Below are 45,350 nucleotides of genomic sequence, written 5' to 3' on the forward strand. Positions count from 1 at the left end.
ATTTGACAGAGTAGTATCCATCGCAATGTTAGAGGCTGTTGGATACCGTAATTTTAGGACATATATGGAAGTGGCCGATAAAAACCTAACAGATAATGGCATATTTTTTATCCATACCATTGGAGGCAACTATGATGCTAAAACAACAGATCCATGGATAGATAAATATATTTTCCCAAATGGGATGTTGCCTTCCGCAAGTCAGCTATCAAAAGCATGGCAAGGTCTTTTTGTTTTGGAGGATTGGCATAACTTTGGCACTTATTATGATCCCACATTAATGGCTTGGTTAAAAAACTTTGAAGAAAGCTGGGACAGCATTAAACATAATTATGATGAAAGATTTTACCGTATGTGGAGATATTTCCTTTGTGTTAGTGCAGCTTCATTTCGTTCAAGAAAAAACCACCTTTGGCATATAGTTTTAACAAAACCAGTACGTTTAGGGATGTACAAATCTGTTAGGTAACATTTTACACATAAATACAAACCACTTTATAACCTTCATTATTACCTTTAGCTTAACTAAATAAACCGGGGCTGCAGCTCAGTATTTGCCTATCAAATCCTAAATAAATCTAAACCATCATAATTTTTCACAAATCCGATTACATTGTCTTTAACGGCAAAATCACCGGGCGTATGTAAAGTGGTTAAAGCTACCGCTTGCATTCCGGCATTTTTAGCAGCTTCCACTCCTTTTGGGGCATCTTCAAAAACCAAACATTTGCTGTATTCCACACCTAAAATATCCGCTCCTTTTGTAAATGTTTCGGGATGGGGCTTGCTTAACATGACATCATCTGCACTTACCACCACAGGAAAGTATTTCCTAAGGTTTAAATTATCCAAAACAAAATCGATATTAAAAGGGATTGCGGCCGAACCAATGGCCATTTTAATTCCTTCATGATAAGCTTTCTCCAAAAAAACACCTAAACCATCAATCAATTTTAAATGCGGTTTAAATGCAGCTTGATACCTTTTTTCCTTCTCGATAGATAGATCGTCTATTTGTTGTTGGGTAAAATATCCTTCGCCAAAAACTCTTTCCAGCAGTTCTTGGTTTTTGCCGTACATCTGCAAAACCGTTTGATCATAAGTAATACCCGCCCCTAAATCTTTGGTAAGTATCTCAAACCAAGCTTTTGCATGAAACTGCATATCATCTATAATAGTTCCGTTAAGATCAAAAAGGTAAGCTTCAAATTTTTTATCCATGTGGCAAAATTAAGATAATGGATTAGATAGTATGTAATTTTAAAATGATGATGATTATTATCTTGAAAATCTTATTTTTGCAACCCTGTTTATCGGTATTCTGTTTTTAGCAAGCCGTTTTAAAATACGGAGAGATGTCAGAGTGGTCGAATGAGCCAGCTTGGAAAGCTGGTGTACTGGCAACGGTACCGAGGGTTCGAATCCCTCTTTCTCCGCAGAAATCATTATCAAAACACTCTGAAAGCCTGCAGATCAAATGATCTGCAGGCTTTTTTTGTTTACAATCAATGGTAGATACCCTAAATCTTAATGCTTGCGTAGTAAAATTAAAGAGAATGGTAAAATAACCTTTTAACCTCCCCTTTATCAATCAATAAGCTTCTCTTAAATTTTTTTTAGCTGCTAATTCAAATCATTGATCAGGTCTTTTGATTTTTGGATCAATGCCGTAATATCCCTACGCTCTCCATTTGTAGATGCCACTTTTTCAAAATCTGAGATGGAGGTTTTTAAATATTTTAGGGCTACCAACTTGTTATAAACACCTTGAACTTTCTGGGTTTTGTAAATTGCGTATTCTTGATTGGCTAATCCTCTATTTTGATATAGTTTCATATCCTCTGGTGTTAAATCTATTGCGGTAGAAAAATCTTTTATAGCACCCAACAACAAGGCTTCATGCTCTTTTGAAGCATAATCTGTAATACTTGATGATTGTAGAACCTTTGCTTTTCCCCTATAATAATAAGCTGCTGTCTCGGTTGGTTTCATGGCAATTAATTTATCGAAAGCGGCAATAGATTTATTGTAATCTGCCGCATGATAGCTAGAATAGCCCATCAACCATAAGGCGTTCATATTGGCGTGGTCGTTATCATAAGCTTTCTCAAAATATGAAGCTGCATTGGTAAAATTACCAACGGTCATGGCTTTTTGCCCAAGCCTTTCATAGGGTGTTTGAGCTAATGAGAGTTGTGAAGAGAGAACTATGAAGGATAATAATAGATGTGCTTTATTTTTCATTTTTTGACCTGCCAAACGGCGGATGGTAAGTTTATGTATAACGATGCTATTTGTATAATATTTTCTAAACCTAACTGACTTTATTGCATATCGTTTTTTAACTTGATAGAAATTAATTGGTTTATAAGGCATTTAATGTTTAAATCATGGCTTGGCATAACTGTTGCAAAATTAGTCTTTTTTATAAAACAAGCCATTATCAAAGATAATTCTGTCATTTTGGCGTTCAATCACAATCATAAAGCATGAGCAACTTCGATAATTTCGATTTTAACCAATCTCTACCATTAATAAATGAAGATACAGAGTTTTTTCCATTAATGTCGCCAGAAGATGAAGAGGAAATGAACAATGAGCAAACTCCAGAGATTTTATCAATTTTACCACTAAGAAATACGGTTTTATTTCCGGGTGTCGTTATCCCTATTACCGTTGGCAGAGATAAATCTATCAAATTGATTAAGGATGCTTATAAAGGCAACAAGATCATCGGCGTTGTTTCGCAAAAAGATGTGAACCTAGAAGACCCCACTTTTGAGGAGCTGAACAAAGTGGGTACGGTTGCCATCATCGTAAAGATGCTGCAAATGCCAGATGGCAACACTACGGTAATAATACAAGGCAAAAACAGGTTTCAACTGGGCGATGAAGTACAATCAGAACCATATATTAAAGCCAATGTGCAAAAATTTGAAGAAGTAAGGCCAAAATCAGACAAAGAATTTAAAGCCATGGTTTCTTCTGTAAAAGAATTGGCCATGCAAATCATCCAATTTTCGCCAAACATCCCATCAGAAGCTGCAATTGCCATTAAAAACATAGAAAGCGTACCCTTTCTGATCAACTTTATATCTTCTAACATGAATGCCTCTGTGGCAGATAAACAAACCATGTTAGAAGTAGCAAATTTAAGGGAAAGGGCAACTTTGGTTCTCACGCATTTAAGTACAGAGTTGCAGTTGTTAGAATTGAAAAACCAAATCCAAAGCCGTGTAAAAGTTGATCTGGATAAGCAACAACGTGATTATTTCTTAAACCAACAGATAAAAACCATACAAGAAGAGTTGGGCGGCAACTCGCCAGATATGGAGATAGAAGAATTAAGGAATAAAGCAAAGAAGAAGCAATGGAGCAAAGAAATTGATGCTCAGTTTCATAAAGAGCTAGATAAATTAGCAAGGATGAATCCTGCTGCTGCTGATTATTCTGTACAGATCAATTACTTAGAGGTGTTACTAGATTTACCTTGGGCGCATTTTACCAAAGATAATTTCGATCTAAAAAGAGCAGAAAAGATTTTAGACAGGGACCATTACGGTCTCGAAAAAGTTAAGAAACGCATCATAGAATATTTAGCGGTCTTAAAACTTAAAAACAACATGAAAGCCCCTATCTTATGTTTGGTGGGCCCTCCGGGAGTTGGTAAAACTTCATTAGGCAAATCAATAGCCAAGGCTTTGGGTAGAAAATACGTGAGGATGGCTTTGGGAGGTATTAGAGACGAGGCAGAAATCCGCGGCCACCGTAAAACATATATCGGTGCAATGCCCGGCAAAGTAATACAGTCTTTGAAAAAAGCGGGCGCATCCAACCCGGTCTTTGTTTTGGATGAGATTGATAAAGTGGGGAACGACTATCGGGGCGATCCTTCTTCTGCCCTATTGGAGGTTTTGGATCCAGAGCAAAATAACGCTTTCGCCGATAACTTTTTAGAGTTGGATTATGATCTTTCTAACGTGATGTTTATTGCAACCGCCAATTCTTTAAACAATATCCAGCCGGCATTATTAGATCGTATGGAAATTATCGAGGTTAACGGTTACACCATTGAAGAGAAGGTAGAAATCGCTAAGAAGCATTTGATCCCGAAGCAAAAAGAGCAACACGGGTTAAAAGCAAAGGATATTTCTTTGAAACCAACCATTATTGAGAAGATCGTTGAGGATTATACCAGAGAATCTGGAGTGCGTGGCTTGGAGAAAACTTTAGGTTCTGTTGTGCGTGGTGCGGCAACCAAAATTGCCATGGAAGAGGAATATAACACCAATTTTTCTTACGATGATGTGAAGAAAACTTTAGGCCCCCCGTATTTTGATAAAGATGCCTATGAGGGCAATGAGGTAGCTGGTGTGGTAACTGGTTTAGCTTGGACATCCGTTGGTGGCGATATTTTATTTATCGAAGCCAGTTTAAGCCCTGGAAAAGGTAAAATGACCTTAACAGGAAATCTTGGCGATGTGATGAAAGAATCTGCCGTTATTGCGATGGCTTACATTAGATCACATGCCCAACAATTGAATATTGATTATAGGTTGTTTGATCAATGGGATTTACATATCCACGTACCTGCTGGCGCAACGCCAAAAGATGGCCCTTCTGCCGGTATTACCATGCTCACTGCTTTAACATCTGTATTTACGCAACGCCAGGTTAAAAACCATTTAGCCATGACAGGCGAGATTACCCTAAGAGGAAAAGTTTTACCAGTAGGCGGGATTAAAGAGAAAATCTTAGCGGCCAAAAGAGCAAATATCAAAGAGATTATTTTATGTAAATCTAACGAAAAGGATATTTTAGAGATTAAAGCAGATTACATCAAGGATATGAAGTTTCATTATGTGACCAATATGTTAGATGTAATCGATTTGGCTTTATTCCCTCACAAGATTAAAAATCCACAAAACATAGTTTATCGGGAAGAAAAAAAACCAGAGATGGTTTAATGAGTTTTGAAGAGTTTGTTAAAACTTTTTGAATATATCGTGATTTCTGAAGAAATATAAAATATGCGACCCCTTTGGGGTCGTGTTTTTTTGTGTTGATTTCTGAAAATATGAGAACCTTACAGGTTCTGCCTATAAAATCTTAGAGCTATTAATTCTTATGATTTGCTTATGTTAAAATTACATTTGTTTATCCCAAAGCGATAAACAAATTGATCCTTCCGTTGGACCCAACCGGGACCATATAAATATGTTAATATAATTTGTACAAATATGAGAACTTTTCAAGTTCTTGCTTTTTTATGGTATTTTTAAAAGCCGAATGAATTTCGGATTTTCTTATGCAAAATTCCTTAAAATTATCTATCTCTGTTTTATTTATATTTATCTCTTTATCAGGATATTCCCAAATAAAATCTTACCAAAATGAACTGGGTTTTAAAAGTGAAAACGATTCTTATTTAGGCACCGGACAGGATAGATATTATACCAATGGACTTTTTATAACCTATAAAAGAGCAAGTAAGACAAAAAACTATACCGATTCTTTAGATTTTACCAAAAAGATTTGGAGCGCAAGCATTGGGCAATATATGTACAACGCACAAAGCGGGCAAATAACCGATATTAAGTATGTTGATAGGCCTTTTGCGGCTTACCTATATGGTGCTTTTGCGCTTCAATACCTAAACAATAAAGAACATACCGTGAAATTTGAATTACAATTGGGTACAATTGGGCCAAATGCTTTGGGTTTAGAGGCCCAAGAAGTTATCCATAAAACTTTTGGCTTTTACGATATTAAAGGGTGGGAATATCAGGTAAAAAATGAAATTGGTTTTAACGCTAAAGCTGATATATTATACCTTATCCATCGTTCTGGGAATAAAAGAGTAGATTTTTCCCTTCCTCTTGAAGGCAGATTGGGCAATACATTTACAAGCTTGAGTGCGGGGCTTTTATTTAGAACAGGGAGTTTGAACCCATTATACCACTCGGTGGCAACGCAAAGCAATGTTTCTAATTTTAAAGAAGCAGGTGTTTTAGAAAAGGAGTTTTATTTTTTCTTGAAACCGCAATTGCAATTGGTTATCTATGATGCAACTATTGCCGGGGGCTTATTCAGAACAGATAAAGGCCCGGTAACTTTTAAAACCAATCCCTTGGTTTTTTCACAAGAATTGGGCTTGGCCTATGCTAAAAAAAGGTGGACGGTAGATTTCTCTGTTATATTTAAAACTAAAGAAGAAAGCAGTATGGTGTTTTCGCACCAATACGGTTCTTTTGATTTGTATTACAGGTTCTGATTTTTTGTTAGTTACGAAAAACCTTGGTTTATAAACCCGATTGCAGCGGCATCCTCCCGTTTTTCTCGGGAGATATAGCGAAAAGCGGGACCGCAAAAACTTTATAGCTTAAACTTACTTTTTCAAAAAAAGAGCGGACATCATAAAAATATCCGCCCTTAGATTTTATTTCGCCTCAAATTTGAACATGGCCCCTAATTTCTCATCAGAATTAAAGGAAACGCCAAGATCTTTGATAATCCCCGTTTCTAAACTATAGGCCCAACCATGTACGCTCAACTCTTGCCCTTGGCTCCAAGCGTTTTGCAAAGTTGTGGTTTTACAAAGGTTATAAACGTTTTCTATCACGTTTAGTTCTACCAATCTTTTGCCTCTTTCTACCTCGTTATCCATCATATCCAATTCAAAGGCATAGGTGCGGTAAACGTCTTTAATATGTCGTAACCAATTGTCTATCAAGCCATATTGTTTGTGGCTCATTGCTGCCAAAACACCTCCGCAGCCATAATGCCCGCATACGATAACGTGTTTTACCTTTAAAACCGCAACGGCATAATCCAAAACACTCAGCATATTCATATCGGTATGGATAACCATATTTGCAATGTTCCTGTGAACAAAAATATCGCCAGGGTTTGTACCTGTTATTTGATTTGCCGGTACTCTGCTATCTGCACAGCCAATCCATAAAACTGGTGGGTTTTGCCCTTTGGCCAATTTTTTAAAATAATCGCTATCTTCCTTTAATGTTTCTGCAACCCATTCTTTGTTCCATTTTAAAAGGTTTTCATAACTAATTTCATCTGTATGATGCCCTACCGAGATGTTTTTTGTGGATATTTTATTTTCTTCTGGTTTTTTCATTTTTATGATCAAAATGGGAAATTACAATTAACCATTTTTTAAATTATGATATTGAATGACTAAATTATAAATATTGATTTCTTTTTTTTAATATTTATCAAATTAATTTTAACCATAGCTTTCACATAATTTTTATACTTTCACAATATTGCCAAAAAATCTAAAAAAAGTGGATAATAAACTAGAGAAACTTATCGCCAAAAGAGAAGAGGCTTTTCTTGGAGGAGGAGAAAAAAGAATAGAGAGCCAACATAAAAAAGGGAAATTAACTGCTCGCGAGCGTTTACATTTTCTATTGGATGATGGTTCTTTTGAAGAAATTGGGATGTTGGTATCGCATAGATCCACAGATTTTGGAATGGAAAAAGAAAAATATCCCGGAGATGGCGTTATTACCGGTTATGGAACGATAAACGGCCGGTTGGCTTATGTTTTTTCTCAAGATTTCACGGTTTTTGGAGGTTCATTATCAGAGACCCATGCCGAAAAAATCTGTAAGATTATGGATATGGCGCTCAAAAATGGCGCACCTTTAATAGGTTTAAACGATTCTGGCGGGGCAAGAATACAAGAAGGGGTGGTTTCTTTAGGTGGCTACGCCGATATTTTTTATAAAAACACCATGGCTTCTGGAGTAATCCCACAACTTTCTGCCATTATGGGTCCTTGTGCGGGCGGTGCGGTTTATTCGCCTGCCATTACAGATTTTATTTTGATGGTAGAAAACACTTCGTATATGTTCGTTACTGGGCCAAATGTGGTAAAAACTGTAACCCATGAAGAGGTAACCTCTGAAGAATTGGGCGGAGCGCAAGCCCACGCAACAAAATCTGGTGTAACGCATTTTGCCTGTGCCAATGAAATTGAAGCTATCAATCATATCAAAAAACTGTTAAGCTATATGCCTCAAAATTGTGAGGAAAAAGCTCCATTTGAGGACTATGAAGCTGGAGATGAGCAGCGAAAGAAACTCAATAACATCTTACCAGAAAATGCCAACCAACCTTATGATATTAGGGAAGTGATTGCTGAGGTAATTGACACCGATTCATTTTTAGAAGTACATAAAGATTTTGCAGAAAACATTGTGGTGGGCTTTGCCCGATTGGCAGGGAGAAGCATTGGGATCGTTGCCAATCAACCCGCATTTTTAGCGGGGGTTTTGGATATTAATTCTTCTACCAAAGCAGCTAGGTTTGTTCGCTTTTGCGATGCCTTTAATATCCCGCTTTTGGTTTTTGAAGATGTGCCAGGTTTTTTACCCGGTACAGATCAAGAATGGAATGCCATCATTACCAATGGTGCAAAACTATTATATGCTTTTTGCGAAGCCACCGTCCCTCGTATTACCGTAATTACCCGTAAAGCTTATGGTGGTGCTTATGATGTAATGAATTCTAAACACATTGGCGCCGATATGAATTACGCATGGCCAAGTGCCGAAATTGCCGTAATGGGGGCAAAAGGTGCTGCAGAGATCATTTTCAAAAGAGAGATTTCATCGGCCGAGCGGCCAGAAGAAAAATGGTTAGAAAAAGAAAAAGAATATTCTGATATTTTTGCAAACCCCTACCGAGCCGCCGAACGTGGTTTTATTGATGAAGTGATCGAGCCTGCAGAAACCCGGATCAAGTTGATCAAGGCTTTTAAAATGCTGGAGAATAAGGTGGTTAATAACCCGAGGAAGAAACATGGGAATATTCCTTTGTAAATACCTTGTTTCATAAGGGGTTAAGGTTTTAATTAATCAATACTTATCCCTATTTTTAAAGTTTTAATCAAAACCAAAAACATGAAAAAGTTTTTACTTTCTGTATGCTTTCTAATCTTTTTTCTTATTCAAGCTAAAGCTCAACAACCTTTATTTATGCAGCAACCGGCCATTTCTCCAAACGGAAAATGGATCGCCTTTGAGTATAAAGGCAATATTTTTAAGGTTTCTACAGATGGTGGGCAGGCAAATCCTTTAACCATTACATCAGATTACAATGGCTACCCTGTTTGGAGCCATGATGGTAACACTATCGCTTTCGCATCAGATCGTTACGGTAATTTTGATGTTTTTACCATGTCTGCAAATGGCGGTGCAGCAACCCGTTTAACCTATAACTCTGATAAGGATATTCCTTACGATTTCAGTACCGATGATAAAAAAGTATTGTTCGGCTCAAACAGGCATGATATTTACTCTTCGGTTCGTTTCCCCGGGGATAGTTATTGGATGAAGTTGTACGAAGTACAGACTAAAGGCGGTAGAAGTGTGATGATCAACTCTGCAGGTACAGAATATGCACATTTTAATACCACTGGCGATAAAATCATTTATCAAGATAGGAAAGGTTATGAAAACGCTTATCGTAAACACCATACCTCGGCCATTACTCGCGATATTTGGGTTTGGGATCTAAAATACGATGAATACAAGAAGGTTTCTCCTTATGTAGGCGAAGATCGCGAGCCGGTTTGGGGAAATGGCGATACTTTTTATTATTTGAGCGAACAAAAAGGAAATCAGAATTTATTTAAAGCCTCTGTGGCAACGCCGGATAAAGTAACTCAATTAACCACTTTTGAAAAAAACCCGGTAAGAAATCTTTCCCGCTCAAACGATGGAACTTTAGCATTCACTCAGGATGGCAGCATCTATACTTTTAAAGAAGGTTCTACACCTAAAAAGTTAAATTTCACCATCATGGCAGATTTTGCTACCGACCAGATTAAAACTGTCCCTGTAAAAGGGAACGCCACAGAAATCGCTGTTGCACCAAGCGGAAAAGAGATTGCCTTTGTTTATCGTGGGGAGGTTTTTGTAACTGCTGTTGATGGCTCAACTACCAAAAGGATTACCAACACCCCTTATCAAGAAAGAATGGTAAGCTTTAGTCCTGATGGTAAAAAACTATTGTACTCTGTAGAAAATGATGCCTCTTGGGATGTTTACGAAGCTAGTTTGGCCAATCCATCAGAAAAATATTTCTACGCTTCAACAGTTATCAATACCAAACCTTTGATCGCTACCGATAAAGAAGAATTTCAGGCAAGTTATTCGCCCGATGGGAAAAAAGTAGCTTATTTAGAAGAAAGGAACATTTTAAAAGTGATGGATCTAGGTACCAAGAAAACCGTAACTGTTTTGCCCGAAGGCCTAAATTATTCTTATGCCGATGGTGATCAATATTTCTCGTGGTCGCCAGATAGCAAATATCTATTAGCACAATCAAATGAAGGAAGCGGGTGGTTTGCCCCTGAGGTTGTTTTGCTTAAAGCAGATGGGAGTGGCAGCAGGATCAACTTAACAGAAAGTGGATTTGCAGATAACCATCCACAATGGGGAATGGACGGGAAAATGATGTACTGGGCAACCGATAAAGATGGGATGAAAAATCTAAGCCGCGGCAGCCAAGACGATATTTACGCCATGTTCTTTGATCAAGAAACTTGGGATAAATACCAATTGAGCAAAGAAGATTTTGACCTTCAAAAAGAGCTGTCTAAAAAAGATTCTACCAGCAAAGCTGATGATAAAAAAAACCGCAAAAAACCGAAAGATAAAGAAGATGAAAAACCAAAAGAAGATTTTGTTTTAAACCTTAAAAATTTAGACAACAGAACAGAAAAGTTAACCATCAGCTCTACAGATATTGCAGGCTTTGCGCTATCTAAAGATGGAGAGAAATTATTTTACTTAGCCCGCTATGAAAAAGGTTATGATCTTTGGGTAACCATGCCCCGCACACATGAAACCAAAGTATTGGCCAAGCTTGGCGTAAGCGGTGGTGGCCTAGAAATGAGTAAAGATGGCAAAAACCTTTTTGTTTTAGCAGGTGGCAATATTATGAAAGTTGGCGTAGATGATGGTAAAGTTTCTCCGATTAATATAGATGCCAATATGGAATTGGACGCATCTGCCGAGAGGACTTACATATTTGATCACGCTTGGAAACAAGTGAAGAAAAAACTTTTTGATCCTAAGCTACAAGGTGTAGATTGGGATGCCTACCACACCACTTATGCCAAGTTTCTTCCTTACATCAACAACAATTACGACTTTGAAATTTTTATCAGTGAGTTTTTAGGTGAGCTAAACGCCTCGCATACCGGGGGCGGTTACAGAGCAAAATTTGCCAATGGCGATGCTACTGCTGCTTTAGGTTTGTTATACGATGTAACCAAAGGCGGCAATGGTTTAGTGGTAAAAGACGTAATAAGCGGTGGGCCATTTGATAAAGCCAAAACCGATATGAAAGCAGATATGGTTATTGATAAGATCAATGGAAACGCAATTACAGATGATGTGGACTGGTCCATGTTTTTGAACCATAAAGCAGGTGATTTTACCAGGATCGATTTTCATGATCCAAAAACCAAGCAAACCTTCAGCGAGATCGTAAAACCCATTTCTAGTGGTTTAGAAACCAACACTTTACTTTACAAAAGATGGACAGATACCATGGAGCATTTAACGGATAGCCTTTCTGGCGGAAAAGTTGGTTACGTACATGTAAGAAGTATGGACGACCCAAGTTTCCGTGTAACTTTTGATAAAGTTTTAGGCAAAAACATCAATAAAGATGCTTTAATAGTAGATACGCGTTTCAACGGTGGCGGATGGTTACATGATGACTTGGTAACCTTTCTGGGTGGAAAACTGTATTTTACCCTACGTCCGCAAGGACATGTAACAACAGGTGGCGAACCCTTAAACAAATGGAGCAAACCAAGCTGCGTTTTAATGAGCGAAGGAAATTATTCTGATGCTTTTATGTTTCCATATGCCTACAAAGAATTGGGGATCGGTAAACTGATTGGTATGCCAGTTGCCGGTACCGGAACCGCCGTTTGGTGGGAAACGCAAATTGATCCAACCATTTACTTCGGTATCCCAATGATTGCGACCTACGGAGCTGGCGAAACCCACGCAACAGAAAACCATCAGTTAGAACCAGACATCAAAGTAAACAACGATTATAATAAGGTATTGAAAGGCGAAGATCAACAATTGGAGGCTGCTGTTAAAGAAATGTTGAAAGAAGTGAAATAAACTTAAGACCAAAATTGATGTTGATAATAAAATTCATATTTGGAAAATACTGATTATTCTATAGAACAAATTGCGCCTGCTGCAACCTTAATGATTCGCCAGGCAGAATTATACCCTCTAATGCTTTTAAAAAAACTGCAATTAGAGAACGATGAAGAAGGGATCCATTTTGGGCTTTTTCATAAAAACAAGCTGGTTTCCGTTGTCTCCTGTTTCGAGGGTATAGATAAATCTATGCAGTTCAGGAAATTTGTCACTTTAAAAGAGTTCCAACACCAAGGCTTTGGCTCGGCCTTATTAAATTATGTTTTGGCTTTCGCCGATGAACAGAAAACGAAAAAAATCTGGTGCAATGCCCGTACAACCGCAATTGGGTTTTACCAGAAATTTGGCATGATAGAAACAAGTGATCGATTTTCTAAAAACGGGATAGATTATGTAGTGATGCAAAAAGAATTATAGAAATCTGGTTTCGGTAATTATAATAGATAAACATAGCTTTTGGCCTTTTTAGTGCGTTAACTATTATCCCAAAAGGGATCTCTTCGGCAAAACGGCATAACCTGTTTTTTGTTACCTTGATCTTAGCCGCAGGATAAGGAAAAAAATAGAGGGAAAAGTTTCCCTAACGGCGCAGGTATGTAAAAACTGCTAAAAAGTTTATAGAAGCAATGATCAAACTCATGTATAGAAATTAATTGCTATTGATCTTTTCTTAAAACAATAGCTATTTTTACGTCATGAACATTTTCGAATCACAAAATTCGCCTGCCAAATCTTTTGAAAGATTGCTCTCCATTATGGATGATCTAAGAAATCAATGTCCATGGGATAAAAAGCAAACCCTAGAAACGCTTAGGCATTTGACCATAGAAGAAACCTATGAACTTTCTGACGCTATTTTAGAAGGCGATATGCAAGAAATCAAAAAAGAACTTGGCGATTTAATGCTCCATTTGGTTTTCTACTCGAAAATTGGTTCAGAAGGCAATCACTTTAACATTACAGATGTTTGCAACGGCATTTGCGAAAAACTGATCAACAGGCATCCCCATATTTACGGAGAAGTTGTTGCCGATACAGAAGAGCAAGTAAAACAAAACTGGGAACAGATCAAATTAAAAGAGGGTAACAAATCAGTTTTGGCAGGTGTTCCATCTTCTCTACCCGCTTTGGTTAAAGCATCAAGAATACAAGAAAAAGCCAGGGGTGTAGGTTTTGATTTTGAAGAAAAACACCAAGTTTGGGAAAAGGTAGAAGAAGAATTACAAGAGTTTAAAACAGAGTTTGATGTTGCAGAAGGTATAGAAATAGACCAAGAAAAAGCAGAGGCAGAGTTTGGCGATTTGTTGTTTTCTTTAATAAATTATGCCCGGTTCATCAACATCAACCCAGAAAATGCACTAGAAAAAACCAACCGAAAATTCATTAAAAGGTTTCAATATTTAGAATCGAAGGCGAAAGATCTAAACAAATCTTTACAAAATATGAGTTTGGCAGAAATGGATGTTTTTTGGAACGAAGCAAAGAAGTTATAGACCATTGTAGCACATCTTGTTTTATTGCCGTAAAGAAAAATAAAATAGAATGCCATGTATCTTAACAATATGCAATCTTACGCTTTTGGATCTATCCTTATTCTTTTTTTATGCTTTGCAGCCTGTGAAAAAGGAATTTTAAACGGCCCTTTAAACCCTTACGGAGAGAGAGTTGATTTAATGACATCAGAATCGGCATTGTTTGGCCCTGATGCCAATAATGGGTTAAAAATAACGGTAGATCAAATAAATGATAGCCGTTGCCCAGAAAACGCAACCTGCATTAGGGCGGGCGAAGCTGCGGTAAAGATCACAATTTATGACGCTAAAGAAAATTCTGCAACTTTTGATCTTTACTTTGGGGGCAAATCAAACTTTAAACCTGATACCGCAAATTTCTCGATCAACCAGAGCAAGTTTAAAGCTATCCTTTATGATGTAAACCCGCATCCAAAAACTGGTGAGCTACAAGATAAGGCAAAAGCCAAAATCACATTAGTAAATAATTAATTTTAAAATAAGATCAAAAACAGAGAATAAGCTATATTTAAAAAACGGCGAGATATTAAATGAGTAAATCCCACAACGATCTTAGCGATCAAGAACTGATCGCTAAATGTCGTAAAGATGATAGTAAGGCCCAAGAAATGCTTTATAAGCGTTTTTATGGCTACGCTATGGGAATTTCCTTGCGTTATTGCATCAACAGGGATGATGCTTTAGAGGCTGCAAACGATGCGTTTATCAAGCTGTTCAAAACTATAAAAACTTTTGACGATGGTAGGCTGATAAAGCCTTGGTTTAGGCAGATCATTGTGAATTCTGCCATTGATAATAGGAGAAAAAATCTAAAACATAGTGCGGTTCTGGATATAGAATATGCAGACGAGGCACCAGCAGATCATCATATCATCAGTAAAATATCTGCCCAAGAAATATTAGAGCTATTAAAAGAACTGCCCGAAATGCACCGTATGGTTTTTAATCTTTATGAGATAGATGGTTACACCCATGAAGAGATTGCGGATATTTTAGAAATGCCATCAAGCAGCTCTAGGGTATATTTATCAAGAGCAAAAGAAAAATTAAGACGATTAGTAAAGGCTCACTTTTATTTGAATTATGAAAGAGCAATTTGATAGGGCTATAAGAAACCATATCCGCGATACATTTGGAAATTACAACGATCAAATGGCGGACGATGGTTGGAAAAAGCTAAACGAAAAGAAACGCAAAAAAAGAAGAGGATTAATATTTTGGTACACTTTACCAAGTGGCATTGCTGCCGCATTGGCTCTAATTTGGCTCTTAAACTGGAGCCAAATTTCTAAAGATAATTCAAATCATCAGACCGTTATCGCAAAAAATGGATTAAACAATCATCATAATAACGAGAAAACAACGATCAAAGACTCTATTTATACCCACAGCAATACGGTTAAAAAACCAAATAGTATCATTTTAAAAACCGATAACCAATCTCTTGCAAACCAAACCATAAAAGAAAATTTAACCGCATATACACCTATAAATGGCTTTAAAAACTCAAAAAAAGCTCAAATTAAAACTGTCCATACCGCCCCTATCTTAACAGCACAAAACAAAGAAAACCAGCTAGAAACAAATGGTACTTTTAATTATTTGGCAGTATCAAATGTGAAGAACAGCATCAATTTGATAAATAAAATTGACCTTAAAGAAAAACCAATTGAAAAAATAGAGATTGCGGCCAACACAAATGTTTTTGAACAACCAGACTTGGCGCAAACAAGCTATAAAAAAAATCCATTCGCCAATTTACCCCAAGTTGCCTCTAAAAATAACCTTAAACCCGTAAAAAAAGATAATTTTAAAATGTCTATAGATGCAAATACCTATTATTCTTTTTCCGAAGCGGGTGTTAATAATGCACTTAATTTAGGGTTAGGTTTAGCTACAGAATTTAAACTCACAAAAAGACTGAGCGTAAACTCAGGTATTCTATTAAACAGGCAAACAACTAGTTTTAACGGTAATGAAAAATCTACATCAGACTTTAAAAGAACTAGTTTTAGTACTTTGGCAGCAGTTCCTGAGGCTCAAATCACAAACGCAAAACTTATCGGTTTAGATATTCCTCTTGATCTGAAATTTGATTTTAGCTTGGGTAAAATAAAATCTTTTATTACCTCTGGGATAAGCTCTTACAGCGTGATAAATGAAGAATATATCAATGATTATTCGGTTGTGAATTATTCTATTACAGGAGTTAGAACTAGTAACATTACCAATAAACAAGAAAACCCAACGGGTAGTTTTTCTTACTTTAAATTCGCCAGGACCATAAATTTCTCTTTTGGGTTACTATACCCAGTTGGCAAGAAAAACACCATTTCTGTAGAACCTTTTATGAAGTACCCAATTTCTGGCTTAGGGTATCAGGATTTAAAAATCGGGTCTGGAGGTTTAAGTTTTAAATTGAATTTTGGCAGATAACTTTCTTCTACTACCAATGCACTAATTTTACCCATCTGGTTTGTTTTTATTTTAAACAAATTATCATAATCTTGATTTTTTTGTTTTCAGTATTTAAACCCTTATCATACTTCTCTACCAATCCTTAAACAAAAACTTTGCAGCCTCCGCGTTTAATATTCTAGTTTTAAATCCTTAAATTAGACTTTACGGCAAAGCTAAATATTTGATGTTTTCTGTTTAGAGCACCAATTTTTAAAATCAATAAATATGAACAAGGTAATAGCAAACGCAAAAGAAGGCATCAAGGATATTAAAGATGGGATGACTGTAATGCTAGGTGGTTTTGGTTTGTGCGGAATACCTGAAAATTGCATAGATGCTTTGGTTAAGAGTGGTGTAAAGGATTTAACCTGCATTTCTAACAACGCAGGTGTAGATGATTTTGGAATAGGGCTTCTTTTGAAAAGCAAACAAGTAAAAAAAATGATTTCTTCTTATGTAGGAGAAAACGCAGAGTTTGAACGGCAGCTTTTAAGCGGAGAGTTAGAGGTAGAGTTGGTACCGCAAGGAACTTTAGCAACCCGATGTATGGCTGCGGGTTACGGGATGCCCGCTATATTTACTCCCGCCGGCGTGGGTACAGAAGTTGCCGAAGGCAAAGAAATAAGAAACTTTAACGGTAAAGATTACCTGATGGAAATGGCCTTCGAGGCAGATTTTGCCATCGTTAAAGCTTGGAAGGGCGATACCATGGGTAACCTAATTTATAAATCAACGGCCAGAAACTTTAATCCTGTAATGGCCATGGGTGGTAAAATTACCATTGCAGAAGTAGAAGAACTGGTACCTGCCGGCGAGCTAGACCCCAATCAAATACATACCCCGGGTATTTATGTCCATCGTATTTTTGAAGGCAAAAACTATGAAAAAAGGATAGAACAAAGAACAGTTAGACCTGAAGATTTGAAAACGTGAAGATTTGAAAAATGATGCTTATTTTATGGAAATCTTTAAACCCTTTCATTATCAAATCTTCAAAATTAAAAAACCATGTTAGATAAAACCGGAATTGCAAGAAGAATTGCAAAAGAAGTAAAAGATGGGATGTATGTAAACCTGGGTATCGGTATCCCAACTTTGGTGGCTAATTATATTCCCGAAGGCATTAGCGTTGTTTTGCAATCAGAAAACGGTTTGTTGGGAATGGGGCCATTCCCTTTTGAAGGAGAAGAAGATGCCGATCTAATAAATGCTGGTAAGCAAACCATTACCACCTTGCCCGGTTCGGCAATTTTTGATTCTGCCATGAGTTTTGGGATGATAAGGGCAGGAAAAGTTGACTTAACAATTTTAGGAGCCATGGAAGTTTCTGAGAACGGAGACATCGCCAATTGGAAAATACCTGGTAAAATGGTTAAGGGAATGGGCGGTGCAATGGATTTGGTGGCCTCTGCCCAAAATATTATTGTGGCCATGCAACAGGTAAACAAAAACGGCGAATCTAAACTTTTAAAAACCTGTTCGCTTCCGCTAACTGGCGTAAAATGCGTGAAGAAAGTAGTTACAGAGCTGGGTGTTTACGAAGTAAAAAACAACGCTTTTTATTTATTAGAAATGGCAAAAGGAGTAACTATCCAACAAATTAAAGAGGCTACTTCAGGCAAATTGGTTATCGAAGGAAAAATCCCAGAAATGAATCTATAAAAATTGTTTAAGCCATTCCTCCGCTTTCTTTTCATCGGTAAAAGATTTCATGGGGATCAACGGTTTCTTTAAACTGAACAAAATATTCATGATAAATTTAGATAACCCGGGCTTAGAAACCATTGCCATTGCCTTATAAACATTTGGTAATTGTTGTGTAGAAAATTTTCGGGCTTCTTTATCTGGTATCGGTAAATCGCAAAGATAAATCAATAGCGGTACAATTTTACCCTTAGTAATTTCTTTAACCAAGGCAATGTTTTCTGTTATGTTTTTAACCGTTCTTTTTGGGCTTTTAGAAAAAGAATATAAAATTCCATTTTCATTAAAATGGTAATCTGCTATTTCTCCCTTAACCAAGTTTTCGTCCTTTATCTTCATCTATGGCAATAATTTTGAATTATAGATAATTAACATCCTTTAAAATATGAATTTAAGAGGAAAGCATTCAAAAATATGAAATTAAAACACCTAATGTTAGCATCACTGACCTTTTTATTGGTCGGTAATCAAGCTTTTTCCCAATCAGAATCTCCTTATGAAACTAAATTTAAAAACGATGGCCCTGCCGTTGTTACAGGCTTGGGATTAAGTTATTTGGGATTAACTTTAATAAAGAATAAAGCGGCGCTAAGCCCTGCCGAAGTAGCTTCAAAAAACAAGGATGATGTTTTCTTTATAGATAGATTTTCTGCCGGAACTTTTAGGGATAAAGCAGATAAACAAAGTTATTATCCGTTTTACGGTTCGTTTGCCGTTGCACCCATCATTGCTTTGATAGATGGCAAACAACGCTCTCATTATGGGCAGGTTTCTGTGATGTTTATAGAAACAATGTCTGCGGCGGCAGCTTCATTTACCATTGCTGCGGGTTTGGTAAAAAGAAGTCGGCCTTTAGTTTATAACACTTCTTTGCCTTTAGGCGATAGGCAGGACAAAGATGCACAGCGTTCATTCTTTGCCGGGCATACCACGGCAACAGCAGCCGCTACTTTTTTTGCAGCCAAAGTTTTTAATGATTTTAACCCCGATTCTAAACTGAAACCTTATGTATGGACAGCTGCCGCATTAGTTCCCGCTGTTGTTGGTTATCAAAGATTGAGAGCGGGAAAACATTTTTTAACCGATAATTTGTTGGGTTATGCCGTTGGTGCGGGATTTGGGATCTTAATCCCAGAATTGCACAAAAAAACCAATAAATCAGGCCTATCTATTGCCCCAGTGATGGGTTTAAACTATCAGGGTTTAGGCATGACCTATCACATCACAAAATAACTGATAGCATTTTACCTTAAGTCTTAAACTAAATTATTTGCCTTAGGGCGATGTTTTAAATTCTATCATTTTAAGATAGATTTTTTGCTTTTAAGACATTATCTTTATTTTATGATTCAATTCTCGGCCATCATTCATCAATTTGAGAAAATGGGAGAAAAAACTGGGTGGACTTATGTGGATATTCCAGCCGATGTTTCTCGGCAAATAAAAGAAAATTGTAAGGTAAGTTATAGGGTAAAAGGTAAAATCGATCATATTGAAATTGCCGGAACGGCTGTTTTACCTATGGGAGAAGGAAATTTTATCTTATCCTTAAAAAAGGAAATACAAAAGAAAATCGGTAAAAGAAAAGGGGCCATAGTATACCTGCAATTAGAAGAAGATAAAGATTTTAAGATAGAAATGCCAGAAGATCTAGAGTTTTGTTTAGATGATTGTGGAGGTGCAAGACAACAATTTTTATCGATGCCAAAATCACATCAGAATTATTATATCAATTGGTTAAATAGTGCCAAAACAGAACCTACAAGGGTTAAAAGACTGGCACAAACTGTTGATGCTATGGCAAAAAAAATGAATTTTGGCGAAATGATGAGGTATCATAAACAGATAAGCAAGTGATCAGATGGGTTGCAATAGAAAAGCATCAAATAAAAGATGTTGAGCTTCAGCTCATAACTGTTGAAGGCAAAAAGATATGCTTGGTAAAATATAACAGTGAATATTTTGCCACGGCCGCTAAATGCCCTCATGCTGGGGCAGATATTTCTCAAGGTTGGTGCGAAAATGGATTTCTGGTTTGCCCTTTCCATCGTTACAAATATAATTTAGAAACAGGAAGAGGAATTATTGGCCAGGGAGATTATATTGAGATATATCCAATCAAAGAATCCAAAGATCAATTATTAATAGGTGTAAAAGAAAATTGGTGGAAGCGGATTTTTGGTTCTTAAAAATATTTAAAAGGCATTAAGGTTTTTAGCGCTAACGATTGGAACGGCATCCTTTTTTGCGCTTTTCAGCAAAAAAAGATATAGTGGAAAGCGTGTTAAAGCGCCCTGATTATTTTAAAGAATAACACAAAAAATATTTTAAAGATTTTATTGAATAACCTAGATTAATTTGTTTTAAAAAAAGCTATCGAGCTATTCACTCCTACACCATAGGCATTACAAAATCACCGTTATCTGCTGCTCTACATTATAAACCTAAACAGCAGGCTCTTGTTGGCTCAAACAGTGAAAACTTCCCAATCCCCAAATAATATCGGTAGAATCTATGCCAACAGTTTCCCTATCTGGAAAACATTTTGCAATAATATCTAACGCAATTTTATCTTTATCACAACGATAAGTTGGTACAATTACATGTGCGTTACTGATGTAAAAATTGGCATAAGAAGCTGGTAAACGCGTACCTTCATAGATTACCGCATCTGGCATTGGCAACTCTATGATATTTAGAGGTTCGCCATTAAGTAAGCGCATTGCTTTTAATTCTTTTAAATTGGTTTGCAACAATTGGTAATTATCATCCTCGGGGTTTTCTTCTACAACTGTTAAAACCGTGTTGTGGTTCACAAATCTAACGGTATCATCAATATGCCCATCGGTATCATCACCAACAATACCATCGCTAACCCAAAGTACTTGCTGCTGTCCGTAATAATTTTTAAGATAATCTTCAATTTGTGCTTGGTTTAGATGAGGGTTTCTGTTCTTATTTAACAAGCAGCTCTTAGAAGTCAGGATAGTGCCGGCACCATTAAATTCTACTGATCCACCTTCCATAATTATCTCTGGGTAATAAACCGGCAGATTAAAATATTGGCCAATTTTGGTTGGGATAACATCATCCAGATCAAATGGAGGGTATTTGCCGCCCCAAGCGTTAAAACCCCAATCAATTATAATTTTAGCTTGTTCTGCATTTTCATTGATCAAAAACGCAGGGCCGTGATCACGGCACCAAGCATCATTTGTAGGGTTAAAATAAAACTCAATTTTTGATAAATCTGCCCCGGCTGCTTTAATATGTTTTAAAGCAAAATCTTTCATTTCTTGGTTACGCACATTTATCCTAACCTTTTCTGAAAGAGCCAAATATTTGATGAACTCGGCATATTTTGGATAAATCGCATCTATTTTACCGGGCCAACTTTCTTCTTTATGGGGCCAAGAAAGCCAAGTGGCTTCATGTTTTGCCCATTCTGGCGGGAAGGAATAGTCTTTTGGAAGAGCAGAGTTATTAATAGTCGATGGTCGATAGTCCATAGTTAGAGCTTATTACTTATAGTTTTTTTATTACAAAGTTTTTCTGAGAGCAGTTATCTTTTTCGACAGCATTTCGATATCATCATATAGTTCTCTAAAAATTTTGGCTGTGATATAATCTCTTCTTCTGGTTAATAATATAAAAGAAATCACTTCAATTCCAGACCTTAAAGAATAGCTTAGAAAATTTTTAAAAACAGGATTTGTTTGGCCAGTACAACCTTCAGCTATATTTAATACTATTGAATCAGCTGCCTTTTTTATTTGAGAGGTAAGTATGAACATTTCATCTTTTGGGAAATAATTTTTCGTTACTTTAAGAATTTTATCATTTAGATCCATTACATCATGCCAAATTCTCAAACTTTCAAAGTTAAATGCCATCTTAATAATTTAATTTAAAACATTTGAAATTAATTATTTAACATACCATATTATACGATAAAAAATCACGCAAATAAACCATAGACTATCGTCCATGAACTAATCCCCATCAATTAATCTATTAACAATAGGCTGATAAGAATCTATCCTTCTATCCCTTAAAAAAGGCCAATGAACGCGATAGCTATCAGATTTTGCCAAATCAACTTCCTCAACATGAACCTCTTCATTATCAACAGAACCCTTGTACAGTAATTTCCCGAAAGGATTTGAAATAAAAGAGCCACCCCAAAACTTAACACCGGCCTCTTCTCCTACCCTATTTACGCCAACAACATGAACCCCGTTGGCAATAGCGTGAGAACTTTGAATGGTTTGCCAGGCATTATGTTGTTCTTCGTTTGTAGGCAAGTCTTGCGTGGTTGCCCAACCAATTGCCGTTGGATAAAAAAGTATCTCTGCACCCATTAATGAAGTTATTCTGGCAGCTTCTGGATACCATTGGTCCCAACAGATCAATACGCCAATGGTGGCAAATTTAGTTTTGAAAACCTTGTAACCCATATCGCCTGGCGTAAAGTAAAATTTCTCGTAAAAACCCGGATCATCAGGGATGTGCATTTTGCGGTATTTCCCTAAGTAAGAACCATCAGCATCTAAAACCGCCGTGGTATTATGGTAAACTCCCTGTGCCCTTTTCTCAAATAACGAAGCAATAATCACAACCCCAAGTTGGCCAGCAAGTTTCTGCAAAACATCGGTTGATGGCCCGGGGATCGCTTCTGCCAAATCGAAATTATCGTAATCTTCTACATCACAAAAATATAAAGAGGTAAACAATTCTTGAAGGCAAACTATTTGAGCGCCCTTTGCCGCAGCTTCTTTTATTTTTGTAACCGCTTTACTTAAATTTTCTTGTTTATTATTGGTACAAGTCATCTGTACCAAGCCTAAATTTACTTTTTTGCTCATAATTTTCACTTTATGCTGCTGCAAAAATAAGGATTCGGATGGGAATTAGTTTTAGAAGTTCAATTATCAATTATTTAGTTTGATCAGATAGATAGAAAACATCAATAAAAAAACAAGTTAAATATAATTGGTATGCCGATACGATAGCAGTTTTTAAAACTATTGAGGGTATAAACTTCCCAAAAAAAGTTGAAATGAGATTTTTTTTAAAGCAACCAAAAAATAACCCAACAACATTTCTTAAGCTACTTTAACATCATTTAAAATTTCTTTTAAATTAGAGCCCGCCATCAATAATTCTTGGGTAATATTTTTGGTGTATTCTGTTATTTCTGCTTTAAAATCTTTTACAGAAGCACCTGTTCTAATTTCTTCTAAACGTTTTTCCCATTGCCCCGTTAGTTCTGCATGCGCAATTTTTTTATCTTTAACCACCTCATAAACCCCCAATCCTTTAACAGACGGAACCAAGTTTTTCTTTTCACGGGTAATATATTCACGCTTGATCAGCGTTTCTATAATTGCAGCCCTAGTTGCGGGAGTTCCCAAACCGCTTTCTTTCATGGCGTACCTTAACTCCTCATCCTCAATATCTTTACCGCAGGTTTCTAAAGCTTTTAGTAAGGTTGCTTCGTTGTATAAAGGCTTGGGTTTTGTTTGTTTCTTTAGGATTGCTTTATTGGTAATATCCAGATTTTCCCCTTTTGTTACTTTTGGCAACATGGCGTTATCCTCATCTTTTTTCTCCTCATCATTATCGTTAAAAACAGAACGCCAGCCAGCAGATTGTACCACAGTTCCGTTGGCAACAAAATCTATACCTGAAGTAACGATGATTTTTGTGGTCTCTTTTAAACAGTCTTTATGGAAAGCTTCTATCATCCTTCCAACAACCATATCATAAACGGCTTGCCTGTCAGAAGATAGCTGTCTCGCATTTTCTCCGGTTGGCAAAACAGCATGGTGATCGGTTACTTTTTTGGCATTAACACTTCTTTTATTAAGCTTAAAGCCGAGCAATTCTTGGGCTTGCTTCCCAAAAAGCGGATGATCGGTAAATTTCGAGATCAAACCAGGAACGGTAGTAAAAACATCATCAGCAATAAAACGGCTACCTGTTCGTGGGTAAGTAATCAATTTACTTTCGTATAAATTTTGGAGAATGCCCAAAGTTTGGTCGGCCGTGTAGCCTTTCTTTTTGTTTGCTTCTTGTTGTAAACTGCTTAAATCATGCAGCAATGGGGGTGGTTCTTTCTTTGCTTTTGCCTCCACGTCTTTAATGTACCCACCTTTTTGGTGGCCTGCTGCCAAATCCAAAACTTTTTCTAAAACGGCCTCTGCTTTTTCCTTTTCATCAAAATTGACAGTAGAAATTGCCCTAAAAAACTGTTCTCCTTTTTTTAATTGAATGGCTACCTGAAAATAGATTTGAGGCACAAAATTTTTGGTTTCTAAAAACCGCTGACAAATCATGGCCAAGGTAGGCGTTTGTACCCTTCCTAAAGAAAGAACCGCTTTATTGCCTGCAGAAATACTTAGGGCCTGTGTGGCATTCATGCCAACCAACCAATCAGACTCTGATCTACAATGTGCAGAATTAAATAAAGTGTCATATTCTATCCCTGGCTTTAGGTTGCGAAAACCGTTTTTTATAGCTTCATCTGTTTGGGATGAGATCCATAACCTGCGAAATGGTTTTTTACATTTTAGGTAGTAATAGATGTACCTAAAAATCAACTCTCCCTCTCTACCTGCATCGGTGGCAACAATTATTTCTGTACACTCATCAAAAAGAGATTTAATAACAGCCAATTGCTTTTTTACGGCAGGATCATCAACCATCCCTTCTTTAGTTTTTACCTTTCTTATTGCAAGCTTAAACTTAAGGGGCAACATGGGTAAGTTTTGAACTCGCCAACCATAATAGCCATACTCTTGCGGTGGGGCAAGCTGTAATAAATGGCCAAAAGCCCAAGTAAATGAATAGCCTTTACCTTCTATATAACCGGCTTTTTTTTGATTTGCACCAAATACTTTTGCTAACTCACGGGCTACTGAAGGTTTTTCTGCGATAACAACTTTCATTAATCTGCTTTTGTTTGATCTTTGCAAAATAATACAATTTGTTTGATGATGGCTGATTTGTGGATAATGATACCTGCAGATTTTAGATCTGAAAAAACCATTTGTACAATTACAAATAGAAAAATTAGGGTTGTATGATTAATTTAGAATTGTATTAAGCCGTATTTTTTTCTATAATTGATTAATTATGAACCCAAAAGTTGAAACTTTTTTTGAAGATCTAAAACATTGGCGACCAGAGCTCAGTAAGCTAAGGGAAATTATACTCGGTTGTAATTTAAACGAAGAGTTTAAATGGATGCACCCATGTTATACCTTCCAAAATGCTAATGTGGTTTTAATTCATGGTTTTAAAGAGTATTGTGCCATTATGTTTTTTAAAGGTGCATTGCTTAAAGACGATGAAAACATATTGATACAACAAACAGAAAATGTACAATCTGGCAGGCAGATAAGATTTACATCATTGCAACAAATTATTGAAAAACAAGATATTTTAATGTCGTACATTTTTGAGGCCGTTGAGGTAGAAAAAGCGGGTTTAAAAGTAAAGTTAAAAAAAACAGAGGATTTTAAAATCTCGAAAGAACTTGAAACTAAATTTAATGATAACCCCGATTTAAAAAAGGCATTTGAAGCTTTAAGCCCGGGCAGGCAGAAAGCCTATCTGCTTTATTTTTCTTCTGCCAAACAATCTGCTACACGTGAAAGCAGAATAGAAAATTATGAGAAAAGAATATTAAACGGCAAAGGATTAAATGATTGTGTTTGCGGGTTATCAAAAAAATTCCCAAGTTGCGATGGTTCGCATAAAAACTTAAAATAGTTAAAAGCGCAAGATTTAAGCAAATTAATCATCCTTTAAAACTATTTAATCTCCTATCTTGATCCTTGTTTTTTTACCCTAACTTCTTTAATCCTGCATATTAATTCTTACCTCTCTAGTCTTATTTACCGTAATACTGTTTCATTATTTGTTGGGCAGGTTTGTTTTGTGGTGTCCAATCGTGGTTATTTATTGGGTCTATCCTTCTAAAATAAGCATACCATTTCCAAGCAAAACCTCCTGCAAACCATTTTTCGCTCCATAAACTCCTAAAAAAAGCACTATAGGCATTTGCTTGGGCTTGGTTGTTTATTGGGCGATCTTGATATTCCATTTCCCAACTTCTCCACGCCGCTTGATCCATACTCCTGTAGCCATACTCTGTAAATAAGATCTGTCTGTTTTGTTGGGTGCTGTATAATTTCAAATCATGTTTTATAGGCTCCCAAGCTTTTACCAGATCTTCTGTTTTTGGTGTAACCGCATCAGAAAGCGGGAAATAGCCACTTATACCTATAAAATCTAAATCTTTCCAAAAAAGAACATCTTTATAATCATCCCAATTGGCGCAATAAGTTAATTTTCCTTTATAAATTTTTCTAATATCACCGATCAATTTTACCCAATAAGAAGGATGTTTTTTAACCACGCTCTTAAACTCTGTACCAATACAGAATATTTCTACATTCTCTTTTGCTGCTATTTTTACAAAAGTGATGATGTAGCTCTCATAGTCAGATTCCCAGGTTTTCCAATCTTCTTCAGAATTTAGGTCATAATCCCCTATCCAACCACCTTGGGTCCAAACTTGTGGTTTAATCATTACCATTAAACCCGCAGCGTGGGCTTGTTTTATATTTTTTGTAACACCTTCTTCTGTTTCTCCCCAATACTGTCTTCCGTTACCAAAATAAACTTTTGGTTGGTTTGGCCTTACATAAGCATAAGGGATCAAGGCAACATAATTTGCATTTATATTCTGCAGATCGCCTGTCCATGCGCTATCAATTGGTGTGGCACTTGCGGTAAAATTTACGCCGCCGATCTTAGAAGAAAGTGGATGGTAGTTTTGATCTATTGCAACGTTGTTTCTTTTTTGAGAATCGGCACTATTGCAAGCGAAAAGAAATATTAAACCCGTTATTAAATATTTAATGTTTCCAATAAGCATATCGAGAGGTTTTTTTAAGCTCTAAATTTAATCCATCCCAAGTATGTTGCTTAACCAAAATGTTTGGGTAGCTTTTATCAAAATAGTAAACGTTAGTTTTTTGGGGGCTTAGCTGTACGATCACTTTCCAAGTTGATCTATTTGCCACATCATCTTTACCGTCGTTTACAGTTAGCTTTGCTTTATACGTTCTTAACTTGCCTATACGGTTGGTAATTTGGCTTTCTAATATTTCTGAATCAAAGGTTAAGCCTGCTTTAAAGTTTAATGCCCTTAAAGAATAATGTAATTGATCTTCAAACAATATCATGGTTGATATTTTCCTATTGCCATCTCCCTCTTCATCAAAATAAGAGTGATAATCCATTAAATAATCTTTACCATTGTTTAGGTATTCTTTAAAGGTATTACCGCACCATTCTTGCGAACTAGCTGTCATTTTATCCATTTCCCAAGGTTTATCAAAATAGAAAAACATAGAAGTAAGGTAATGATAAGGGTAATTTTCTGTTTGTAAACTGGCAAAAGCGTTAACCTTCATTATTTTGTACAAATCCTTACGCTCATAATCATCGGTTTTAACCCTAAATTTTTTATTAAAATCTTCGGCAACGGTTATAAAGGTATATTCAAAATTACGCTGTTTGTTGTAAACCGTTTTTTGGGCATCGTAAACGGCAACTTCGGCCAAGCCATCGTACCATAATTTATTATTTGCCCATTGTGCATTAAAATATTGGCTTAAAGCCGATAGATCCTCTTTTTTATTACCATTATCTGATTTATTAGAGCAAGACATGAAAAGAAGAACTATTGGCACTAGGTTGTAAAATTTCATTTTTATTTGTTTATGTTTTTATCACAAAAGTAAATATTAAAATAGCCGTGATCTAATTACTCATTTAAAAGAAACGATATTATTACGATCTAGATTTTTTTAATTAAATCTATGGTTTAATTAAGGTATAGATCAATAAAACATAAAGATGGATAAGATCGGTTAAACCGCTGAGGACCCAATTTTATATTAAATAAAGAAAACAAATTATTTAAAGAACCTACTTAAGCAAGGCTTATGTGGTTAGATGGATCATATATTGCTCAGTTGGTTGGTTCTGTTTGTAAAGAAACTTCGTTTTCTAAACTATGTACCCAGTTATCAAATAATTCTGTTTCAATTTTTACCGCATGATTGGCATAGGTTTCCCACTTGGGAGAAAAGGATCTTAATTGATGTAACATTTCTTCTAAATGGCCTTCTTCTTCTAAAATGATGGATTTTACCATTACTTTACTATCAGCAGCTGTTAAAACATCTTGATAAATAGGATACAATTCATCTGCCCTAACCTCTATGGCATAGGTAACCAATAAATAGGCGGCAAACCTAAGTTCTGCTCCTTTTAGTTGAAGTTCTTTTTTAAGATATTTACAAACTTGTACATCCAGGTTGTTTAGGTAATATTTACTAGCTTTTGGTGCCAATAAATATTGGTTTTGATAATCATCGCAAAAACCATCGCCTATTTTAGAGATTTGTTTCTTGAGGTAAAATGCGTGGCGATGCTCTTCGGCGGCGTGTTTTAAAATAATCAAGGTTACTTTTTCTTTATCTTCTGAAGCTGAAATTTTTCTTGCCCCCGCATTTTCCATAAAAGATAAGGTATTTAACCATTTTGCATGTAAAATATCATCATTTACAATGTTTGATAATGTTTCTTGGAGTTTCATCTTAAAATTTTGTTAGAGCTTCTCTTATTTGATCGTAAATATAATCCAAATCGGCATCTGAAATGCAATAAGGGGGCATTATATACAGAATGTTACCTAAAGGTCTTAAAATAATCCCTTTTTCTAAGAAAAAATTATAGAGTGTATTCCTTATATTATTAAAATAAGAGGTTGCTTCAATATCCCAATCCATTGCGATGATGGTACCACATTGGCGCACATTTCTTAATTTAGGATGGCCTTCTATCTCTTTTTTGAAACTTTGGTGCTTTTTTGTGATCCTTTTTAGGTTTTCTTGGCTTTCTGGACTCATCAAAATATCAAAACTTGCGTTAGAAGCTGCACAGGCAACCGGATTTGCGGTAAAAGAATGCCCGTGGAACAAAGTTTTTAATTTATCATCAGATAAAAAAGCATCGTAAATGGCTTGGGAGCAAGATGTAATCCCCAAGGGCATTGTACCACCCGTTAATCCTTTAGAAAAGCACATTAAATCTGCTTTATGCAGCAAATGGTCTGATGCGAAAAGTTTCCCGGTGCGCCCAAAACCTGTCATCACTTCATCTGCGATGGTCAAAACTTTTTCTTCTTTGCAATGAGCTAAAATTTGGTCTAGATCTTCGGCTTCGTACATCAACATCCCTCCTGCTCCTTGGATCAGGGGTTCAAATATGAAACAAGCTAATTCTGATTTGATTTCAGAGATTTGAGCTTTCAGTTCTTCAAGGTTTTCTTTATTCGGTAAATCAATAAACTCAACATCAAATAAAAGGGCATCAAAAGCTTTTGTAAAAGCGCTTCTAGCACTTACGGCCATCGCACCAAAAGTATCGCCATGGTAAGAATTTTTAAAAGCTAATATTTTTGTGCGATTTTGGCCTTGGTTGCTCCAAAACTGTAAACACATTTTTATCGCCACTTCTACAGCCGTAGAGCCGTTATCAGAATAAAATATTTTTGCTTGGTTTTTTGGGATGATGCTCAACAGGTTTTCTGCCAATTTTACTGCTTGCGGATGTGTAAACCCAGCAAAAATAACGTGTTCTAAAACCTTTAACTGTTCAAAAACCTTTTGCGCAATGTACGGATGACTATGTCCGTGGATGTTTACCCACCAAGAAGAAACCGCATCTATCAGCTTTGTGCCATCTTGCGTATAAAGATAAACGCCTTCTCCTTTTACAATTGGGATTGGCTTATCTGCTGTTTTCATTTGTGTGTATGGATGCCAGATCGTATCTAAATCTCTGCTCACTAAATCGTTCATTTATATTGCTTTATTTGATGTTTAAGAGTTCCAGTGTTGCTTTGTTAACTGTTTCTTTGTATAACATTTCAATTCAATAAAAGGAATATCAAAAATAACAGAGACAAAATTCATATCCTTATCATTCAAATATGAAATTTCTTTTATGGCTTTCTTAACTTCTTCTAATCCATAAAAATTAAGAATAAAATACCAATCATCTGGCCAACCTCTTTCTACAACCCTTTGTACAACCAGATTTCGCATTTTCAGAAAATCAAAGTCGCTCAAATTATATTCCCATAAAAGGTTATTGTTCAATTTAGCATTTGGATGTTCTATGTAATTATCGAAAAACATTTACTTAATTTTATTCATCAATAGTTTTACAACATGCTTATCTGCTGGGAAAGTAACATCCTTTTCTCTTAAATTATTTAAAGGTAAAAACCTGAAACATTGTTTGCTTTCGCCGATTTGATCTTCAAAATCATACTCTTTTTGTACAATTTTAAAATTAATACCTTCTAAAGGTTTAACCAAATAATAAACAGAAATTAATTGCCCTCCGTTACCAAAAGCCGATCTTATGAAGAAATCTGTGGTGTAAAAATGCCCTGTTACCTCTATTTTTAAATTACATTCTTCTAAAAATTCCCTCTTTAAAGCTTCTATCAATCCTTCGCCATATTCTAATCCGCCACCGGGGAATTTTATAAACCTAATGCCTCGTTCCTCTTCATCGCTCAATAAAATCTCATTTTTTTTATTGATGAGCAAGCCATAAACCCTGATGTTGAAATTTTTGTTTTCCATGCTTACTCAAAATGTTTGTTGTTTTTGGTCACGTTTTGCAAGGTCCATTCAATATCTTTAGATTTTGGCTCCTGCCTAACCGGGCAATCTTTTTTATTACAATAATGGCAACATTGGGGGATACAAGGATCGGCGTGGATAAAAAACTCTGTCTCGGAATTTACGTTTTGATTGATGACCTTATCAATCTCTGATATTTCTTGATGTACTTTATTCAAATCGAAATAATAAGGCAGCGTTACATGGCAATCTATGTGTAGTTGCGAACCATATTTTTGGGTTCTAAGGTTATGGATATCTATCCACGCATCTTTTCTGTTTTTGTTTAGGTAGGCTATGATCTCTCGGATGATCTTTACATCAGACTCGTCCATTAAACCACCTATTGATTTACGGGTTAAGCTATAACCGTTGTAAATGATGTACAGCGCAATAAAAATGGATAAGACACTATCCAGCCAAAGAATTTTAGTAAGGTAAATTAACACCAAACCCAGTACTAAACCAGCACTACTGATCGCATCTGTGATTAAATGTTTACCATCCGCCTGCAGCGTGATAGAATTTAAAGACTTGCTTTTACTAACCATATACCAACCAAAAATCCCATTAACAAAACCTGTTATCGCAATTAGTATGGATCCTTGAAGTAAATCGTTAACTATTTGTGGATAAAACAAATTATAACAAGATTTTATGATGATGATGATACCAGCCAAAATGATTAAGCTTCCTTCTACAAAAGCAGAAAAGAACTCTATTTTACCATGCCCGTAGGGATGGTTTTGATCTTTGGGCAATGCCGCTAAATAGATACTGTAAAATGCGAATGCACTTGCAATCACATTTACGATACTTTCTGCAGCATCTGTTAAAATGGCATTAGATTGGGTAATAAAATAAGCCCCAAACTTTATAACCATCAATAAGATACTGATGATCAAGGCAAAAAGTATTATTTTGATTTTTGGCTGCAAAAGAATTCTATTTGTGCAAACTTATAGAAATTATGGCAATAGCAGCCATCTGCCCATTATTTTATCGATAAAGAAAATCGGTTTATTGTGGTATAAAATTTATAAGCAATAAGAATAAAAATATATGGTTAAGATTAAAGCATGTTAAAATACAACCAACAAAAATTTTTTAAGATGATAAAGGGTAAAATAATCATTGCCTTTTTATTGGCTTTTTTGGCCTTAATAACCGCTTGGTTGGTAAGCAAGTTTGTATTTGATAAAATGCTGACTAAAGTAGAAGAGATTTCTGCACCTAATGATAAGCTGAGGATCGTAAACGATCTTTCTAACAAGGTATCTCTCTTAGATCAGCAACAGCGAAACCAAGCTATCAATCAATCTAAAAATTATAAACAGTTTTTTAAGAGCAGTAGGTCTATAAAATTAGGGCTCGATACTTTGGCCTTATTATATCAAGATGATTCGGCACAATTAAAAAGGATAAGATCCATTAAAAATTTATTGGCAGAAAGAGACCACCAGTTCTTAAAATATTTGAAAGTAAGGGAGTCTTTGGTTAATAATAAGTCTTTTTCTAAAGAAGTGGCAAAATTGAACGAGCTAGTAAACACAAAAGTTTGGAAAGCAGATAGTACCGTTTATACCACAGAAGCCAAAACATCTACCAAAACCTTTTTGCCCGATAAAGAAAGCAAAAAGGGTTTTTTGAGCCGGTTATTCTCTAAAAAGGATGATGAAGGATATAAAATGGTGAGCGAAGAACTGAAAATTAAGAAGGACAGCTTAAATGCTTTTGCAGAAGACAGTATTTTATCAGATATGGAGAACTCTTTAAAATCGATTGAAATTGAACATCGGTTAAAAAGCAATCGGTTTTTAAAACAAGAGGCCAATTTATCTGAAGCCAATAACGATTTAACCCTTAAAATGTTAAGCATTTTAGAAAAGGTAAAAAACGAAGTAGTGGCACAAATGAACTACAATGGTTTTACGGCAAAAAAAGTGGTAAACAAAGGTATTTTGCAAATTACGGCAATATTGATCGTCTTTTTGGTCATCACTATTTTATTGCTTTACTTTATCCTTTCTGATATTACCAAAAGCAACAAATACCGTACAGAGCTAGAGCTTGCAAAGGAAGAGGCAGAGTACCATGGAAAGGCGAAACAACGCTTTTTATCTAATATGAGCCACGAAATTAGAACGCCCTTGCAATCTATCATCGGTTATAGCGAGCAAATTTCGCTACAAAGCAACCCTGCCAAAAAAGATATTGAAGCCATAAAAAATTCTTCTAACCATTTGTTGCAGATCGTAAATGAGGTTTTAGATTACAACAGAATTATCTCTGGCGAATTTAATATCAAACCTGCATTGTTTGATATCGATAAATTGATCAAAGAAAGTGTGGAAGTTCTCCAAAACTTATCATATAAAAAATCTATTACCATTGATACCGACATCCAAATTCCTGAAAACTTTCAAGTTATTGGTGATGCCTTTAGATTGAAACAAATATTGTTTAACCTAATTGGAAATGCAATAAAGTTCACAAACCAAAATGGCCGTATAGATTTGATCGTAAAGTATAAATCTCAAAACAACGACATTCATTTTTATTTTACCGTAAAAGACAATGGCATAGGTATTTCCAAGGATAACCTAAATAAAATATTTGATGAATTTCATCAGATAGCGCCTGATAACAAACAAATTAATAACCAGAATGGAACCGGTTTGGGCCTATCTATCGTAAAGAAACTGGTAGAAAACCAACAGGGAAGTATAAACGTGAAGAGCAAGTTAAATGTTGGTTCTACTTTTATGGTTTATCTAAAATATCAAAAGGCTGATCAAAACCTTGATCAAACAAAAGGCAACAAAACTTTATCATTAAAAAAAGGTAAAGCTGTTTGGGTAATTGATGATGATCAGCTGATTTTAGATTTGTGTGCCATGATCTTTAAGAACCATCAGATCAACCATCGCTGTTTTACAAAGCCGCAGGAGGTTTTAAATGAAAAAGCAGATCTATCCGTGAAATATATCTTAATTGACATGAGATTGCCTCAATTATCTGGCACAGAATTATTTAAGATATTGAAACCCAAGTTTTCTAACGATGTTAGGTTTTACGCAATTACTGCCCAGGTTTTACCCGATGAAAGAGAAGATATTCTAAAAAACGGGTTCGATGGTTTGATAATGAAGCCGTTTAGAACAGAAGATCTATTAAAGATTTTTGAGCATGAACCTCAGATTGAGACTAAGCCAACGCCAATAGAAATCAATTTAGATCAGCTAAAGAAAATGACTTTTGGCGATAAGGCCCAACTTAACAAAGTATTGAAAAGCTTTATAGAAAACTGCAAAGGAGATGAGCTATTATTGCAAGAAGCCCTTAGCAATGCAAACAAACCTGCAACAAGGTTGATCATCCATCGTTTGGCAGGAAGAATCTCACAAATGGGCTCAAAAAAACTAGCTGCCGATTACAGGAAATTTGAGTTAGAAATAGAATATTCTGATAAGATCAATTTAGCCCATCATCAAAAAACCAAAATATTGATAGGGCAATTACAATTATTGATGCAAACTTTAGAAAACAAAGATCATTCTATGCCATAACGCTCTAATTTGGCATAAAGGGTTTTTCTATCGATATTTAGCATCTTAGCAGCCTTAGACTTATTGTATTTGGCCTTGTGCAGCGCATCAATGATCAAAGTTTTCTCGTTGCTCTCGTTATTGGCCTTTAAATCAGACCCTAAAGCTTTTGCTGGTTCATTAGCGGCAAAAAGCATCTCTTCTGGCAAGGCATCAATATCGGCGGTAGCTCCGGCAGTTAATAAAACCATTCTTTTGATCACGTTATTAAGTTCACGCAAATTCCCTGGCCAATCATACCTTAAGAGCAAGTTTTTGGTCTCTTTACTTACTTCTAAAACATTCCTATCCAATTCTTTATTTGCCAATTTTATAAAATGGGCAATAAACAATTTAAGGTCGTCGCTCCTATCCCTTAATGCTGGCAACTGGATCTTAAACTGGTTTAACCTATGGTAAAGGTCTTCCCTAAACTCTCCTTGCTGAATGCTATTTAACAAATCATCATTAGTGGCCGTGATGATCCTTACGTCAACGGCAATCTGTTTGGTGCTGCCCAAAGGTTGGATAACTTTTTCTTGTAAAGCCCTAAGTAGCTTTACCTGTACCTCATAACTCAGGTTACCAACCTCATCCAAAAATAAAGTCCCGCCGTTTGCCACTTCAAACTGCCCCTTTTTATCTGTGATTGCACCTGTGAAAGCGCCCTTAATATGCCCAAATAATTCGCTTGCCGCTAAATCTTTAGATAATGCGCCACAATCTATAGAAATAAAGGGCTTTTTGCTTCGCTTGCTTTCGTTGTGCAAAGTCTGGGCGGCATATTCTTTCCCGGTACCGCTTTCGCCTTGTATAATTACAGACATATCCGTAGGTGCAACCAATGAAATATGTTGGTAAAGTTTCTTTGCAACGGCACTATTTCCCCTAATAAAATCTTCTTCTATAATGGTTTTTGAACTGAGATTTTTATCCTCTTTTTTTTCTAGCGCTTTTTTGATAGTTAGCAGAAGTTCATCTGGGTTTACGGGTTTTATGATATAATCAAAGGCACCTAATTGTATAGATTTTACGGCTGTTCTAACATCGTTAAAACTCGTCATCATAATAATTGGGGTATTTAAACCTTTTTCCCTTACCAATTTTAAGATTTCTAAACCCGTCCCGTCTGGTAAACGGTAATCGATCAATAATAGATCAAAACTTTCTTGCGTCAATAATCTTAACGAAGGTTGTATTTTGGGTACAAATGAGACTTGATGATCGTATTTACTTAAAAAACCCGATAAAAGTTCAGCAAAAGAAACATCATCCTCAACTATTAAGGTTTTAATCATCTTGTAAAAATAAAAAAAGCCCCGTTAATTAGGGGCTTTTTTAACATATAAACGAATGTTTAAGGTTAACCAACGTTTTAAATATGTTGTTTGTTATTCTGCTGGGGTACCGTCTGCGTTAATTTTTACAGAACCTGTTTTCTCTTCTTTTTTAACGTTTACTTGATAGTAAGATTTTCCGCCTTCTTCCACTACCATAAAAGCCTCTGTTGGTGTCCAATCTTTATAAGCGTCAGATGCCAATGTTGCTTTAACCGGTGCTGGTAAATCTTCTAATTTAACAGGTGTGCTTTTAGTGCTATCAACCGTATTAACAATCGCGGATGATTGTTTTAGCTCTCCGGCCTGTACAGTTGCCAATCCTACAAATGCTAATAATGCTGCTGACAAAATGATCTTTTTCATGATATTGAATTTTAAGTTTTAAAAATTTATTTGTTAATTATGATAAGCATTGCTTCAACACAATGCCAATAGAATTACCAGCCATCAAAAAGCTTTAAATCAATTATTTATGAAATTTCAATGTTTTTAGGATTGTGGATATTCTCCACAGTTTGTTGGGATAATCTACTATTTGCTGTTATTTAAAGTAGAGACGAATAATGATGATAACCGAACACCATAAATTTAACATGATCGGGGCGTTTAACACCTCGCCAGCTGGCGGATATATCTTATTTGCCTACTGCTTTACGCACAAGGGTCAAAAAAAAGCCTGCCCGAAAACAGGTGGTGATGCCGTTCCTATCGTTAACCAAAAAAAAATCGGCAATTTCTTAAACTGCCGAATTTCATTAATATAAAAACCTAAATTTTAGCTTTAACCCAAACCCGCCAAACTATCTTCTAAGATCTTGATTTTAGCCTCCGCATCGGCTTTTTTGTTTTGTTCGTTAACAACAATTTCTGGTTTTGCATTTTGTACAAAACGTTGGTTGCTTAATTTTGCATCAACAGATTTTAGAAATCCTTTGAGGTAAATAATTTCTTTTTGGATGTTTTCCTTTTCTGCCTCAACATCAATATTTCCTGCTAAGGGAACAAAAAATTCATCTCTATTGACCAAAAACGAAGCTGCACCATTTATTTTTTCATCCACAAAGTTGAATGTAGAAATGTTGGCCAATTTTGAGATGATCGGTTGGTATTCCTTAAAATCAATTTCAGAATTAACCTTGATAGAAAGTTCTAAAGCTTCTTTTGGCGAAATCTGTTTGGTGTTTCTTATGTTCCTTATTTCAGAAACAATTTGTTTTACGGCATCTATCTCTTTTAATAGCTTATCATTGGTTTTTGTTGCATCTGGTAGTTGCGCAACAATGCAGCAATCTGTTTTTTCTCTTTCCCCAAAAACATCATCATGCCATAATTCTTCGGTTAAAAATGGCATAAACGGATGTAACAATTTCAGGATGTCTTTAAAAAAGCCAACCGTAGCTTTGTAGGTTTCAGCATCAATTGGTTGCAGATAAGCAGGTTTTATCATCTCTAGATACCAAGCACAGAAATCGTCCCAAACCAATTTATAAGTAGCCATTAAAGCTTCTGATAAACGATATTGCCTAAAATTATTTTCAATTTCTGCTAAGGCTTCGTTAAAACGAGATTGAAACCATTCAATGGCAACTTGGTTAGTTAAACCTGCTCCTTCAGATTTAACCGTGGCGATGCTAAATCCCTTTACCAGTTTGAATGCGTTCCAAATCTTGTTCGCAAAGTTTCTTCCTTGTTCGCAAGAAGATTCATCAAACATAATATCGTTACCCGCAGGAGAACACAATAGCATCCCCACCCTTACGCCATCTGCCCCAAATCTTTCTATCAATTCTAATGGATCTGGTGAGTTTCCTAAAGATTTAGACATCTTTCTACCCAATTTATCCCTTACGATCCCTGTGAGATAAACATTTTTGAAAGGTGCTTCTCCCCTAAACTCATGCCCTGCCATGATCATCCTTGCTACCCAAAAGAATAAAATCTCTGGTGCGGTTACCAAATCATTGGTTGGGTAATAATATTGTATATCGGCATTTCCTTTACTTTTTGGGTTTGCGATAACAGATGGGTCGAAAACAGAAATCGGCCAAAGCCAAGAAGAAAACCAAGTATCTAAAACGTCTTCATCTTGTTTGATGTGAGAAGGTTGGAGGTGGAAGGTGGAAGGTTGAAGGTTAAATTGCGAAATTGCTTCTTCAGTGGTTTTTGCAACCACCACTTCTCCGTTTGGTGCATACCAAGCAGGTATTTGTTGCCCCCACCAAAGCTGACGGGAAACGCACCAATCTTTTACGTTTTCCATCCAATAGCGGTAAGTATTGATAAATTTATCCGGAATCAGTTTTACTCCTCCATCAATTACGTAATCTAAGGCAGGCTTTGCCATTTCTTCCATTTTGCAAAACCATTGCATAGAAAGCTTTGGTTCTATGGCCGCATCTGTACGTTCAGAAAAACCGATTTGAGATTTATAATCCTCAACTTTTTCTAAATTGCCAGATTCCTCTAGCATTTTAGCGATTTTCTTCCTCGCAATAAAACGCTCCTCCCCAACTAAAATCTGGGCTTTTTCGTTTAGCGTTCCATTATCGTTTAAAATATCGATAACTGGCAAATGATGCTTTTGGCCGAGTTCATAATCATTAAGATCATGGGCTGGCGTTACCTTTAAACAGCCTGTACCAAAATCCATGGTTACATATTCATCTAAAATAACCGGGATTTCCCTATTGATCAAAGGAACAAGAACAGATTTCCCATGTAAATGAAAATATCTTTCATCATTAGGGTTGATACAAATAGCCGCATCGGCCATAATGGTCTCTGGGCGGGTGGTGGCGATAACCAGGTATTGAGTGTCAGAAGCGGTAGTCGGTAGTTGGTAGTCGGTAGTGTGCGGACTTAAAACTGCGGACTGCTGACCTTTAACTTCATATTTTATATAGTACAACTTCTGGTTAACCTCTTTTCTTATAACCTCTTCATCAGAAACGGCAGTTAAACCTTTGGGATCCCAATTTACCATTCTCACTCCACGGTAAATCAAACCTTTTTTATATAGATGTATAAAAGTATCGATAACGGCTTCAGACATTGCGGGATCCATAGTAAAAGCAGTTCTGTCCCAATCGCAACTGGCACCTAATTTCTTAAGCTGATCTAATATTATCCCACCATATTTATCTTTCCACTCGTAAGCATACCTTAAAAATTCTTCTCTACTAATATTTTTCTTATCGATGCCTTTTTCTTTTAGCATGGCAACCACTTTTGCCTCCGTAGCAATAGAAGCATGATCGGTACCCGGCACCCAACAAGCATTTTTGCCTTTCATCCTTGCCCTACGCACCAAAACATCTTGGATGGTATTGTTAAGCATGTGGCCCATGTGCAAAACCCCGGTTACATTTGGCGGCGGAATTACGATGGTGTAAGGCTCACGATCATCTGGCACAGATTTAAAAAAATCGTTTTCCATCCAAAACTGGTACCATTTATCCTCAAAATCTTTAGGGCTATACTTATCTGCAATGCTCATCTACTATTCAAAATTTTTTCAATTTGCAAAAATAGGTTTTTTATTTTGTGATGGGTAAATGGAAAGGATAATTCAGATTATTTACCACAGAACACACATAGTTTTTCACAAGAAGCATATTTCTTTTTAACCTCGGAAGGCAAAGATTTCGCAAAGCAAGGTGGCAAATAATCTTGTTAATCCTTAAATCAAGAAAATATCCTGATTTAGACAATTAACCACAGAGAACACAAAGTTCGCAGAGCGAGGTTGCAGCTAATCTCGTTAATCCTAAAATCAAGAAAATCCTGATCAAAACAATTTTTCTAATGGCAATTGAAAACCAAACATATCAACTTTATCACAAACCGAAATTTTAAATTTTCTTAAATTGCGGCTTGTTAAAGAATCATCCATTATGAATAAAAGTAAAATCGCCACGCTCTTGTTATCTTTTTTTTCGTTTATCGCTTTTGCACAACAAAAAGATGCACAAAAATGGGATGTAGAGAAACCTGCTGGGCCTTCTAAAACCATAAATTTTAATACAGATGAAGGCACTTTTATGAATGTGGATGTTAGCCCAGATGGCAAAACGATTGTGTTTGATCTGTTAGGAGATATTTATAAGATGCCGATTTCTGGAGGTAAGGCCACGCTGCTTTCTGGAGGGATGGCTTTTGAAGTTCAGCCAAGGTTTTCACCATATGGGAAATATATCTCTTATACCAGCGATAAAGATGGTGGGGATAATATTTGGGTAATGGATGTTAATGGAAATAATCAGCGCCCTATTACTAAAGAGAATTTTAGGTTGTTAAATAACGCCGTTTGGACACCCGATGGCAAATACCTCATAGCTAGAAAGCACTATACGGGCTATCGTTCTTTAGGAGCTGGCGAATTATGGATGTACCATATTGCTGGTGGTTTAGATGGCATCCGGTTAACCGAAAGAAAAAACGACCAACAAGATCTGGGCGAACCTTGGGTCTCTGCAGATGGCAAATACGTTTATTATAGCGAAGATGTAAGCCCGGGCCCTAATTTTCAATACAATAAAGATCCCAACGGCGAAATTTATGCTATAAAAAGATTAAACCTTAACAATTCGGATATTGAAAAAGTGGCCGGTGGCTCTGGTGGGGCGGCTCGTCCGCAGGTTTCACCTGATGGTACGATGATGGCCTTTGTAAAACGAGATAGGTTGAAATCTGTTCTCTATGTTCAAAATTTGAATACTGGCGAAGAGTACCCGGTTTATACAGATTTATCCAAAGACCAACAAGAAACTTGGGCAATTTTTGGGGTTTACCCCAATTTTAATTGGCTTCCAGATAACAGAACCATCGTTTTTTACGCAAAAGGGAAAATCAGAAAAGTTGATGTAGTAACCCTTTATTCGGAAATTATCCCTTTTGATGCCGAAGTGAAGCAAACAATTCAAGATGCTTTACATTTTCCACAGCAAGTGTTTAGTAAAGATTTTGAGGTTAAGATGATACGGCAGTTAACTACCTCTCCAGATGGTAAAAAAGTGGTTTTTAATGCCGCAGGATATTTATATACCAAAGATCTACCAAACGGGAAACCTCAACGTTTAACCGATGGCAAAGATTGGGAATTTGAGCCCAGTTATAGCCCTGATGGAAATTCTATTGTTTACACCACTTGGAATGATGAACAGCGTGGCACCATCATGAAATATGATCTGAAATCGAAAAAAATTATCCCCATAACTACCGAAAAAGGTTTTTACTATTCTCCAAAGTTTAATAATAAAGGAGACCTAATTGTTTACAGAAAAGGTGTTGGCAATAACGTTTTAGGTTATATCTATGGCAAAAACCCCGGGATTTATACCATCTCGGCACAAGGCGGTATTGCTAAACTCATCAGTAAAGAAGGTATTAAACCATCATTTAACCATACCGATGACCGTATTTATTTTCAATCTAGTGAAAACGGGAAAAAGGCATTTAAAACTTGTGATTTAAACGGCGAAAAAGTACAAACGCTCTATACTTCCCAATATGCAAACGCTTTTATTCCTAGTCCGGATGATAAGTGGATTGCATTTAATGAACTTTTTAACGTTTACCTTACACCTTTAGTAACTACCGGAAACGCCCTTGATCTTTCTAGTAAAAACCAATCTTTACCCTTAAAAAAACTTACCAAAGATGCCGGAACTTACATCCATTGGAATGCTGATAGCAAAACTTTGCACTGGACATTAGGCCCAAAATATTTCACATCAAAAATAGAAGATGCTTTCACTTTTGTAGATGGCGCACCTGATAAATTGCCCGCAATTGATGAAACAGGTTTAGATCTGGGCCTTTATTTAGATACCGACAAACCAACCGGTAAAATTGCCTTTAAAAACGCAAGGATAATTACTATGGATGGTAATGAAGTGATAGAGAATGGAACGATTGTGATAAATGAGAATAAAATTTTAAGCATTGGTAATGCGGATTCCGTAAAAATACCTGATGATGCTAAAGTGTTTGATGCAACAGGTAAAACAATCATGCCCGGGATTATTGATGTTCATGCCCATTTACACACCAGCCCTGATGGTATTTCGCCACAACAAGATTGGGCTTATTACGCCAACTTGGCTTTTGGCGTAACCACATCCCATGATCCATCTAGCAATACAGAAATGGTTTTTAGCCAGGCAGAAATGATAAAAGCGGGCTTGATGGTTGGCCCAAGGTTGTACTCAACTGGCACAATTCTTTATGGTGCCGATGGCGATTTTAAAGCTACCATCAATAATTTAGAAGATGCGAGGTCTCATGTGCGAAGAATGAAGGCCGTTGGTGCATTTTCTGTAAAATCTTATAACCAGCCCCGCCGCGATCAACGCCAACAAATTATTGAGGCCGCCAGAGAATTGAATATGGAAGTTATGCCAGAAGGTGGATCAACTTTTTTTACAAACATGAGCATGATTGCCGATGGACATACCGGCATTGAGCATAACATTCCCGTTTTACCTGTATATAAAGATGTTATCAATTTTTGGAATGCCAGCAAAACCGCCTATACTCCTACCCTAATTGTGAGTTATGGTGGGCAATGGGGAGAAAACTACTGGTACGATAGAACTAATGTTTGGGAAAATGAACATTTATTGAGTTTTACGCCAAAGGCGATTATTGATGAAAGATCTAGGAGGAGAACCACTTCGGAGTATGGCGATTATGGCCATATAGATGTTTCTAAGGCGGTAAATGATATTGCTAAGGGCGGCACAAAGATAAATTTGGGTGCCCATGGGCAGTTACAGGGTTTGGGTGCGCATTGGGAATTATGGATGCTTGCCCAAGGCGGCATGAAACCTATTGATTGTATTAAAGCAGCCACCATTAACGGTGCAGAGTATTTGGGCATGGATAAAGAGATTGGTTCTTTAAAGCCCGGAAAACTTGCAGATTTGATCGTTTTGAACGCAAACCCTTTAGATGATATCCGCAATAGCGAAAAAATTAAATATACCATGGTAAACGGACGATTATACGATTCTGAAACCATGAATGAAATAGGAAATAACGAAAAACCTAGAGGGAGGTTTTGGTGGCAATTTAGTAAAAGCGACAATTATTTTGTACCCAATGGAACTGTAGAAACACACACTTTCACGGTCCCTGATTGTGATTAGGATTAAATTTGTACTTCAATTACAAAGTATTTCCCGCAGGTTTCGCTTATTTTTGTGGCCCTTTTATCTCCATCCAACTCCCTGAACTTTGTGTTCTCCGTGGTTAAAAACCGTTTGAATTAGGATTTATGGGGTTTTTAAGATTAAAACCATTAGAAACCCGTCACTATGAACTTTATGAACTCCGTGGTTAAAAACATCTATATCTTTAAAATAATAATCATGATATTTGCCAGAATAATTTTAAGAGGTAGATATAAACATTCATCTACTTAAAGCGATAATGAAAGTAACACAAACAAAATTAGGCATTTTAGGAGGCGGGCAATTAGGCCGCATGTTTATCCAAGAAGCCATCAACTATAATATTTCTATCCACATTTTAGATCCAGATGCCGATGCGCCTTGCAAAAACATTTGCGATAAATTTGAAATTGGTTCTTTAAGTGATTACCAAACAGTTTATGATTTTGGGAAAAACCTAGATTTAATAACCATAGAGATTGAAAAAGTGAATATCGAGGCCTTAGAAGATCTAGAAAAAGAAGGCGTAACGGTTTATCCACAACCAAGGATCATTAGGCTGATCCAAGATAAAGGCCTACAAAAGCAATTTTTTAAGGAAAACGAAATCCCAACCTCCCCTTTTCAATTATTTAATACCAAACAGCAATTAATAGATGCCAATATAAATCTTCCCTTTATCCAAAAACTAAGGAAAGATGGCTATGACGGTAAAGGCGTAAAGAAGATAAACAATACCAAAGATCTAGAAAACGCTTTTGAACAGCCAAGTTTAATTGAAAACCTGATTGATTTTGAAAAAGAAATAGCAGTGATCGTTGCTAGAAATGAAGATGGTGAAATCAAAACTTTTCCAATGGTAGAAATGGATTTCAACCCTGATGCCAATTTGGTGGAATTTCTGATTTCCCCATCTACTTATCCCTTTGAAATACAGCAAAGAGCAGAAGATATTGCTAAAAATATAGCATCGAGCTTAAGCTTTATAGGTATTTTGGCGGTAGAGATGTTCTTAACAAAAGATCATCAAATTTTAGTGAATGAATTGGCTCCACGCCCTCATAACAGCGGCCATCAAACTATTGAAGGTAATTATACCTCGCAGTTTGAGCAACATTTAAGGGCAATCTTTAATCTGCCTTTAGGCGATACACGTTCTATAACCAATGCGGTAATGGTAAATCTTTTAGGAGAGAAAGGTTATGAGGGTTTGGCAGAATATGAAGGTTTAGAAGAAATTTTAAAAAAGGACGGGGTTTACATCCATCTTTATGGTAAAAAATATACCAAACCGTTCAGAAAAATGGGGCATATCACTATCGTGGATGAGAATAGAAATTTGGCCATAGAAAAAGCAAGGTTTATAAAAAAAACCATTAAAGTGATAGCATAAATTCAATTTAACCAAAGAGAGCATAAGAATTAACACAGCCACCGCAGAATAAAGCAATAAAATCTTTAGTGAACACCGTGAAAAGCTCTGTGTTCTTTGTTTTAAAAAAAATTAAATATGAAAGTAGGGATTATAATGGGTAGCCGTTCAGATTTAGGGGTGATGGAAGAAGCTGCCAACGTTTTAAAAGAATTAGGTGTAGATTATGAACTCACCGTGGTTTCTGCCCATAGAACACCAGAAAGAATGTTCGAATATGCCAAAAAAGCAGCACAAAGAGGCATTAATGTGATTATTGCCGGTGCAGGCGGTGCAGCTCATTTACCCGGAATGGTGGCTTCTATAACCTCTTTGCCCGTAATTGGTGTCCCAATAAAATCTAGTAATTCTATTGACGGTTGGGATTCTATCCTCTCGATTTTACAAATGCCAAACGGTATTCCCGTAGCCACGGTAGCTTTAAACGCGGCAAAAAACGCTGGGATTTTAGCGGCACAAATTTTGGCTATAGCCGATGAAAACATCGCTAAAAACGTGATCAAATTTAAAAACGATTTAAAAGCTAAAATCGTAGAATCTGCGGAAGATTTGAAAGACGAAGGTTATTATTCTGGATTTTAATTTTAACCATAGTTAGCAAGTTTTGTTGCTACAAAGGTTAAAAGAATTAAGTTTTGGGTTTTAGATCCCAAGTAGCCCTATTTAGGTATTTTAACCGCAGAGGGGGCAAAGTTTACAGGTTAGCGGTAACAATAAAAACGACAGCAATTCGCAATTCGAACGGTCTTACAACAGAAAATCGCGTTTGGTGCTTTTAAGTTCGACCAGTTTTTTGGCCGATTTGAATTAAGTTTTTTGGTTCTTGATAAGAATCGACTTTTGAATTACAAAAAAAAACAATCTTTAACTTCGGTTGATTTTTTTGGTTTTAAATATTTTACAGATACTTTTAATTTTAAGTCCAAAAATATGAAAAAAAGATTTACCCAATCCCTTTTGATTCCCCTGTGTACGGCACTATTAACCATTCTTTTCAACTCCTGCAAAAAGGACATCGATGTCAGCAGCAAAAATACGTTAGAAAAAGCGCCAATTGTAATCATATCAAAAAGTGGCGCAACCATCAACGATGTCGGCCTCCAACAATTCAAGGAAGAAA

40 protein-coding genes and 1 tRNA gene (1 of these 41 only partly in view) are annotated in these 45,350 nt (G+C 36.3%); 23 read left to right on the plus strand and 18 right to left on the minus strand.

The features are described 5' to 3' along the window. Positions 1-469, plus strand: the end of a protein-coding gene (cfa, locus tag I5M32_RS12890; RefSeq protein WP_200587041.1) for a cyclopropane fatty acyl phospholipid synthase. The gene continues 647 nt to the left of window position 1, outside the view; only the last 469 of its 1,116 coding nucleotides appear in the window; its start codon lies beyond the left edge, outside the window; its stop codon occupies positions 467-469. 92 nt (positions 470-561) lie between these two features. On the opposite strand, the gene I5M32_RS12895 is transcribed toward cfa, so the two are convergent. Further along, on the minus strand, positions 562-1,221 hold the full coding sequence (locus I5M32_RS12895) for an HAD family hydrolase (protein WP_200587043.1): 660 nt from the start codon (positions 1,219-1,221) through the stop codon (positions 562-564). Between the two features lie 128 nt (positions 1,222-1,349). On the opposite strand from I5M32_RS12895, the gene I5M32_RS12900 reads away from it, so the two are divergent. Continuing rightward, a tRNA-Ser gene (locus tag I5M32_RS12900) sits at positions 1,350-1,436 on the plus strand. Positions 1,437-1,623: 187 nt separating this feature from the next. On the opposite strand, the gene I5M32_RS12905 is transcribed toward I5M32_RS12900, so the two are convergent. Further along, complete coding sequence (locus I5M32_RS12905; RefSeq protein WP_200587045.1) at positions 1,624-2,244, minus strand: tetratricopeptide repeat protein; 621 nt, start codon at positions 2,242-2,244, stop codon at positions 1,624-1,626. A 245-nt stretch (positions 2,245-2,489) separates the two neighbouring features. Between I5M32_RS12905 and lon the strand changes: the two genes are divergently transcribed. Next, a complete protein-coding gene (gene lon, locus I5M32_RS12910; protein WP_200587047.1) occupies positions 2,490-4,967 on the plus strand; it encodes an endopeptidase La in 2,478 nt (825 codons plus the stop codon). 341 nt (positions 4,968-5,308) lie between these two features. Next, the gene (locus tag I5M32_RS12915; RefSeq protein ID WP_200587049.1) at positions 5,309-6,274 is read left to right on the plus strand and encodes a lipid A deacylase LpxR family protein; all 966 of its coding nucleotides are present in this window, start codon (positions 5,309-5,311) and stop codon (positions 6,272-6,274) included. A gap of 165 nt (positions 6,275-6,439) precedes the next feature. On the opposite strand, the gene can is transcribed toward I5M32_RS12915, so the two are convergent. Next, on the minus strand, positions 6,440-7,138 hold the full coding sequence (gene can, locus I5M32_RS12920) for a carbonate dehydratase (RefSeq protein WP_200587051.1): 699 nt from the start codon (positions 7,136-7,138) through the stop codon (positions 6,440-6,442). 169 nt (positions 7,139-7,307) lie between these two features. Here can and I5M32_RS12925 point away from each other — a divergent pair, with 169 nt between their 5' ends. The 9 genes from I5M32_RS12925 (at position 7,308) to I5M32_RS12965 (ending at position 17,878) form a co-directional block, all read left to right on the plus strand. Then, positions 7,308-8,849, plus strand: a complete 1,542-nt coding sequence (locus tag I5M32_RS12925; protein ID WP_200587053.1) for an acyl-CoA carboxylase subunit beta — start codon at positions 7,308-7,310, stop codon at positions 8,847-8,849. Positions 8,850-8,930: 81 nt separating this feature from the next. After that, positions 8,931-12,179, plus strand: coding sequence for a S41 family peptidase (locus I5M32_RS12930; RefSeq protein WP_200587055.1), 3,249 nt, complete (start codon positions 8,931-8,933; stop codon positions 12,177-12,179). A gap of 39 nt (positions 12,180-12,218) precedes the next feature. Then, positions 12,219-12,641 carry a GNAT family N-acetyltransferase gene (locus tag I5M32_RS12935; RefSeq protein WP_200587057.1) on the plus strand — a complete coding sequence of 141 codons (423 nt, stop codon included), beginning with the start codon at positions 12,219-12,221 and terminating at the stop codon, positions 12,639-12,641. Between the two features lie 278 nt (positions 12,642-12,919). Then, positions 12,920-13,717 (plus strand): nucleoside triphosphate pyrophosphohydrolase, encoded by a 798-nt coding sequence (gene mazG, locus I5M32_RS12940; RefSeq protein WP_200587059.1) that lies wholly within the window; start codon positions 12,920-12,922, stop codon positions 13,715-13,717. 54 nt (positions 13,718-13,771) lie between these two features. Beyond that, positions 13,772-14,227, plus strand: coding sequence for a hypothetical protein (locus I5M32_RS12945; RefSeq protein ID WP_200587061.1), 456 nt, complete (start codon positions 13,772-13,774; stop codon positions 14,225-14,227). 59 nt (positions 14,228-14,286) lie between these two features. Continuing rightward, a complete protein-coding gene (locus I5M32_RS12950; protein ID WP_200587062.1) occupies positions 14,287-14,856 on the plus strand; it encodes an RNA polymerase sigma factor in 570 nt (189 codons plus the stop codon). After that, on the plus strand, positions 14,840-16,192 hold the full coding sequence (locus tag I5M32_RS12955; protein ID WP_200587063.1) for a hypothetical protein: 1,353 nt from the start codon (positions 14,840-14,842) through the stop codon (positions 16,190-16,192). Before I5M32_RS12950 ends, I5M32_RS12955 begins: the two co-directional genes overlap by 17 nt. A gap of 249 nt (positions 16,193-16,441) precedes the next feature. Then, positions 16,442-17,149, plus strand: a complete 708-nt coding sequence (locus tag I5M32_RS12960; RefSeq protein WP_200587064.1) for a CoA transferase subunit A — start codon at positions 16,442-16,444, stop codon at positions 17,147-17,149. 75 nt (positions 17,150-17,224) lie between these two features. Next, positions 17,225-17,878 (plus strand): 3-oxoacid CoA-transferase subunit B, encoded by a 654-nt coding sequence (locus tag I5M32_RS12965; protein WP_200587065.1) that lies wholly within the window; start codon positions 17,225-17,227, stop codon positions 17,876-17,878. Here I5M32_RS12965 and I5M32_RS12970 read toward each other — a convergent pair. Then, positions 17,873-18,259: a DUF7793 family protein gene (locus tag I5M32_RS12970; protein WP_200587066.1), complete on the minus strand. Its 387-nt coding sequence runs from the start codon at positions 18,257-18,259 to the stop codon at positions 17,873-17,875. The two genes, I5M32_RS12965 and I5M32_RS12970, sit on opposite strands and share 6 nt — an antisense overlap. 93 nt (positions 18,260-18,352) lie before the next feature. Between I5M32_RS12970 and I5M32_RS12975 the strand changes: the two genes are divergently transcribed. The 3 genes from I5M32_RS12975 (at position 18,353) to I5M32_RS12985 (ending at position 20,109) form a co-directional block, all read left to right on the plus strand. Then, positions 18,353-19,153 (plus strand): phosphatase PAP2 family protein, encoded by an 801-nt coding sequence (locus tag I5M32_RS12975; protein WP_234461954.1) that lies wholly within the window; start codon positions 18,353-18,355, stop codon positions 19,151-19,153. A 111-nt stretch (positions 19,154-19,264) separates the two neighbouring features. Beyond that, entirely contained in the window at positions 19,265-19,777 is a 513-nt protein-coding gene (locus I5M32_RS12980) for a YdeI/OmpD-associated family protein (protein ID WP_200587068.1), read from the plus strand. Further along, a complete protein-coding gene (locus tag I5M32_RS12985) occupies positions 19,774-20,109 on the plus strand; it encodes a Rieske (2Fe-2S) protein (protein ID WP_317193137.1) in 336 nt (111 codons plus the stop codon). The genes I5M32_RS12980 and I5M32_RS12985 overlap by 4 nt, the downstream gene beginning before the upstream one ends. A 255-nt stretch (positions 20,110-20,364) precedes the next feature. Here the strand turns inward: I5M32_RS12985 and I5M32_RS12990 are convergent, their stop codons facing one another. From I5M32_RS12990 to topB, 4 genes are all read right to left on the minus strand, one after another. Further along, a complete protein-coding gene (locus I5M32_RS12990; protein WP_200587070.1) occupies positions 20,365-21,429 on the minus strand; it encodes an agmatine deiminase family protein in 1,065 nt (354 codons plus the stop codon). 30 nt (positions 21,430-21,459) lie between these two features. Beyond that, the gene (locus tag I5M32_RS12995; protein ID WP_200587072.1) at positions 21,460-21,813 is read right to left on the minus strand and encodes a four helix bundle protein; all 354 of its coding nucleotides are present in this window, start codon (positions 21,811-21,813) and stop codon (positions 21,460-21,462) included. 99 nt (positions 21,814-21,912) lie between these two features. Beyond that, positions 21,913-22,785 carry a carbon-nitrogen hydrolase gene (locus I5M32_RS13000; protein ID WP_200587074.1) on the minus strand — a complete coding sequence of 291 codons (873 nt, stop codon included), beginning with the start codon at positions 22,783-22,785 and terminating at the stop codon, positions 21,913-21,915. A gap of 240 nt (positions 22,786-23,025) precedes the next feature. Further along, on the minus strand, positions 23,026-24,870 hold the full coding sequence (gene topB / locus I5M32_RS13005) for a DNA topoisomerase III (RefSeq protein ID WP_200587076.1): 1,845 nt from the start codon (positions 24,868-24,870) through the stop codon (positions 23,026-23,028). A gap of 187 nt (positions 24,871-25,057) precedes the next feature. On the opposite strand from topB, the gene I5M32_RS13010 reads away from it, so the two are divergent. After that, the gene (locus I5M32_RS13010) at positions 25,058-25,696 is read left to right on the plus strand and encodes a DUF1801 domain-containing protein (protein WP_200587078.1); all 639 of its coding nucleotides are present in this window, start codon (positions 25,058-25,060) and stop codon (positions 25,694-25,696) included. A 121-nt stretch (positions 25,697-25,817) separates the two neighbouring features. On the opposite strand, the gene I5M32_RS13015 is transcribed toward I5M32_RS13010, so the two are convergent. The 7 genes from I5M32_RS13015 to I5M32_RS13045 all read right to left on the minus strand — a co-directional run bounded on the left by I5M32_RS13015 (position 25,818) and on the right by I5M32_RS13045 (position 31,637). After that, positions 25,818-26,867 (minus strand): glycoside hydrolase family 113, encoded by a 1,050-nt coding sequence (locus tag I5M32_RS13015; RefSeq protein ID WP_200587081.1) that lies wholly within the window; start codon positions 26,865-26,867, stop codon positions 25,818-25,820. Further along, the gene (locus tag I5M32_RS13020) at positions 26,848-27,705 is read right to left on the minus strand and encodes a hypothetical protein (protein ID WP_200587083.1); all 858 of its coding nucleotides are present in this window, start codon (positions 27,703-27,705) and stop codon (positions 26,848-26,850) included. The genes I5M32_RS13015 and I5M32_RS13020 overlap by 20 nt, the downstream gene beginning before the upstream one ends. Before the next feature lie 263 nt (positions 27,706-27,968). Then, positions 27,969-28,598, minus strand: coding sequence for a hypothetical protein (locus tag I5M32_RS13025; RefSeq protein ID WP_200587085.1), 630 nt, complete (start codon positions 28,596-28,598; stop codon positions 27,969-27,971). Between the two features lies 1 nt (position 28,599). Continuing rightward, complete coding sequence (bioA, locus tag I5M32_RS13030) at positions 28,600-29,865, minus strand: adenosylmethionine--8-amino-7-oxononanoate transaminase (protein WP_200587087.1); 1,266 nt, start codon at positions 29,863-29,865, stop codon at positions 28,600-28,602. A 21-nt stretch (positions 29,866-29,886) separates the two neighbouring features. Then, a complete protein-coding gene (locus tag I5M32_RS13035; protein ID WP_200587089.1) occupies positions 29,887-30,204 on the minus strand; it encodes a DUF6922 domain-containing protein in 318 nt (105 codons plus the stop codon). Beyond that, entirely contained in the window at positions 30,205-30,660 is a 456-nt protein-coding gene (locus I5M32_RS13040) for an NUDIX hydrolase (RefSeq protein WP_200587091.1), read from the minus strand. Positions 30,661-30,662: 2 nt separating this feature from the next. Further along, the gene (locus I5M32_RS13045) at positions 30,663-31,637 is read right to left on the minus strand and encodes a cation diffusion facilitator family transporter (protein WP_200587093.1); all 975 of its coding nucleotides are present in this window, start codon (positions 31,635-31,637) and stop codon (positions 30,663-30,665) included. 141 nt (positions 31,638-31,778) lie between these two features. Here I5M32_RS13045 and I5M32_RS13050 point away from each other — a divergent pair, with 141 nt between their 5' ends. Continuing rightward, positions 31,779-34,268 carry an ATP-binding protein gene (locus tag I5M32_RS13050; RefSeq protein ID WP_200587095.1) on the plus strand — a complete coding sequence of 830 codons (2,490 nt, stop codon included), beginning with the start codon at positions 31,779-31,781 and terminating at the stop codon, positions 34,266-34,268. Here I5M32_RS13050 and I5M32_RS13055 read toward each other — a convergent pair. Further along, a complete protein-coding gene (locus tag I5M32_RS13055) occupies positions 34,253-35,584 on the minus strand; it encodes a sigma-54-dependent transcriptional regulator (RefSeq protein WP_200587097.1) in 1,332 nt (443 codons plus the stop codon). The genes I5M32_RS13050 and I5M32_RS13055 overlap by 16 nt on opposite strands. Before the next feature lie 93 nt (positions 35,585-35,677). Then, positions 35,678-35,989, minus strand: a complete 312-nt coding sequence (locus I5M32_RS13060; protein ID WP_200587099.1) for a hypothetical protein — start codon at positions 35,987-35,989, stop codon at positions 35,678-35,680. A 200-nt stretch (positions 35,990-36,189) separates the two neighbouring features. On the opposite strand from I5M32_RS13060, the gene I5M32_RS13065 reads away from it, so the two are divergent. Next, the gene (locus I5M32_RS13065) at positions 36,190-36,390 is read left to right on the plus strand and encodes a hypothetical protein (protein ID WP_200587101.1); all 201 of its coding nucleotides are present in this window, start codon (positions 36,190-36,192) and stop codon (positions 36,388-36,390) included. Between the two features lie 17 nt (positions 36,391-36,407). Here the strand turns inward: I5M32_RS13065 and I5M32_RS13070 are convergent, their stop codons facing one another. Continuing rightward, positions 36,408-39,122: a valine--tRNA ligase gene (locus tag I5M32_RS13070; RefSeq protein ID WP_200587102.1), complete on the minus strand. Its 2,715-nt coding sequence runs from the start codon at positions 39,120-39,122 to the stop codon at positions 36,408-36,410. A gap of 397 nt (positions 39,123-39,519) precedes the next feature. On the opposite strand from I5M32_RS13070, the gene I5M32_RS13075 reads away from it, so the two are divergent. From I5M32_RS13075 to I5M32_RS16750, 4 genes are all read left to right on the plus strand, one after another. Continuing rightward, the gene (locus I5M32_RS13075; protein WP_200587105.1) at positions 39,520-42,774 is read left to right on the plus strand and encodes an amidohydrolase family protein; all 3,255 of its coding nucleotides are present in this window, start codon (positions 39,520-39,522) and stop codon (positions 42,772-42,774) included. A gap of 283 nt (positions 42,775-43,057) precedes the next feature. Beyond that, positions 43,058-44,191, plus strand: a complete 1,134-nt coding sequence (locus I5M32_RS13080; protein WP_200587107.1) for a 5-(carboxyamino)imidazole ribonucleotide synthase — start codon at positions 43,058-43,060, stop codon at positions 44,189-44,191. Positions 44,192-44,308: 117 nt separating this feature from the next. Next, positions 44,309-44,812 carry a 5-(carboxyamino)imidazole ribonucleotide mutase gene (purE, locus tag I5M32_RS13085; RefSeq protein ID WP_200587109.1) on the plus strand — a complete coding sequence of 168 codons (504 nt, stop codon included), beginning with the start codon at positions 44,309-44,311 and terminating at the stop codon, positions 44,810-44,812. A 348-nt stretch (positions 44,813-45,160) separates the two neighbouring features. Then, the coding region (locus I5M32_RS16750; RefSeq protein WP_234461955.1) for a hypothetical protein at positions 45,161-45,350 on the plus strand (190 nt) is incomplete at its 3' end.

It is taken from the genome of Pedobacter segetis (genome assembly GCF_016623585.1).
Taxonomy (GTDB): Bacteria; Bacteroidota; Bacteroidia; order Sphingobacteriales; family Sphingobacteriaceae; genus Pseudopedobacter; species Pseudopedobacter segetis.

Excerpts from the sequence above, each read along its gene's own strand:
- I5M32_RS13080 (WP_200587107.1), top strand. The coding sequence starts at position 43,058 with ATGAAAGTAACACAAACAAAATTAGGCATTTTAGGAGGCGGGCAATTA.
- I5M32_RS12950 (WP_200587062.1), top strand. The coding sequence starts at position 14,287 with ATGAGTAAATCCCACAACGATCTTAGCGATCAAGAACTGATCGCTAAA.
- I5M32_RS12970 (WP_200587066.1), bottom strand. The coding sequence starts at position 18,259 with ATGAAGATAAAGGACGAAAACTTGGTTAAGGGAGAAATAGCAGATTAC.
- I5M32_RS12975 (WP_234461954.1), top strand. The coding sequence starts at position 18,353 with ATGTTAGCATCACTGACCTTTTTATTGGTCGGTAATCAAGCTTTTTCC.
- I5M32_RS13070 (WP_200587102.1), bottom strand. The coding sequence starts at position 39,122 with ATGAGCATTGCAGATAAGTATAGCCCTAAAGATTTTGAGGATAAATGG.
- I5M32_RS13075 (WP_200587105.1), top strand. The coding sequence starts at position 39,520 with ATGAATAAAAGTAAAATCGCCACGCTCTTGTTATCTTTTTTTTCGTTT.
- I5M32_RS12990 (WP_200587070.1), bottom strand. The coding sequence starts at position 21,429 with ATGGACTATCGACCATCGACTATTAATAACTCTGCTCTTCCAAAAGAC.
- I5M32_RS12905 (WP_200587045.1), bottom strand. The coding sequence starts at position 2,244 with ATGAAAAATAAAGCACATCTATTATTATCCTTCATAGTTCTCTCTTCA.
- I5M32_RS12930 (WP_200587055.1), top strand. The coding sequence starts at position 8,931 with ATGAAAAAGTTTTTACTTTCTGTATGCTTTCTAATCTTTTTTCTTATT.
- I5M32_RS12995 (WP_200587072.1), bottom strand. The coding sequence starts at position 21,813 with ATGGCATTTAACTTTGAAAGTTTGAGAATTTGGCATGATGTAATGGAT.
- I5M32_RS12980 (WP_200587068.1), top strand. The coding sequence starts at position 19,265 with ATGATTCAATTCTCGGCCATCATTCATCAATTTGAGAAAATGGGAGAA.
- I5M32_RS13015 (WP_200587081.1), bottom strand. The coding sequence starts at position 26,867 with ATGCTTATTGGAAACATTAAATATTTAATAACGGGTTTAATATTTCTT.
- I5M32_RS12895 (WP_200587043.1), bottom strand. The coding sequence starts at position 1,221 with ATGGATAAAAAATTTGAAGCTTACCTTTTTGATCTTAACGGAACTATT.
- I5M32_RS13065 (WP_200587101.1), top strand. The coding sequence starts at position 36,190 with ATGATGATAACCGAACACCATAAATTTAACATGATCGGGGCGTTTAAC.
- I5M32_RS12955 (WP_200587063.1), top strand. The coding sequence starts at position 14,840 with ATGAAAGAGCAATTTGATAGGGCTATAAGAAACCATATCCGCGATACA.
- topB (WP_200587076.1), bottom strand. The coding sequence starts at position 24,870 with ATGAAAGTTGTTATCGCAGAAAAACCTTCAGTAGCCCGTGAGTTAGCA.
- I5M32_RS13060 (WP_200587099.1), bottom strand. The coding sequence starts at position 35,989 with ATGAAAAAGATCATTTTGTCAGCAGCATTATTAGCATTTGTAGGATTG.
- lon (WP_200587047.1), top strand. The coding sequence starts at position 2,490 with ATGAGCAACTTCGATAATTTCGATTTTAACCAATCTCTACCATTAATA.
- can (WP_200587051.1), bottom strand. The coding sequence starts at position 7,138 with ATGAAAAAACCAGAAGAAAATAAAATATCCACAAAAAACATCTCGGTA.
- I5M32_RS13035 (WP_200587089.1), bottom strand. The coding sequence starts at position 30,204 with ATGTTTTTCGATAATTACATAGAACATCCAAATGCTAAATTGAACAAT.
- I5M32_RS13025 (WP_200587085.1), bottom strand. The coding sequence starts at position 28,598 with ATGAAACTCCAAGAAACATTATCAAACATTGTAAATGATGATATTTTA.
- I5M32_RS13050 (WP_200587095.1), top strand. The coding sequence starts at position 31,779 with ATGTTAAAATACAACCAACAAAAATTTTTTAAGATGATAAAGGGTAAA.
- I5M32_RS12960 (WP_200587064.1), top strand. The coding sequence starts at position 16,442 with ATGAACAAGGTAATAGCAAACGCAAAAGAAGGCATCAAGGATATTAAA.
- I5M32_RS13040 (WP_200587091.1), bottom strand. The coding sequence starts at position 30,660 with ATGGAAAACAAAAATTTCAACATCAGGGTTTATGGCTTGCTCATCAAT.
- I5M32_RS13020 (WP_200587083.1), bottom strand. The coding sequence starts at position 27,705 with ATGAAATTTTACAACCTAGTGCCAATAGTTCTTCTTTTCATGTCTTGC.
- mazG (WP_200587059.1), top strand. The coding sequence starts at position 12,920 with ATGAACATTTTCGAATCACAAAATTCGCCTGCCAAATCTTTTGAAAGA.
- I5M32_RS13010 (WP_200587078.1), top strand. The coding sequence starts at position 25,058 with ATGAACCCAAAAGTTGAAACTTTTTTTGAAGATCTAAAACATTGGCGA.
- I5M32_RS12915 (WP_200587049.1), top strand. The coding sequence starts at position 5,309 with ATGCAAAATTCCTTAAAATTATCTATCTCTGTTTTATTTATATTTATC.
- I5M32_RS13000 (WP_200587074.1), bottom strand. The coding sequence starts at position 22,785 with ATGAGCAAAAAAGTAAATTTAGGCTTGGTACAGATGACTTGTACCAAT.
- I5M32_RS12965 (WP_200587065.1), top strand. The coding sequence starts at position 17,225 with ATGTTAGATAAAACCGGAATTGCAAGAAGAATTGCAAAAGAAGTAAAA.
- purE (WP_200587109.1), top strand. The coding sequence starts at position 44,309 with ATGAAAGTAGGGATTATAATGGGTAGCCGTTCAGATTTAGGGGTGATG.
- I5M32_RS13055 (WP_200587097.1), bottom strand. The coding sequence starts at position 35,584 with ATGATTAAAACCTTAATAGTTGAGGATGATGTTTCTTTTGCTGAACTT.
- I5M32_RS12945 (WP_200587061.1), top strand. The coding sequence starts at position 13,772 with ATGTATCTTAACAATATGCAATCTTACGCTTTTGGATCTATCCTTATT.
- bioA (WP_200587087.1), bottom strand. The coding sequence starts at position 29,865 with ATGAACGATTTAGTGAGCAGAGATTTAGATACGATCTGGCATCCATAC.